At 70.0% G+C, this 56,056-nt stretch carries 58 protein-coding genes (2 of these 58 only partly in view); 37 read left to right on the forward strand and 21 right to left on the reverse strand.

What is annotated here, in order from left to right:
* The 3 genes from OO69_RS25585 to pgi all read left to right on the forward strand — a co-directional run.
* Positions 1-133, forward strand: partial view of an RNA polymerase-binding protein RbpA gene (locus OO69_RS25585; RefSeq protein WP_003957010.1) — the 3' portion only. It extends 203 nt beyond the left edge of the window; the window shows 133 of its 336 coding nt (coding positions 204-336); the start codon falls outside the window, past its left edge; its stop codon occupies positions 131-133.
* Between the two features lie 133 nt (positions 134-266).
* The gene (locus tag OO69_RS25590) at positions 267-1,535 is read left to right on the forward strand and encodes an MFS transporter (protein ID WP_234444527.1); all 1,269 of its coding nucleotides are present in this window, start codon (positions 267-269) and stop codon (positions 1,533-1,535) included.
* A 53-nt stretch (positions 1,536-1,588) separates the two neighbouring features.
* Positions 1,589-3,241: a glucose-6-phosphate isomerase gene (gene pgi, locus OO69_RS25595; protein WP_033283119.1), complete on the forward strand. Its 1,653-nt coding sequence runs from the start codon at positions 1,589-1,591 to the stop codon at positions 3,239-3,241.
* Between the two features lie 77 nt (positions 3,242-3,318).
* On the opposite strand, the gene pgl is transcribed toward pgi, so the two are convergent.
* The 5 genes from pgl to tkt are packed head-to-tail and all read right to left on the reverse strand — an operon-like array spanning position 3,319 to position 9,960.
* Positions 3,319-4,101: a 6-phosphogluconolactonase gene (gene pgl / locus OO69_RS25600; RefSeq protein WP_033283120.1), complete on the reverse strand. Its 783-nt coding sequence runs from the start codon at positions 4,099-4,101 to the stop codon at positions 3,319-3,321.
* Positions 4,098-5,195 (reverse strand): glucose-6-phosphate dehydrogenase assembly protein OpcA, encoded by a 1,098-nt coding sequence (gene opcA / locus OO69_RS25605; RefSeq protein WP_033283121.1) that lies wholly within the window; start codon positions 5,193-5,195, stop codon positions 4,098-4,100. Before opcA ends, pgl begins: the two co-directional genes overlap by 4 nt.
* Positions 5,192-6,715 (reverse strand): glucose-6-phosphate dehydrogenase, encoded by a 1,524-nt coding sequence (zwf, locus tag OO69_RS25610; protein WP_033283122.1) that lies wholly within the window; start codon positions 6,713-6,715, stop codon positions 5,192-5,194. Before zwf ends, opcA begins: the two co-directional genes overlap by 4 nt.
* Positions 6,716-6,719: 4 nt before the next feature.
* A complete protein-coding gene (tal, locus tag OO69_RS25615; RefSeq protein WP_033283123.1) occupies positions 6,720-7,838 on the reverse strand; it encodes a transaldolase in 1,119 nt (372 codons plus the stop codon).
* 34 nt (positions 7,839-7,872) lie between these two features.
* Complete coding sequence (gene tkt / locus OO69_RS25620) at positions 7,873-9,960, reverse strand: transketolase (protein ID WP_033283124.1); 2,088 nt, start codon at positions 9,958-9,960, stop codon at positions 7,873-7,875.
* A 356-nt stretch (positions 9,961-10,316) separates the two neighbouring features.
* On the opposite strand from tkt, the gene OO69_RS25625 reads away from it, so the two are divergent.
* From OO69_RS25625 to OO69_RS25640, 4 genes are all read left to right on the forward strand, one after another.
* Entirely contained in the window at positions 10,317-11,270 is a 954-nt protein-coding gene (locus tag OO69_RS25625; RefSeq protein WP_033283125.1) for a heme o synthase, read from the forward strand.
* 72 nt (positions 11,271-11,342) lie between these two features.
* Positions 11,343-11,663: a hypothetical protein gene (locus OO69_RS25630; protein WP_033283126.1), complete on the forward strand. Its 321-nt coding sequence runs from the start codon at positions 11,343-11,345 to the stop codon at positions 11,661-11,663.
* Between the two features lie 180 nt (positions 11,664-11,843).
* Positions 11,844-12,950, forward strand: a complete 1,107-nt coding sequence (locus OO69_RS25635) for an amidohydrolase family protein (protein WP_033283127.1) — start codon at positions 11,844-11,846, stop codon at positions 12,948-12,950.
* A gap of 18 nt (positions 12,951-12,968) precedes the next feature.
* Positions 12,969-13,718, forward strand: a complete 750-nt coding sequence (locus OO69_RS25640) for a nucleotidyltransferase domain-containing protein (protein WP_033283128.1) — start codon at positions 12,969-12,971, stop codon at positions 13,716-13,718.
* 4 nt (positions 13,719-13,722) lie between these two features.
* On the opposite strand, the gene OO69_RS25645 is transcribed toward OO69_RS25640, so the two are convergent.
* Genes OO69_RS25645 through OO69_RS25660 form a run of 4 tightly spaced genes read right to left on the reverse strand, consistent with a single transcriptional unit; the run spans position 13,723 to position 17,340 of the window.
* Complete coding sequence (locus OO69_RS25645) at positions 13,723-14,733, reverse strand: COX15/CtaA family protein (protein WP_033283129.1); 1,011 nt, start codon at positions 14,731-14,733, stop codon at positions 13,723-13,725.
* Positions 14,734-14,784: 51 nt separating this feature from the next.
* The gene (locus OO69_RS25650) at positions 14,785-15,561 is read right to left on the reverse strand and encodes an ABC transporter permease (RefSeq protein WP_033283130.1); all 777 of its coding nucleotides are present in this window, start codon (positions 15,559-15,561) and stop codon (positions 14,785-14,787) included.
* Complete coding sequence (locus OO69_RS25655; RefSeq protein WP_033283131.1) at positions 15,558-16,481, reverse strand: ABC transporter ATP-binding protein; 924 nt, start codon at positions 16,479-16,481, stop codon at positions 15,558-15,560. The genes OO69_RS25650 and OO69_RS25655 overlap by 4 nt, the downstream gene beginning before the upstream one ends.
* Before the next feature lie 10 nt (positions 16,482-16,491).
* A complete protein-coding gene (locus tag OO69_RS25660; protein ID WP_033283132.1) occupies positions 16,492-17,340 on the reverse strand; it encodes an aminoglycoside N(3)-acetyltransferase in 849 nt (282 codons plus the stop codon).
* 159 nt (positions 17,341-17,499) lie between these two features.
* Between OO69_RS25660 and OO69_RS25665 the strand changes: the two genes are divergently transcribed.
* The 9 genes from OO69_RS25665 (at position 17,500) to OO69_RS25705 (ending at position 24,532) form a co-directional block, all read left to right on the forward strand.
* Complete coding sequence (locus OO69_RS25665; RefSeq protein WP_033283133.1) at positions 17,500-18,222, forward strand: helix-turn-helix transcriptional regulator; 723 nt, start codon at positions 17,500-17,502, stop codon at positions 18,220-18,222.
* Positions 18,219-19,643, forward strand: coding sequence for a Fe-S cluster assembly protein SufB (gene sufB, locus OO69_RS25670; protein ID WP_033283134.1), 1,425 nt, complete (start codon positions 18,219-18,221; stop codon positions 19,641-19,643). The genes OO69_RS25665 and sufB overlap by 4 nt, the downstream gene beginning before the upstream one ends.
* Before the next feature lie 62 nt (positions 19,644-19,705).
* A complete protein-coding gene (gene sufD / locus OO69_RS25675; RefSeq protein ID WP_033283135.1) occupies positions 19,706-20,923 on the forward strand; it encodes a Fe-S cluster assembly protein SufD in 1,218 nt (405 codons plus the stop codon).
* Positions 20,923-21,243, forward strand: a complete 321-nt coding sequence (locus OO69_RS25680) for a non-heme iron oxygenase ferredoxin subunit (protein WP_033283136.1) — start codon at positions 20,923-20,925, stop codon at positions 21,241-21,243. Before sufD ends, OO69_RS25680 begins: the two co-directional genes overlap by 1 nt.
* A gap of 7 nt (positions 21,244-21,250) precedes the next feature.
* On the forward strand, positions 21,251-22,018 hold the full coding sequence (gene sufC, locus OO69_RS25685) for a Fe-S cluster assembly ATPase SufC (protein WP_033283137.1): 768 nt from the start codon (positions 21,251-21,253) through the stop codon (positions 22,016-22,018).
* Positions 22,015-23,271 carry a cysteine desulfurase gene (locus OO69_RS25690; protein ID WP_019067542.1) on the forward strand — a complete coding sequence of 419 codons (1,257 nt, stop codon included), beginning with the start codon at positions 22,015-22,017 and terminating at the stop codon, positions 23,269-23,271. Before sufC ends, OO69_RS25690 begins: the two co-directional genes overlap by 4 nt.
* 18 nt (positions 23,272-23,289) lie before the next feature.
* On the forward strand, positions 23,290-23,763 hold the full coding sequence (sufU, locus tag OO69_RS25695; protein WP_019060534.1) for a Fe-S cluster assembly sulfur transfer protein SufU: 474 nt from the start codon (positions 23,290-23,292) through the stop codon (positions 23,761-23,763).
* Positions 23,760-24,098 (forward strand): metal-sulfur cluster assembly factor, encoded by a 339-nt coding sequence (locus OO69_RS25700; protein WP_019060535.1) that lies wholly within the window; start codon positions 23,760-23,762, stop codon positions 24,096-24,098. Before sufU ends, OO69_RS25700 begins: the two co-directional genes overlap by 4 nt.
* A 44-nt stretch (positions 24,099-24,142) precedes the next feature.
* Positions 24,143-24,532 carry a VOC family protein gene (locus OO69_RS25705; protein ID WP_033283138.1) on the forward strand — a complete coding sequence of 130 codons (390 nt, stop codon included), beginning with the start codon at positions 24,143-24,145 and terminating at the stop codon, positions 24,530-24,532.
* A gap of 9 nt (positions 24,533-24,541) precedes the next feature.
* Here the strand turns inward: OO69_RS25705 and OO69_RS25710 are convergent, their stop codons facing one another.
* Entirely contained in the window at positions 24,542-25,441 is a 900-nt protein-coding gene (locus OO69_RS25710; protein WP_033283139.1) for an AbfB domain-containing protein, read from the reverse strand.
* A gap of 148 nt (positions 25,442-25,589) precedes the next feature.
* Here OO69_RS25710 and OO69_RS25715 point away from each other — a divergent pair, with 148 nt between their 5' ends.
* The 5 genes from OO69_RS25715 (at position 25,590) to dapD (ending at position 29,316) form a co-directional block, all read left to right on the forward strand.
* Positions 25,590-25,910 carry a DMT family transporter gene (locus OO69_RS25715; RefSeq protein WP_033283140.1) on the forward strand — a complete coding sequence of 107 codons (321 nt, stop codon included), beginning with the start codon at positions 25,590-25,592 and terminating at the stop codon, positions 25,908-25,910.
* Between the two features lie 45 nt (positions 25,911-25,955).
* Entirely contained in the window at positions 25,956-26,507 is a 552-nt protein-coding gene (locus tag OO69_RS25720; protein WP_033283141.1) for a TetR/AcrR family transcriptional regulator, read from the forward strand.
* Positions 26,508-26,614: 107 nt separating this feature from the next.
* Entirely contained in the window at positions 26,615-27,220 is a 606-nt protein-coding gene (locus tag OO69_RS25725; protein WP_033283142.1) for an RNA polymerase sigma factor, read from the forward strand.
* A gap of 2 nt (positions 27,221-27,222) precedes the next feature.
* Positions 27,223-28,188: a CU044_5270 family protein gene (locus tag OO69_RS25730; RefSeq protein WP_033283143.1), complete on the forward strand. Its 966-nt coding sequence runs from the start codon at positions 27,223-27,225 to the stop codon at positions 28,186-28,188.
* Between the two features lie 138 nt (positions 28,189-28,326).
* A complete protein-coding gene (gene dapD / locus OO69_RS25735) occupies positions 28,327-29,316 on the forward strand; it encodes a 2,3,4,5-tetrahydropyridine-2,6-dicarboxylate N-succinyltransferase (protein ID WP_033283144.1) in 990 nt (329 codons plus the stop codon).
* A 65-nt stretch (positions 29,317-29,381) separates the two neighbouring features.
* Here dapD and OO69_RS25740 read toward each other — a convergent pair whose 3' ends face one another.
* Positions 29,382-29,891 (reverse strand): hypothetical protein, encoded by a 510-nt coding sequence (locus OO69_RS25740; RefSeq protein WP_033283145.1) that lies wholly within the window; start codon positions 29,889-29,891, stop codon positions 29,382-29,384.
* Between the two features lie 142 nt (positions 29,892-30,033).
* Between OO69_RS25740 and OO69_RS25745 the strand changes: the two genes are divergently transcribed.
* Both OO69_RS25745 and OO69_RS25750 read left to right on the forward strand, forming a co-directional pair.
* Positions 30,034-30,591, forward strand: a complete 558-nt coding sequence (locus OO69_RS25745) for a SigE family RNA polymerase sigma factor (protein WP_033283221.1) — start codon at positions 30,034-30,036, stop codon at positions 30,589-30,591.
* On the forward strand, positions 30,588-31,823 hold the full coding sequence (locus OO69_RS25750) for a hypothetical protein (protein WP_033283146.1): 1,236 nt from the start codon (positions 30,588-30,590) through the stop codon (positions 31,821-31,823). Before OO69_RS25745 ends, OO69_RS25750 begins: the two co-directional genes overlap by 4 nt.
* Before the next feature lie 29 nt (positions 31,824-31,852).
* On the opposite strand, the gene dapA is transcribed toward OO69_RS25750, so the two are convergent.
* Positions 31,853-32,758, reverse strand: a complete 906-nt coding sequence (gene dapA, locus OO69_RS25755) for a 4-hydroxy-tetrahydrodipicolinate synthase (protein ID WP_078652561.1) — start codon at positions 32,756-32,758, stop codon at positions 31,853-31,855.
* 82 nt (positions 32,759-32,840) lie between these two features.
* Here dapA and OO69_RS53075 point away from each other — a divergent pair, with 82 nt between their 5' ends.
* The 7 genes from OO69_RS53075 (at position 32,841) to OO69_RS25785 (ending at position 36,843) form a co-directional block, all read left to right on the forward strand.
* The gene (locus OO69_RS53075; RefSeq protein ID WP_033283147.1) at positions 32,841-33,074 is read left to right on the forward strand and encodes a hypothetical protein; all 234 of its coding nucleotides are present in this window, start codon (positions 32,841-32,843) and stop codon (positions 33,072-33,074) included.
* Positions 33,071-33,676: a hypothetical protein gene (locus OO69_RS25765; RefSeq protein ID WP_033283148.1), complete on the forward strand. Its 606-nt coding sequence runs from the start codon at positions 33,071-33,073 to the stop codon at positions 33,674-33,676. The genes OO69_RS53075 and OO69_RS25765 overlap by 4 nt, the downstream gene beginning before the upstream one ends.
* Before the next feature lie 107 nt (positions 33,677-33,783).
* Positions 33,784-33,921: a hypothetical protein gene (locus OO69_RS52550; protein ID WP_199811026.1), complete on the forward strand. Its 138-nt coding sequence runs from the start codon at positions 33,784-33,786 to the stop codon at positions 33,919-33,921.
* The gene (locus OO69_RS25770; protein ID WP_033283149.1) at positions 33,918-34,595 is read left to right on the forward strand and encodes a hypothetical protein; all 678 of its coding nucleotides are present in this window, start codon (positions 33,918-33,920) and stop codon (positions 34,593-34,595) included. The genes OO69_RS52550 and OO69_RS25770 overlap by 4 nt, the downstream gene beginning before the upstream one ends.
* A gap of 76 nt (positions 34,596-34,671) precedes the next feature.
* Positions 34,672-35,382: an antibiotic biosynthesis monooxygenase gene (locus OO69_RS25775; RefSeq protein WP_033283150.1), complete on the forward strand. Its 711-nt coding sequence runs from the start codon at positions 34,672-34,674 to the stop codon at positions 35,380-35,382.
* An 83-nt stretch (positions 35,383-35,465) separates the two neighbouring features.
* Complete coding sequence (locus tag OO69_RS25780; RefSeq protein WP_033283151.1) at positions 35,466-36,074, forward strand: ArsR/SmtB family transcription factor; 609 nt, start codon at positions 35,466-35,468, stop codon at positions 36,072-36,074.
* A 43-nt stretch (positions 36,075-36,117) separates the two neighbouring features.
* A complete protein-coding gene (locus OO69_RS25785) occupies positions 36,118-36,843 on the forward strand; it encodes an SRPBCC family protein (RefSeq protein WP_033283152.1) in 726 nt (241 codons plus the stop codon).
* Between the two features lie 66 nt (positions 36,844-36,909).
* Here OO69_RS25785 and OO69_RS25790 read toward each other — a convergent pair whose 3' ends face one another.
* Positions 36,910-38,733, reverse strand: coding sequence for an endonuclease/exonuclease/phosphatase family protein (locus OO69_RS25790; protein ID WP_033283153.1), 1,824 nt, complete (start codon positions 38,731-38,733; stop codon positions 36,910-36,912).
* Between the two features lie 313 nt (positions 38,734-39,046).
* On the opposite strand from OO69_RS25790, the gene OO69_RS25795 reads away from it, so the two are divergent.
* The 5 genes from OO69_RS25795 (at position 39,047) to OO69_RS25815 (ending at position 45,858) form a co-directional block, all read left to right on the forward strand.
* A complete protein-coding gene (locus tag OO69_RS25795; protein WP_033283154.1) occupies positions 39,047-40,483 on the forward strand; it encodes a hypothetical protein in 1,437 nt (478 codons plus the stop codon).
* A gap of 195 nt (positions 40,484-40,678) precedes the next feature.
* Positions 40,679-42,139, forward strand: coding sequence for an alkaline phosphatase PhoX (locus tag OO69_RS25800; RefSeq protein ID WP_033283155.1), 1,461 nt, complete (start codon positions 40,679-40,681; stop codon positions 42,137-42,139).
* Positions 42,140-42,492: 353 nt separating this feature from the next.
* On the forward strand, positions 42,493-44,076 hold the full coding sequence (locus tag OO69_RS25805; protein ID WP_033283156.1) for a TROVE domain-containing protein: 1,584 nt from the start codon (positions 42,493-42,495) through the stop codon (positions 44,074-44,076).
* 104 nt (positions 44,077-44,180) lie between these two features.
* Positions 44,181-44,828: a GntR family transcriptional regulator gene (locus tag OO69_RS25810; RefSeq protein ID WP_033283157.1), complete on the forward strand. Its 648-nt coding sequence runs from the start codon at positions 44,181-44,183 to the stop codon at positions 44,826-44,828.
* Positions 44,829-44,841: 13 nt separating this feature from the next.
* Positions 44,842-45,858, forward strand: a complete 1,017-nt coding sequence (locus OO69_RS25815; RefSeq protein WP_033283158.1) for a 1-aminocyclopropane-1-carboxylate deaminase — start codon at positions 44,842-44,844, stop codon at positions 45,856-45,858.
* Here OO69_RS25815 and OO69_RS25820 read toward each other — a convergent pair.
* Complete coding sequence (locus OO69_RS25820; protein WP_033283159.1) at positions 45,855-47,315, reverse strand: MFS transporter; 1,461 nt, start codon at positions 47,313-47,315, stop codon at positions 45,855-45,857. The two genes, OO69_RS25815 and OO69_RS25820, sit on opposite strands and share 4 nt — an antisense overlap.
* Positions 47,316-47,452: 137 nt before the next feature.
* Here OO69_RS25820 and OO69_RS25825 point away from each other — a divergent pair, with 137 nt between their 5' ends.
* Entirely contained in the window at positions 47,453-48,034 is a 582-nt protein-coding gene (locus tag OO69_RS25825) for a TetR/AcrR family transcriptional regulator (protein WP_033283160.1), read from the forward strand.
* A gap of 57 nt (positions 48,035-48,091) precedes the next feature.
* Here OO69_RS25825 and OO69_RS25830 read toward each other — a convergent pair whose 3' ends face one another.
* The 7 genes from OO69_RS25830 to OO69_RS25860 all read right to left on the reverse strand — a co-directional run bounded on the left by OO69_RS25830 (position 48,092) and on the right by OO69_RS25860 (position 55,416).
* Complete coding sequence (locus tag OO69_RS25830) at positions 48,092-49,258, reverse strand: TerD family protein (protein WP_033283161.1); 1,167 nt, start codon at positions 49,256-49,258, stop codon at positions 48,092-48,094.
* Between the two features lie 84 nt (positions 49,259-49,342).
* Positions 49,343-50,332 (reverse strand): zinc-dependent alcohol dehydrogenase family protein, encoded by a 990-nt coding sequence (locus tag OO69_RS25835; protein ID WP_033283162.1) that lies wholly within the window; start codon positions 50,330-50,332, stop codon positions 49,343-49,345.
* Positions 50,329-51,177 (reverse strand): carbohydrate ABC transporter permease, encoded by an 849-nt coding sequence (locus OO69_RS25840; protein ID WP_033283163.1) that lies wholly within the window; start codon positions 51,175-51,177, stop codon positions 50,329-50,331. The genes OO69_RS25835 and OO69_RS25840 overlap by 4 nt, the downstream gene beginning before the upstream one ends.
* Positions 51,174-52,112, reverse strand: a complete 939-nt coding sequence (locus OO69_RS25845) for a carbohydrate ABC transporter permease (protein ID WP_033283164.1) — start codon at positions 52,110-52,112, stop codon at positions 51,174-51,176. The genes OO69_RS25840 and OO69_RS25845 overlap by 4 nt, the downstream gene beginning before the upstream one ends.
* Positions 52,109-53,479, reverse strand: a complete 1,371-nt coding sequence (locus tag OO69_RS25850) for an ABC transporter substrate-binding protein (protein ID WP_033283165.1) — start codon at positions 53,477-53,479, stop codon at positions 52,109-52,111. The genes OO69_RS25845 and OO69_RS25850 overlap by 4 nt, the downstream gene beginning before the upstream one ends.
* An 87-nt stretch (positions 53,480-53,566) precedes the next feature.
* Complete coding sequence (locus OO69_RS25855) at positions 53,567-54,337, reverse strand: DeoR/GlpR family DNA-binding transcription regulator (protein WP_033283166.1); 771 nt, start codon at positions 54,335-54,337, stop codon at positions 53,567-53,569.
* Between the two features lie 269 nt (positions 54,338-54,606).
* The gene (locus tag OO69_RS25860) at positions 54,607-55,416 is read right to left on the reverse strand and encodes an NAD-dependent epimerase/dehydratase family protein (protein ID WP_033283167.1); all 810 of its coding nucleotides are present in this window, start codon (positions 55,414-55,416) and stop codon (positions 54,607-54,609) included.
* 241 nt (positions 55,417-55,657) lie between these two features.
* On the opposite strand from OO69_RS25860, the gene OO69_RS25865 reads away from it, so the two are divergent.
* A protein-coding gene (locus OO69_RS25865) for a 5-dehydro-4-deoxyglucarate dehydratase (protein ID WP_033283168.1) crosses the window boundary here: on the forward strand, positions 55,658-56,056 show its 5' end (the start). The gene runs 567 nt beyond the window's last position; 399 of the gene's 966 nt are visible here — the first part of the coding sequence; it begins with the start codon at positions 55,658-55,660; its stop codon lies off the right edge, out of view.

Below are 56,056 nucleotides of genomic sequence, written 5' to 3' on the forward strand. Positions count from 1 at the left end.
GGACAACCCGCCGGACCCGCCGCGCACCGAGCCCTACAAGACGCACCTCGCGTATGTACGGGAGCGGCGCAGCGACGCGGACGGCGAGGCGATCCTCGCCGAGGCGCTCGCCAAACTGCGGGGAGAAATCTAGGAGTTGAACCGGCCGGACGCCCACAAGGTGTCTGGCCGGAGCTGTTTCGCAGCCCGGTGGCCGACCCGCCCCCGGACCGATTGTCAGTGGTGCCCTCTACGGTTTGTGAAGTGACGAATCGTGAGGGGGAGTGGTGACGACGGTCGAGGTGACGGGCAGTCATGTGCCCGCGTGGCGCGGGGGGTTCGGGCGGCTGTGGAGCGCCGCCGTGATCTCGCGGTTCGGGGACGCGCTGCGTACGGCCGCGCTGCCGCTGCTCGCCGTGCGGCTCACCGACGACCCGCTCGTCATCGCCTCCGTCACCGCCTGCGGATACCTCCCCTGGCTGCTCTTCGGCCTCCTCGGCGGGGCCGTCGCGGACCGGGTCGACCAGCGGCGCGCGATGTGGGCCGTGGATTCGGTACGGGGCCTGCTCGTCGCGTGCTTCGCGCTCGCCGTCGGACTCGGCCACGCCTCGATCCCGCTGCTGCTCGCCCTCGCCTTCTGTCTGACCACGCTCCAGACCCTCTTCGACAACGCGTCCACGGCCCTGCTGCCGTCCCTGGTGGACCGCGAGGCGCTGGGCAGCGCCAACGCCCGGCTGATGACCGGTCAGCAGCTCGCGGGCGGCCTGCTGGCCAGTCCGCTGGTGCCGCTGTTGCTGACGGCCGGGGCCTTCATGCCGTTCGCGGCCGACGCGAGCACCTACCTCCTGGCCGCCGCCCTCGTGGCCTCCCTGCGCACCCGCCCGCCCGAGCGGGAGCCGCGCCCGGCCGGCAGCACCCTCAGGACCGAGATAGGGGAGGGCCTGCGTGCCCTGTGGAGTGACCGCACCCTGCGCGCGACCTGCGTGGCCACCCTGTTGTGCAACATCGGCATGGGCGCGCTGATCGCCACGCTCGTCCTGCACGTGACGCGCTGGCTGCACGCGGGCAACGCCGGATACGCGGCCGCGATGACCGCGTACTCGGCCGGCAGCTTCTCCGGGGGCTTCGTCGCCCAGCGGATGGCGCGCCGCCTCGGCCGGGTCCGGACGCTGCTGCTGGCCGGGACCGTCCAGACGTCGTCGCTGCTGCTCATGGGGACCGTCCGCCACCTGGGCGCGCTGGTCGTGGGCATGCTGCTGCTCGGCGCGCTGAACATGGTGTGGAACGTCAACCAGGTCACCCTGATGCAGCAGCGCAGCCCCGCGGCCATGGTCGGCCGCATCGCCTCCGCGTTCCGTACGTCCTCGACGTCGGGAGCCCCGCTCGGCGCCCTGCTCGGCGGAGCCGTGGCGGGGAGCTATGGACTGAACGGCCCCGCCCTGCTCGCGGCCGCCCTCTTCGGGCTCGCCGTCGCCTCGTTGATACCCGCGGTCAAGCCGGACGTACCTGTTGTTGCCCCGCAGGACGACGGGACGACCGCTCGCGCCGCGAGTTGATCAATTAGGTTGGGACAGGCCCCAGGTCGGTAGGAAAGAAGGCTGAAGTCGCAATGAACGCAGACGGCCGTACCAGGCTCAACCAGACGCCCGAGTGGACCGCCTTGGCCCAGCACCGCGAGGAACTCGGCGAGGTGCAGCTGAGGGAGCTGTTCGCCGCCGATCCCGGGCGCGGCACCGGCTACACCCTCAAGGTCGGTGACCTGCACCTCGACTACTCGAAGCACCTCGTCACCGACGAGACCCTGCGGCTGCTGCACGCGTTGGCCGCCGCGACGGACGTGTTCGGCCTGCGGGACGCGATGTTCCGCGGCGAGAAGATCAACGTCACCGAGGACCGCGCGGTCCTGCACACCGCGCTGCGCGCCCCGCGTGACGCGGTGATCGAGGTCGACGGCGAGAACGTGGTGCCACAGGTCCACGCAGTCCTCGACAAGATGGCCGGCTTCGCGAACCGGGTCCGCTCCGGCGGGTGGACCGGCCACACCGGCAAGCGCATCAAGAACGTCGTCAACATCGGCATCGGCGGCTCCGACCTCGGTCCCGCGATGGCGTACGAGGTGCTGCGCAGCTTCACCGACCGCGGCCTGACGGTCCGGTTCGTGTCGAACGTGGACGGCGCCGACCTGCACGAGGCCACCCGCGACCTCGACCCGGCCGAGACGCTGTTCATCATCGCCTCGAAGACCTTCACCACCATCGAGACGATCACCAACGCGACCTCGGCCCGCGACTGGCTGCTCACCGAGCTCAAGGCCGGTCAGGACGCCGTGGCCAAGCACTTCGTGGCGTTGTCCACGAATGCCGGCAAGGTCAGCGAGTTCGGCATCGACACGGACAACATGTTCGAGTTCTGGGACTGGGTCGGTGGGCGTTACTCGTACGACTCGGCGATCGGCCTGTCGCTGATGATCGCCATCGGCCCGGACCGCTTCCGCGAGATGCTCGACGGTTTCCACCTCGTCGACGAGCACTTCCGCACCGCGCCCGCCGAGTCCAACGTGCCTTTGCTGCTTGGCCTGTTGGGTGTCTGGTACGGCAACTTCCACGACGCCCAGTCGCATGCGGTGCTGCCCTACAGCCACTACCTCTCCAAGTTCACCGCGTATCTGCAGCAGTTGGACATGGAGTCGAACGGCAAGTACGTGGGCCGGGACGGCCAGGAGGTCGACTGGCAGACCGGGCCGGTGGTTTGGGGTACCCCGGGGACGAACGGGCAGCATGCGTACTACCAACTCATCCACCAGGGAACGAAGTTGATCCCGGCGGACTTCATCGGCTTCGCCGAGCCGGTGGCCGAGCTGAGTGACGGGCTCAAGGCGCAGCACGACCTGCTGATGGCCAACTTCTTCGCGCAGACACAGGCGTTGGCGTTCGGCAAGACGCCGGACGAGGTGCGGGCGGAGGGTGTGGCGGAGGAGCTGGTGCCGCACAAGACGTTCAAGGGCAACCACCCCACGACCACGATCCTGGCCCGCGAGCTGACCCCGTCGGTGCTCGGGCAGCTGATCGCGCTGTACGAGCACAAGGTGTTCGTCCAGGGCGCGGTCTGGAACATCGACTCCTTCGACCAGTGGGGCGTCGAACTGGGCAAGGTCCTCGCCAAGCGCGTCGAACCCGCCCTGAGCGAAGGCGCGGACGTACCGGGTCTGGACGCGTCGACGACGGCCCTGGTCGCCAAGTACCGCGAGCTGCGCGGGCGTTGAGACACCGAAGAGCCCGTACGACCGAGGTCGTACGGGCTCTTCAACAGGTTGCCGCCTAGCCGGTGTAGCAGCCGGTATCAGGCCGAAGCCGGCGGATACAGCGCGCGGGGCAGCTGGGAAGCCGCCGCCGCGTCCAGCAGCCACAGGGTGCGGGAGCGACCCTGCGCACCGGCCGCCGGTGCCTGGATCTCACCCGCGCCGGACAGGGCGATCGCCGCGGCCTCCGCCTTGTCCTCGCCGGCCGCGAGCAGCCACACCTCGCGGGCGGAGCGGATCGCCGGGAGGGTCAGGGTGACCCGGGTCGGCGGCGGCTTGGGCGCGCCGTGGACGCCGACGACCGTGCGCTCGGTCTCCCGTACGGCGGGCAACTCCGGGAAGAGCGACGCCACATGGGTGTCCGGGCCGACGCCCAGCATGAGGACGTCGAAGGTCGGGACCGAACCGTGGTTCTCGGGACCGGCGGACCGGGCGAGTTCCTCGGCGTAGCCTGCCGCCGCCGCTTCCACGTCGTTGCCGTAGAGACCGTCGGACGCGGGCATGGCGTGCACGCGCTTCGGGTCCAGCGGCACCGCGTCGAGCAGTGCTTCGCGGGCCTGGGTGACATTGCGCTCCGGGTCGCCCTCGGGCAGGAACCGCTCGTCGCCCCACCACAGGTCGAGGCGGCCCCAGTCGACGGCGTCCCGGGCGGGCTGACCCGCCAGGGCTGCCAGCAGACCGTTGCCGTTGCGACCGCCGGTGAGCACGATCGAGGCGTAGCCGCGCGAGGCCTGCGCGTCCACGATCTTCGTGATCAGGCGGGCCGCGGCGGCCTGGGCCATCAGTTCCTTGTCGCGGTGGACGACGAGTTGGGGAGTGCTCACTGATCAGCCTTCTTGACCGGGGGCATCTTCGCGGGGGTGGGCCGGTCGGCGCCCCCGCTCTCCGGGGAGGACGGCTGCACACCGGTCGCCGCCGGCTCCGTGACCGCCCGCACCGGCAGCGCCGGCACCGGCTGAGCAGCCGCCTCCGCCCGCTCCGCCGCCGACTGGATGCCGCCCAGCCGGTCCACGCCGAACCGCAGCGCGGACGCGTAGGTGTCGTCCGGGTCGAGCCTGCGCAGCTCCTCCGCGAGGAGTTCGGACGTCTCGCGGCGCTTGAGCGCCACCGCGCGGTCCGGCTGGCCGGGCAGGGCCAGGGTGGCCATCGCCCCGTCGGAGCGGTGCAGCGTGATGGGGCCGCCGGTCGTCTCCAGGCGGACCTGGGTCAGACCGGGACCTGCGGAGACCGCACGCCGGACATGCACGTGCAGGCGGTCGGCGAGCCACATCGCGAGCAGTTCGACGCTCGGGTTGGACTCCTCGCCCGCCACCTCGACGGAGACGATCTCGGAGTCGACCTGGTCGAGCGCGGCGGCCAGCATCGAACGCCACGGGGTGATGCGGGCCCAGGCCAGGTCGGTGTCGCCCGGCTCGTAGCTCTCGGCGCGGGACCGCAGCTCGTCGACGGGCTTCTCCGCCGCATAGCTGTCGGTGACCCGGCGCTGGCTCAGGGCGCCCAGCGGGTCGTTCGCCGGGTCGCGCGGCGCGTCCACCGACCACCAGACCACCACCGGCGCGTCCGGCAGCAGCAGCGGCAGCACCACGGACTGGGCGTGGTCGGAGACCTCGCCGTAGAGCCGCAGGATGACCGTCTCGCCGCTGCCCGCGTCCGCGCCCACCCGCACCTCGGCGTCGAGGCGGGACTGGGTGCGGTTGCGGGACGAACGCGAGACGCGCTTGATGACCACGAGCGTGCGCGAGGGGTGCTCGTGCGACGCGTCGCCCGCGGCCTTCAGGGCGTCGTAGGCGTTCTCCTCGTCCGTGACGACGACGAGGGTGAGCACCATGCCGACGGCCGGGGTGCCAATGGCGCGGCGGCCCTTGACGAGCGCCTTGTTGATCTTGCTGGCAGTGGTGTCGGTGAGGTCTATTTTCATGGCCGACGCCAGCTCCGTCCCTCTCGTGCGAGCATTTCGTCCGCCTCGACCGGACCCCACGTCCCGGACTGGTACTGCGCGGGCTTGCCGTGCTTGTCCCAGTACTGCTCGATCGGGTCGAGGATCTTCCAGGAGAGCTCGACCTCCTCGGTGCGCGGGAAGAGGTTCGAGTCGCCGAGCAGGACGTCGAGGATCAGGCGCTCGTACGCCTCCGGGCTGGACTCCGTGAACGACTCGCCGTAGGCGAAGTCCATGGAGACGTCCCGGATCTCCATCGAGGTGCCGGGCACCTTGGAGCCGAAGCGGACCGTGACGCCCTCGTCGGGCTGGACGCGGAAGACGATCGCGTTCTGGCCCAGCTCCTCCGTCGCCGTCTGGTCGAAGGGGGAGTGCGGGGCGCGCTGGAAGACCACCGCGATCTCGGTGACGCGGCGGCCCAGGCGCTTGCCGGTGCGCAGGTAGAAGGGGACGCCCGCCCAGCGGCGGTTGTCGACCTCGACCTTGATGGCGGCGTAGGTGTCGGTCTTCGACTTGGGGTCGATGCCGTCCTCCTGGAGGTAGCCGACGGCCTTCTCGCCGCCCTGCCAGCCCTCCGCGTACTGCCCGCGGACCGTGTTCCTGCCCAGGTCCTTCGGCAGCCGTACCGCGCCGAGCACCTTCTCCTTCTCGGCGGCCAGCGCGTCGGCGGAGAAGGAGGACGGCTCCTCCATCGCGGTCAGCGCCATCAGCTGGAGCAGGTGGTTCTGGATGACGTCACGGGCGGCGCCGATGCCGTCGTAGTACCCGGCCCGGCCGCCGATGCCGATGTCCTCGGCCATGGTGATCTGGACGTGGTCCACGAAGGACCGGTTCCAGATCGGCTCGAACATCGTGTTGGCGAAGCGGAGCGCCAGGATGTTCTGGACGGTCTCCTTGCCGAGGTAGTGGTCGATGCGGAAGACCTGGTCCGCGGCGAAGACCTCGTGCACGACCTTGTTGAGGTCCTCGGCCGACTTGAGGTCGTGGCCGAAGGGCTTCTCGATGACCGCGCGGCGCCAGGAACCCTTCTCCTGGTCGGCGAGACCGTGCTTCTTCAGCTGCTGGATGACGACCGGGAAGGAGCGCGGCGGCACCGACAGGTAGAAGGCGAAGTTGCCGCCCGTGCCCTGGGCCTTGTCCAGTTCGTCGATCGTGTCGCGGAGCCGCTCGAACGCGTCGTCGTCGTCGAAGGTGCCCTGGACGAAGCGCATCCCCTGGACGAGCTGCTGCCAGACCTCCTCACGGAACGGCGTACGGGAGTGCTCCTTGACCGCGTCGTGGACCTCCTGTGCGAAGTCCTCGTGGGCCCACTCGCGCCGGGCGAAGCCGACGAGCGAGAAACCCGGCGGCAGCAGACCACGGTTCGCGAGGTCGTACACGGCGGGCATCAGCTTTTTGCGTGACAAATCGCCTGTGACGCCGAAGATGACCAGGCCCGACGGCCCCGCGATACGCGGGAGCCGTCGGTCTGCGGGGTCACGCAGCGGGTTGCTGCTCGACAAGGTTTCAGCCCTCCGAGGGGGCGAGGCGCGCAAGCTCCGCCTCGGTCGACTTGAGCAGGTCGGTCCAGGCCGCCTCGAACTTCTCGACGCCCTCGTCCTCCAGCAGCTGCACGACCTCGTCGTACGAGATGCCCAGCGCCTCTACGGCGGCGATCTCGGCGCGCGACTGCTCGTACGTGCCGGAGATGGTGTTGCCGGTGATCTGGCCGTGGTCGTCGGTGGCCTCGAGGGTGGCCTCCGGCATGGTGTTCACCGTGTTCGGCGCCACCAGGTCGTCCACGTACAGGGTGTCCTTGTACGCCTTGTCCTTGACGCCGGTCGAGGCCCACAGCGGACGCTGCTTGTTGGCCTGCGCCTTGTCCAGGGCGGCCCAGCGGTCCGAGGAGAAGACCTCCTCGTACGCCTCGTAGGCGAGCCGCGCGTTGGCGAGACCGGCCTTGCCGCGGGCGGCCTTGGCCTCGTCGGTGCCCAGCGCGTCGATCCGCTTGTCGATCTCGGTGTCCACGCGGGACACGAAGAAGGACGCCACGGAGTGGATCTTCGAGAGGTCCAGGCCGCGCTCCTTGGCCTTCTCCAGGCCGGAGATGAACGCGTCCATGACCTCGCGGTAGCGCGCCAGCGAGAAGATCAGCGTCACGTTGACGCTGATGCCGAGGCCGATGACCTCGGTGATCGCCGGCAGGCCCGCCCGGGTGGCCGGGATCTTGATCAGGGTGTTCGGCCGGTCCACCAGCCAGGCCAGCTGCTTGGCCTCGGCGACGGTCGCCGCCGTGTTGTGCGCCAGGCGCGGGTCGACCTCGATGGAGACCCGGCCGTCCTGGCCGCCGCTCGTGTCGTAGACCGGCCGCAGGATGTCGGCGGCGTCACGGACGTCCGCCGTCGTGATCATGCGGATGGCTTCCTCGACGGTGACCTTGCGGGCGGCGAGGTCGGCGAGCTGCTGCTCGTAACCGTCGCCCGACGAGATGGCCTTCTGGAAGATCGACGGGTTGGTGGTGACGCCCACGACGTGCTGCTGGTCGATCAGTTCGGCGAGGTTGCCGGACGTGATCCGCTTGCGCGACAGGTCGTCCAGCCAGATCGCGACGCCTTCCTCGGAGAGGCGCTTGAGTGCGTCTGTCATGGAAAATGCATCTCCTACGTGTCGTTTGTCAGCGTCAGCTCTGGGCGGCGGCGATGGATTCCCGGGCCTTCTCAGCCACGTTCTCGGCAGTGAAGCCGAACTCCTGGAAGAGCACCTTGCCGTCGGCGGAAGCCCCGAAGTGCTCCAGGGAAACGATGCGACCGGCGTCCCCGACGAACCGGTACCAGGTCAGACCGATCCCGGCCTCGACCGCGACCCGCGCCTTGACGGACGGCGGCAGCACGCTGTCCCGGTACCCCTGGTCCTGCGCGTCGAACCACTCCACGCAGGGCATGGACACGACCCGCGTCGGAACCCCGGAGGCCTCCAGCTGCTCGCGCGCCTCGACGGCCACGTGCACCTCGGAACCCGTACCGATGAGGATCACCTCGGGCGTACCCGTGGAGGCCTCGAACAGGACGTAACCGCCCTTGGCGGTGTCCTCGTTGGCGTCGTACGTCGGCACGCCCTGGCGCGTCAGCGCGAAACCGTGCGGAGCGCCCTCGCCGTAGACCTTCGTGTAGCGGCGCAGGACCTCGCGCCAGGCGATGGCCGTCTCGTTGGCGTCGGCCGGGCGGACCACGTTCAGGCCCGGGATGGCGCGCAGCGAGGCCAGGTGCTCGACCGGCTGGTGGGTCGGGCCGTCCTCGCCGAGACCGACGGAGTCGTGCGTCCACACGTACGTCACCGGCAGGTGCATCAGCGCGGAAAGCCGGACCGCGTTGCGCATGTAGTCGGAGAAGACGAGGAACGTGCCGCCGTAGGCACGCGTGTTGCCGTGCAGCGTGATGCCGTTCAGCTCCGCGCCCATGGAGTGCTCGCGGATGCCGAAGTGGATCGTGCGGCCGTACGGGTTCGCCTCCGGCAGCGGGTTGTCCGCCGGGAGGAACGACGACGTCTTGTCGATCGTCGTGTTGTTCGAACCCGCGAGGTCGGCCGAGCCGCCCCACAGCTCCGGGATGACCGCGCCGAGCGCCTGGAGCACCTTGCCGGACGCGGCACGGGTGGCGACGGACTTGCCCGTCTCGAAGGCGGGAAGCTGCTCTTCCCAGCCGGCCGGCAGCTCGCCCGCGCGGATGCGGTCGTACTCGGCCGCGCGCTCCGGGTTGTTGGTGCGCCACTCCTGGTACGACGGGTCCCACGCGGCCTTGGCCTCGCGGCCCCGGTCCAGCGCCTGGCGGGTGTGCTTGAGGACCTCGTCGGAGACGTCGAAGGACTTCTCCGGGTCGAAGCCGAGGACACGCTTGGTCGCGGCGACCTCGTCGGCGCCGAGCGCCGAGCCGTGCGCGGCCTCGGTGTTCTGCGCGTTCGGCGCGGGCCAGGCGATGATCGAGCGCATCGCGATGAACGACGGCTTGTTCGTCACCTTCTTCGCGGCCTCGATGGCGTTGTAGATGGCGTGCGGGTCGAGGTCGCCGTCCGGCTTCGGGGCGACGCGCTGGACGTGCCAGCCGTAGGCCTCGTAGCGCTTGACGGTGTCCTCGGAGACCGCGGTCTCGGTGTCGCCCTCGATGGAGATGTGGTTGTCGTCCCACAGGAGGACGAGGTTGCCGAGCTCCTGGTGGCCGGCCATGGAGGAGGCCTCCGCGGAGATGCCCTCCTGGAGGCAGCCGTCACCGGCGATGGCGAAGATGAAGTGGTCGAACGGGGACTCGCCCTGCGGAGCGTCCGGGTCGAACAGGCCGCGCTCGTAGCGGGCGGCCATGGCCATGCCGACGGCGTTGGCGACACCCTGGCCCAGCGGGCCGGTCGTCGTCTCCACGCCGGTGGTGTGGCCGTACTCGGGGTGCCCCGGGGTCTTGGAGCCCCACGTGCGGAACGCTTCGAGGTCGGCCAGCTCCAGGCCGAACCCGGCCAGGTAGAGCTGCGTGTAGAGGGTCAGGGACGAGTGGCCGGCGGACAGCACGAACCGGTCGCGCCCCACCCAGTCGGCGTCGGCGGGGTCGTGGCGCATCACCTTCTGGAAGAGGGTGTACGCGGCCGGGGCCAGGCTCATCGCCGTACCGGGATGGCCGTTACCGACCTTCTGTACGGCATCGGCGGCCAGGACGCGGGCGGTGTCTACGGCCCGCTGGTCCAACTCGGTCCACTCGAGGTCTGTTGTGGTCGGCTTGGTGCTCACCCTGGGTCAGGGCTCCTCTCCACATGTCACGCATGTCGGATGCCGGTGCACTTGGCGCCCACCGGCCGTTGTCGAGCCTACCCCCGTAAGAACGCGCATTTTTTCGAGTCATTCCAGACTGCCGGGACTCTCGCGGATCCGCCTCCCGACTGGTCCGTTTCGCATTCGGCAACTGAATACGGAGGTGCTCGTTCGAGTGCTCAACAGAGTGCCGATCAGCTCTTCCGGGGGTGCCGTCCAACACGACCCCACCCCCGCGAATGTCCGGGTCTGGGCAACGTCTACAGTGGCGTGGTACGCGTGAGCCTTTACGGGGAGTTCACACCCGAAGGCTTGCTGGGATGTCTCTGTCAGGGGTGTGCGTGACGGCCGTTGAATCCCGTCCAGCGGGGATTGTCGGGGCGAGCCAGAGCCCGAGCCGGCGGCCGATCGGGGCCCGGGTCATGGCGTTCGTGGCGTTGACCAAGCCGCGGATCATCGAGCTGCTGCTGATCACCACCGTTCCGGTGATGTTCCTGGCCCAGCAGGGTGTTCCCGACCTCAAGCTGGTCCTCCTCACCTGCGTCGGCGGCTACCTGTCCGCGGGCGGCGCCAACGCGCTCAACATGTACATCGACCGCGACATCGACGCGCTCATGGACCGCACCTCGCAGCGCCCCCTGGTCACCGGCATGGTCAGCCCCCGCGAGTGCCTCGCCTTCGGTATCTCACTGGGTGTCATCTCGACCCTGCTGTTCGGCCTGACGGTCAACTGGCTGTCGGCCTGGCTGGCGCTCGGCGCACTCCTCTTCTACGTCGTCGTCTACACGATGATCCTCAAGCGCCGTACCTCGCAGAACATCGTGTGGGGCGGCATCGCGGGCTGCCTGCCCGTCCTCATCGGCTGGTCCGCGGTCAAGGACTCCATGTCCTGGGCCCCGATCATTCTTTTCCTCGTCATGTTCTTCTGGACGCCGCCGCACTACTGGCCGCTCTCCATGAAGGTCCGCGACGACTACGCGCGCGTGGGCGTGCCGATGCTCCCGGTCGTCGCCTCCAACAAGGTGGTCGCCCGGCAGATCGTGATCTACAGCTGGGTCATGGTCGCCGTCTCGCTCCTGCTGACGCCCCTCGGTTACACGGGCTGGTTCTACACCCTGGTCGCGCTGCTGGCCGGCGGCTTCTGGCTGTGGGAGGCGCACGGGCTCCAGAACCGGGCCAAGGCCGAGGTGACGGGCGGCAAGCTCAAGGAGATGCGCCTGTTCCACTGGTCGATCACCTACGTGTCCCTGTTGTTCGTGGCGATCGCGGTGGACCCCTTCCTCAGGTAGGAGTCCTGCTGAGGCGGGAGTCACTCACCCCGCCCGTCGCCGTTCGATCTACCCGTCGGTAGCATCCTGGTCATGGCAGACACGCAGCAGGTTGACGCGAAGGCCGAGCGCCAGGTGGCCCGCCTCGCCCAGCAGATCGGCACCTTCTCCAAGTCCCACGGCGGCGCCGAGGCCCAGGTCGCCTACATCGGGGAACGCGGCGCCCGCATCGTCCTCGTAGGCGAGGACGGCGGCTGGGGCGACCTGGTCGCCACGACGTACGAGATCGCCCAGCAGGCGGTCGAGAAGTCCGGGATCACGGTCCACGAGGCTTTCGACGGCGAGTTCGCGGCCAAGGTGAAGACCGGGCCGTACGAGTGGAAGCGCATGGCAGGAATCCAGGTCGGCGGGTAGCGCCCCCAAAGGGGCGCGGGGAACTGCGCGACCAGCCACAACGGACCGTCGATCGCTGACGAACCCGCACCCCACCCCCATGGCGCCCCCTCACACGGGGTGTGTACAGGCAACACCTCACACCCGGTTCACCCGTTAGGCCCCGTACAAGCGACGCGGTCACTGCCACGGGGAGCCCGGATGATCGAAACGCCGTCCCTCGTGGACCAGTACTGTCACGGCGTACTGAGAACGGAGCTGGGCCTCGGCACCTTCGAGGCCCAACTCGCCCGCACCGAAGGCCCACCCGCCCCCGGCACCACCCTCTTCGACACCCAGACGGGCTTCGCGGTACGCCGATGGTGCCCACCCCTCCTCGGCCTGGAACCGCACTGCCCACCCGCCCGCTACCTCGCCCGCCGCCGTGAACTAGGCGTACTGGAAGCGGGCCGCAGGCTACTGCGCGGCAGCGGCATCACGACGTACCTGATCGACACGGGCCTGCCCGGCGACCTCACCGGCCCCGCCGAGATGGCGACGGCGGGCCAGGCGGACGCCCGGGAGATCGTCCGCCTCGAACTCCTCGCCGAACAGGTCGCCGACACCTCCGGCACGGTGGAGTCCTTCCTCGCCAACCTCGCCGAGTCGGTCCACGGCGCGGCCGCGAGCGCGGTCGCCTTCACCTCCGTGGCGGGCGTACGCCACGGTCTCGCCCTCGCACCCGAACCACCCGGCCCCGGCGAGGTCCGCGGCGCGGCGGCCCGCTGGCTGGCCGGGCGCCGCGTCGGCGGCACGCTCAGCGACCCGGTGCTGCTACGGCACCTGCTGTGGATCGCCGTAGCGTCCGGCCTGCCCCTCCAACTGCACGCCGGATTAGGCGAACCAGGCGTCCGCATCGACCGCACCGACCCCGTCCTGCTCACCGACTTCGTGCGGGCGACAGCCGGTCTCGGCACGGACCTGGTGCTGCTGCACAGCTACCCGTACCACCGGCACGCGGCCCACCTTGCCGGTGTGTTTCCACACGTCTACGCCGACTCCGGCGCCGCCCTCGTCCGCACCGGCGCCCGCGCCGCGACCGTGCTCGCCGAGATCCTGGAGCTGGCCCCCTTCGGCAAGATCCTCTTCTCCAGCGGGGCCCACGGACTGCCCGAACTGCACGTCGTGGGAGCGCGGTTGTTCCGCGAGGCGCTCGCGCGGGTGCTCGGCACCTGGGTCGCCGAGGGGGCCTGGTCACCGGCCGACGCGCAACGGGTCGCGGGACTGATCGCGGTCGGCAACGCGAAGAGGGTGTACGGGCTGGAGTGAGCTGTACAGACTGGGCCCATGCCGACCGACGCCTTGCTCGACCGCTTCCTGAACGAACTGGCCCCCCTGGAACCCGTCGCCGTGTGGGCCCACGGTTCGCTCGCCGGGGGCGACTACCAGGAGGGCCGCAGCGACCTGGACCTGATAGCCATCCTCGACCATCCCCTCAAGCCGAGCACCGCCCGACAGCTCATCACCCTGCACCGAGGGCTGCGCACCGACCCCCTCGCCGTCCGGCTGCACTGCAGCTACCTCGCCCCGGGGACGCAGGACGCCCCGAACCAGCGCCACCTCACCTGGGCCCACGACCACGTCATCCGCCGGCCCGTCACGCCTGTCACCCGGCGTGAACTGCACCAATTCGGGCGGGTGTTGCACGGCGGATCACCGAAGGACCTGCTGCCGCCCGTGACGGACCAGGAGCTGGCCGAGTTCGTCGTACGGGACCAGCGGGAGTACTGGCGACCGGCCGTCGACAAGCCGCAGATATGGCTCGAGAACGGCTGGGTCGACGTGGGCATGACCACCTTCGCCCGTGCGACCGTCACCCGCCGGGACGGCCGCCTGATCACCAAGCGCGAGGCCCTCGACCTGCTGCCCTCGCTGGGCGCTCCGGTGGAGGTCGTGGAGGACATCGTACGGAGGCGTTACGACGATCCGGTGCCGTCCGCCGCCTCCGTAGAGGGCGATTGGGTCCACCGCCGGGCGGAGCTGACCCGGGCCTATCTGGGCCCTGCGATCGACGACTGGGTGACCCGCTACGGGTGATGCCTCACGCGCGCGTGGGCAGCGACTGTTCCACCGACGGGCCCGGCAGGTCGGCCACGACCTCCGGCCGTTCGCGCAGCGACAGCAGCACGCGCAGCACCCCGATCCACACCAGGCACGAGCCGAGCATGTGGAGGGCGACCAGGGCCTCGGGGAGGTTCGTGAAGTACTGGACGTACCCGATGACACCCTGGGAGAGCAGGATCAGGAACAGGTCGCGGGCGCGGTCCAGGGGGCCCTTGGGGGCGTCGACCGCCTTGAGGACGAACCACAGGGCGAACGTCAGCGTGACCACGATCCAGGCGAGCACCGCGTGCAGCTTGGCGACCGTCTCCCAGTCGATCGGGATGCGGTCGACCTCCTTGGAGTCGCCCGCGTGCGGACCCGCGCCGGTGACCACCGTGCCGACCGCGATCAGCAGCACGGAGGCGGTGACCAGGAACCACACCAGCTGCTGCACGGCCTTGCCGACCAGCGGCTTGGGCTCCCCGTCACCCTCCCGGCTGCGCTGCCACATCAGCGTGGCGACCGCGATCAGCGCCGAGGAGAGCAGGAAGTGGGCCGCGACCGTGTAGGGGTTGAGGCCTACCAGCACCACGATCCCGCCGAGGATCGCGTTGCTCATCACGATCCAGAACTGCGCCCAGCCCAGCCGGGTGAGCGTGCGGCGGTACGGCTTCTCCGAGCGCGCGGCGATGATCGCCCAGCCGACGGCGGCGCACAGGACGTACGTCAGCATGCGGTTGCCGAACTCGATGGCTCCGTGGAAGCCCATCGCGCTGGTCGTCGTCAGCGAGTCGTCCGTGCACTTGGGCCAGGTCGGGCAGCCGAGCCCGGAACCCGTCAGCCGCACGGCGCCGCCGGTGACCACGATGACCACCGACATGACGAGCGCGGCGAGAGCCGCCCGCCGAACCGTCCGGGGATCCGGGGTCCAGCGTGCGGCGATGAAGGCGAGGGGGTTGCGCGCGGCGGCTACGACGTCGGCGGGGGTCACGTTGGGCACGGGGACCATCGTAGGGCGCCGCTTGTGCACGCGTTCACGAGGGTCCCCGGAGGCGCCGCTTCACTCCCAGCGGAAGAACTTCCCGGCCGCGGCCAGCCCTACGACGGCCCACACGCCCAGGATCCCCAGGTCGCCCCACGGCATCCCGGCCCCGTGCTGCAGCACGTCCCGCAGGCCGTCCGACAGCGCCGAGATCGGCAACAGCCCCAGCACGTCCTGGACCCCCGACGGGTACTTGTCCATCGGCACGATCACCCCGCCGCCGACGAGCAGCAGCAGGAACACCAGGTTCGCGGCGGCCAGCGTGGCCTCCGCCTTCAGGGTGCCTGCCATCAGCAGGCCGAGGCCCGAGAACGCCGCCGTGCCGAGGATCAGGAGCAGGAACACCGCGAAGGGGTTGCCGTGCGGGGACCAGCCCAGCGCGAAGGCGATGACCGTCAGCAGGACGATCTGGAGGATCTCCGTGACGAGCACTGACGCCGTCTTCGCGGTCATCAGACCCCAGCGGGGCAGAGGGGAGGACGCGAGGCGCTTCAGGACGCCGTAGCGGCGCTCGAAGCCCGTCGCGATGGCCTGGCCCGTGAACGCCGTGGACATCACGGCGAGCGCGAGGATGCCGGGGGTGAGGAAGTCGACGGACTTGCCCTTGCCGGTGTCGACGATGTCCACCGAGCTGAACAGCACCAGCAGGAGGGTCGGGATGACCACCGTGAGGAGGAGCTGCTCGCCGTTCCGCAGGAGCATCTTCGTTTCGAGGGCCGCCTGTGCCGCGATCATGCGGGGGAGCGGGGCCGCCCCGGGCTGCGGGGTGTACGTCCCCGGAACAGTCGTCGTCATGAGCGCAGCTCCTTGCCGGTCAGCTCCAGGAAAACGTCCTCCAGGGTGTGCCGTTCGACCGAGATCTTCTCCGGCATCACCCCGTGCTGCGCGCACCAGGAGGTGACCGTGGCGAGCAGTTGCGGGTCGACCTTGCCGCCGACGCGGTAGGAGCCCGGGGTCAGTTCGGCGGCCGTGGAGTCGGCCGGGAGGGCCTTCAGGAGGGAGCCGACGTCGAGGCCGGGGCGGCCGGTGAAGCGGAGGGTGTTCTCGGCGCCGCCGCGGCACAGGTCCTCGGGGGAGCCGTGCGCGATGACCTTGCCCGCGTCGATGATCGCCACGTCGTCGGCCAACTGCTCGGCCTCGTCCATGTGGTGGGTCGTGAGGATGACCGAGACGCCGTCCGTACGGAGGTCGCGGACCAGGTCCCAGGTCGCGCGGCGGGCCTGCGGGTCGAGGCCGGCGGTCGGCTCGTCCAGGAAGACCAGCTCCGGGCGGCCCACGACGGCCATCGCGAGCGCGAGGCGCTGCTGCTGGCCGCCGGACAGCCGCCGGTACGTCGTACGGCCGCAACTGCCCAGTCCCAGGCGCTCGATGAGCGCGTCCACCTCCAGCGGGTGCGCGTGCAGCTTGGCGATGTGGCGGAGCATCTCGTCGGCGCGGGCGCCCGAGTAGACACCGCCGGACTGGAGCATCACGCCGATTCTGGGGCGCAGTGCGGCGGACTCGCGGACCGGGTCGAGGCCCAGGACGCGCACCGTGCCGGCGTCCGGCCTCCGGTATCCCTCGCAGGTCTCGACGGTGGTCGTCTTGCCCGCCCCGTTGGGGCCGAGCACGGCGGTGACACCCGCATGGGCCACCAGGTCGAGGCCGTTCACCGCGGTTTTCGTGCCGTACCGCTTCACCAGGGCCTGGACCTGGAGCACGGGCTCGCTTCGCATGGGCCCGAGTCTAGGTACGCGGCCCGCGCCTCAGGCGGGCGGGTGCGGGATCTCCCCCGGACGGGATCTCCTCCTCGCGGGGGCGGTGCAGCGGCAACCACCGTTCCGCGTACGCCACGGCGTCCGCCACCAGGAACAGCCGGGCGTCGGCCGCGCCCACCTTCCCCCGGAGGACCGGACGGTCCCGTTCGAAGTCGTGGCCCAGTTCGTCGAAGCGGTCGGAGGTGATCGACACCTCGGTCACCGTCTCCCAGCCGTCCGGTCCCGGGCGGCCGACCTGGACCAGCGGGGAGGGGATGCGGTACTCGGCGAGATGGAAGCTGGTGCAGGCGTCGTAGCCCGCGCCGAGCAGCAGCACGCGCGCGTGGAGGCCCTCCAGGCGGGCCAGCGGGCTGCGCTCGCCGAGCCGGCAGTCGGTCGCGTGGTCGTCGAGGATCTCGGCCGCGCGGGGGCCGAGTGCCGCGAACGACGTCTGCGGGTGCGCCGAGCGCTCGGCGCCGGGCCAGGTGCGCACGGTCTCCGGGACGACGCCCACGCCGCGTGAGGGCGTGACGAGGGGGTCGTAGGGCGGCATGGAGGTGCGGATGGTGTCCCACCACTCGCGGGGGACCGGCGGGTTTCCCCAGTGGGCCGGGTCCGAGAGGTCGCCGGTCTGGGTGGGGACGACCAGGGTGCCGTCCGGACCGACGGCGTCGAGGAGTCCCTGGACGAGCGACACGGCGCCTCCGCAGACCCATCCGAGGGAGCTGAGGGAGGTGTGCGCGAGGAGGGTCTCGCCGGGGCGCACGCCCAGCTCGCGCAGTTGTGCGGCGACTGTGTCCCGGGTGACAAGTGGGCCGGTGGGAGGGGGTACGGGCATGGTCGTGGAGTCTCCGGAAGGGGGTCGAAGGGGCCGGTGGATTGATCGATCAAAGATCGTTTTCGCAGGTCAGATTAGGTATGCCTAAGTGATGCAGCGCACCGTCCATCCGTCGGGCGCGGGTTGCCTGCCTCTGAGGAATTACGCAACAATGGCGTTGTGAAAAACGTTGGCGAGGCTCCGCAGGAGGAACTCGCGACCGGTGAGCGGTCCACCCGCAACCGCGTCGCGCGCTCCATCCTGGACCACGGCCCGTCGACCGTGGCCGACCTCGCCGGCCGGCTGGGGCTGACCCAGGCCGCCGTACGCCGTCATCTCGACGCACTCGTCGCCGACGACGTCGTGGAAGCACGTGAGCAGCGGGTCTACGGAGCGCGCACGCGCGGCCGCCCCGCGAAGGTGTTCGCCCTGACCGACTGCGGCCGGGACGCCTTCGACCAGTCCTACGACAAGCTCGCCGCGGACGCGCTGCGCTGGATCGCCCAGCGCGAGGGCGGGGACGAGGCCGTCGTCGCCTTCGCCCGCGACCGCATGGCCGCCCAGGCCATCGCCTACCGCAAGGTCGTCGAGGCCGCCGCGCCCGAGAACCGCGCGGAAGCCCTGGCCAAGGCCCTGAGCGCGGACGGGTACGCTGCTACGGCGCGTAGCGCACCGGTCGGTGAGCAGCTCTGCCAGCACCACTGCCCGGTCGCCCATGTCGCCGAGCAGTTCCCGCAACTGTGCGAGGCGGAGACCGAGCTCTTCTCCCAGCTGCTCGGCACCCATGTCCAGCGACTGGCCACCATCGCCCACGGCGACGGCGTGTGCACCACGTTTATCCCGAAGAATTCCAAGAACGCAGCTAACACATCTGTAAGTAACGCCGGGAGGAACCCCGCATGACGCTCCCCATCGAGGAGACCGCCCACCCCGAGCTCGAGGGTCTGGGCACCTACGAATACGGCTGGGCCGACTCCGACGTGGCCGGTGCCTCCGCCAAGCGCGGCATCAACGAGGACGTCGTCCGGGACATCTCCGGCAAGAAGAGCGAGCCGGAGTGGATGACCAAGCTCCGTCTCAAGGGCCTGCGCCTGTTCGAGAAGAAGCCCATGCCGAACTGGGGCTCCGACCTCTCCGGCATCGACTTCGACAACATCAAGTACTTCGTGCGCTCCACGGAGAAGCAGGCGGAGTCCTGGGAGGACCTGCCCGAGGACATCAAGAACACGTACGACAAGCTCGGCATCCCCGAGGCGGAGAAGCAGCGCCTCGTCGCCGGTGTCGCCGCGCAGTACGAGTCCGAGGTCGTCTACCACCAGATCCGTGAGGACCTGGAGGAGCAGGGCGTCATCTTCCTCGACACCGACACCGCGCTGAAGGAGCACCCGGAGCTCTTCAAGGAGTACTTCGGCACCGTCATCCCGGTCGGCGACAACAAGTTCGCGTCGCTGAACTCCGCGGTGTGGTCGGGCGGTTCCTTCATCTACGTGCCGAAGGGCGTGCAGGTCGAGATCCCCCTGCAGGCGTACTTCCGGATCAACACGGAGAACATGGGTCAGTTCGAGCGGACCCTGATCATCGTCGACGAGGGTGCCTACGTGCACTACGTCGAGGGCTGTACGGCGCCGATCTACAAGTCGGACTCGCTGCACTCCGCGGTCGTCGAGATCATCGTCAAGAAGAACGCCCGCTGCCGCTACACGACCATCCAGAACTGGTCGAACAACGTCTACAACCTGGTCACCAAGCGCGCCGTGGCGTACGAGGGCGCGACCATGGAGTGGATCGACGGCAACATCGGCTCCAAGGTGACGATGAAGTACCCGGCCGTCTACCTGATGGGCGAGCACGCCAAGGGCGAGACCCTCTCCATCGCCTTCGCGGGCGAGGGCCAGCACCAGGACGCCGGCTCCAAGATGGTCCACATGGCGCCGAACACGTCCTCCAACATCGTCTCCAAGTCGGTGGCGCGCGGTGGCGGTCGCACGTCCTACCGCGGTCTCGTCGAGATCGGCGAGGGCGCCCACGGCTCCAAGTCGAACGTGCTCTGCGACGCGCTGCTCGTCGACACGATCTCCCGCTCGGACACGTACCCGTACGTGGACGTCCGCGAGGACGACGTGTCCATGGGCCACGAGGCGACCGTCTCCAAGGTCTCCGAGGACCAGCTCTTCTACCTGATGAGCCGCGGTCTGACCGAGTTCGAGGCGATGGCGATGATCGTGCGCGGCTTCGTCGAGCCGATCGCCAAGGAGCTGCCGATGGAGTACGCCCTCGAACTCAACCGGCTGATCGAGCTGCAGATGGAAGGCTCGGTCGGTTAAGACCGGCCTCCTTCACAGCAGCAAGCGAATTCTGACGCAGGAAAGAGAGCAGACCGACAGCCATGGCTGAGGCTCAGAGTGCCCCCACCCTCGACTCCGCTCGTGCGGGGGGACCCCCATCGCTGGGGTCAACCACCGCCGGCGCGGTGGCAGTTGCCGCCGAGTCGACCGTCGCCACGCGCATGAGCGCGCCCCCGTCCTTCGACGTGGCGGACTTCCCGGTCCCCCACGGCCGCGAGGAGGAGTGGCGGTTCACCCCGCTGGAGCGCCTCCGCGGGCTGCACGACGGCACCGCGGTCGCCACCGGCGACGGCGTGAAGGTCGCCATCGGTACCCCCGAGGGGGTCACCGTGGAGACCGTCGGCCGTGACGACGCGCGGCTCGGCAAGGCGGGCACCCCGGTGGACCGCGTGGCCGCGCAGGCCTACTCGTCCTTCGAGAAGGCCTCGGTCGTGACCGTCCCCAAGGAGACGGTCCTGACCGAGCCGATCCGCATCGTCGTGCACGGCGAGGGCGGGGTCGCCTACGGCCACCAGGTCGTCGAACTCGGAGCCTTCGCCGAGGCCGTCGTCGTCATCGACCACACCGGTGACGCGGTCCTCGCCGCCAACGTCGACTACATCGTCGGCGACGGCGCCAAGCTGACCGTCGTCTCCGTCCAGGACTGGGACGACAAGGCCGTGCACGTCGGCCAGCACAACGCCCTGATCGGCCGGGACGCCACGTTCAAGTCGTTCGTCGTCACCTTCGGCGGCGACCTCGTACGACTGCACCCGCGCGTGGCCTACGCCGGCCCTGGCGGCGAGGCCGAGCTGTTCGGCCTGTACTTCACGGACGCCGGCCAGCACCAGGAGCACCGCCTCCTGGTCGACCACAACGTCCCGCACTGCAAGTCCAACGCCATCTACAAGGGCGCGCTGCAGGGCGAAGGCGCCCACGCGGTGTGGATCGGTGACGTGCTCATCGAGGCCACGGCCGAGGGCACCGACACGTACGAGATGAACCGCAACCTCGTGCTGACCGACGGCGCCCGCGTCGACTCCGTGCCGAACCTGGAGATCGAGACCGGCGAGATCGTCGGCGCCGGACACGCCTCCGCGACCGGCCGCTTCGACGACGAGCAGCTCTTCTACCTGATGGCCCGCGGCATCCCCGCCGACGACGCCCGCCGTCTGGTCGTCCGCGGCTTCTTCGCCGAACTGGTCCAGCAGATCGGTGTCGCCGACATCCAGGAGCGGCTGCTCGAGAAGATCGACGCCGAGCTGGAGGCGTCGGTCTGATGTCGGCCTTCGTCCGCGCCTGCGGCCTCGGCGAGCTGGAGGAGGACACCCCGAAGCGGGTGGAACTCGACGGCACGCCGGTCTCGGTCGTGAAGACCGAGGGGGAGGTGTTCGCGATCAACGACATCTGCTCGCACGCGAACGTCTCGCTCTCCGAGGGCGAGGTGGAGGACTGCCAGATCGAGTGCTGGCTGCACGGCTCCGCGTTCGACCTGCGCACCGGCAAGCCGTCCGGCCTTCCCGCCACGCGCCCCGTACCCGTTTACCCCGTAAAGATCGAAGGGGACGACGTGCTCGTCTCCCTCACCCAGGAGTCCTGAGGAACCCATGGCAACGCTTGAAATCCACGACCTGCACGTCACCGTCGAGGCCGACAACGCCACGAAGGAGATCCTCAAGGGCGTCGACCTCACCGTGAAGCAGGGCGAGACCCACGCCATCATGGGCCCGAACGGCTCCGGCAAGTCGACCCTCGCCTACTCGCTCGCGGGCCACCCGAAGTACACGATCACCGGCGGCACCGTCACGCTCGACGGCGAGGACGTCCTCGAGATGTCCGTCGACGAGCGCGCCCGCGCCGGCCTCTTCCTCGCGATGCAGTACCCGGTCGAGGTCCCCGGTGTGTCCGTCTCGAACTTCCTCCGTACGTCCGCCACCGCCGTCCGCGGCGAGGCCCCCAAGCTGCGGACGTGGGTGAAGGAGGTCAAGGAGACCATGGAGCGTCTCTCCATGGACCCCTCCTTCGCCGAGCGCAACGTGAACGAGGGCTTCTCCGGCGGTGAGAAGAAGCGCCACGAGATCCTTCAGCTGGAGCTGCTCAAGCCGAAGATCGCGATCCTCGACGAGACCGACTCCGGCCTGGACGTCGACGCCCTGCGCGTCGTCTCCGAGGGCGTCAACCGCGTCCGCGAGACCGGTGAGGTCGGCACCCTGCTGATCACGCACTACACGCGCATCCTGCGCTACATCAAGCCCGACTTCGTGCACGTCTTCTCCGGCGGCAAGATCGTCGAGTCCGGCGGCGCCGAGCTCGCCGACAAGCTGGAGAACGAGGGCTACGAGGCCTACACCACGAAGGGTGGCGTATCCGCGTGACACAGTTGCCGGGCCTCCTCGACACCGAGGCGATCCGCAAGGACTTCCCCATCCTGGACCGCACGGTTCACGACGGCAGGAAGCTCGTGTACCTGGACAACGCGGCGACCTCGCAGAAGCCGCGTCAGGTGCTCGACGCCCTGAACGAGTACTACGAGCGCTACAACGCCAACGTCCACCGCGGTGTGCATGTGCTCGCCGAGGAGGCCACGGCGCTGTACGAGGGCGCGCGCGACAAGGTCGCGGCGTTCATCAACGCGCCCAGCCGCGACGAGGTGATCTTCACCAAGAACGCCTCCGAGTCGCTCAACCTCGTGGCGAACATGCTGGGTTGGGCCGACGAGCCCTACCGCGTGGACCACGAGACCGAGATCGTCATCACGGAGATGGAGCACCACTCCAACATCGTGCCGTGGCAGCTGCTCTCGCAGCGCACGGGCGCGAAGCTGAAGTGGTTCGGCCTCACCGACGACGGCCGCCTCGACCTCTCGAACATCGACGAGATCATCACGGAGAAGACGAAGATCGTCTCCTTCGTCCTGGTGTCGAACATCCTCGGCACGGTCAACCCGGTCGAGAAGATCGTGCGCCGCGCGCAGGAGGTCGGGGCCCTGGTCCTGATCGACGCCTCGCAGGCCGCGCCGCACATGCCGCTGGACGTACAGGCCCTCCAGGCCGACTTCGTGGCCTTCACCGGTCACAAGATGTGCGGCCCGACCGGCATCGGCGTCCTCTGGGGCCGCCAGGAGCTGCTCGAAGACCTGCCCCCGTTCCTGGGCGGCGGCGAGATGATCGAGACCGTGTCGATGCACTCGTCGACGTACGCTCCCGCGCCGCACAAGTTCGAGGCGGGCACCCCGCCGATCGCCCAGGCGGTCGGTCTGGGCGCGGCGATCGACTACCTGTCGGCGATCGGCATGGACAAGATCCTCGCCCATGAGCACGCGCTGACCGAGTACGCGGTGAAGCGCCTGCTGGACGTCCCCGACCTGAAGATCATCGGCCCCACCACGGCCGAGGACCGGGGCGCGGCGATCTCGTTCACGCTGGGCGACATCCACCCGCACGACGTGGGCCAGGTGCTGGACGAGGAAGGCATCGCGGTCCGGGTCGGCCACCACTGCGCCCGCCCGGTCTGCCTGCGCTACGGAATTCCTGCGACCACGCGAGCGTCGTTCTATCTGTACTCCACGCCGGCCGAGATCGACGCACTGGTCGACGGCTTGGAGCACGTACGGAACTTCTTCGGCTGAGGGACGTGAACTGAGACCGTGAAGCTGGATTCGATGTACCAGGAAGTCATCCTGGACCACTACAAGCACCCGCACGGCCGGGGCTTGCGGGATGGCGACGCCGAGGTGCACCACGTCAACCCGACGTGCGGCGACGAGATCACGCTGCGCGTGAAGTACGACGGCGAGCAGATCACGGACATCTCCTACGAGGGCCAGGGCTGCTCGATCAGCCAGGCCTCGGCCTCCGTACTGAACGACCTCCTCGTCGGCAAGGAGCTGTCCGAGGCGCAGAAGATCCAGGAGACCTTCCTGGAGCTGATGCAGTCCAAGGGCAGGATCGAGCCCGACGACGCGATGGAGGAGGTGCTGGAGGACGCGATCGCGTTCGCCGGTGTCTCCAAGTACCCGGCACGGGTGAAGTGCGCCCTCCTCAGCTGGATGGCGTGGAAGGACGCGACGGCCCAGGCCCTGGGCGGAGCCGACTCCGACGCGGAAAGGAAGACGGCATGAGTGACACCGAGACCATGGAGATCAAGCCCGCCTCCGAGGAGGAGGTCCGCGAGGCCCTCCTCGACGTGGTCGACCCCGAACTGGGCATCGACGTCGTCAACCTTGGGCTGATCTACGGCGTCCACATCGACGACGCCAACATCGCCACCATCGACATGACCCTGACGTCGGCGGCCTGCCCGCTGACCGACGTCATCGAGGACCAGGCCAAGTCCGCGACGGACGGCCTCGTCAACGAACTCCGCATCAACTGGGTGTGGATGCCGCCGTGGGGCCCGGACAAGATCACGGACGACGGCCGGGATCAGCTGCGGGCGCTGGGGTTCAACGTCTGAGTCGGAGCTGTCCGATGCACCGGAAACGGCCATACCTTCGGGGTATGGCCGTTTCTTTGCATCACATCGTCGTCGACACCTACGACCTTTCCGTGCTCGCCCGCTTCTGGTGCGGGGTGCTCGACTGGCGGGTGCTCTCCGAGAAACCGCGTGAAGTGGTCATCGGGCCAGGGGAGTTCGCGGAGACCGGCATCTGCTTCATGCCGGTGAGTGAGCCGAAGACCGTCAAGAACCGGCTGCACTTCGACCTCGCCCCCGACGACCAGGAGGCCGAGGTCGAGCGGATCCTCGCGCTGGGCGCGCAGCGGGTCGATGTCGGGCAGGGCGAGGCCGTGGGCTGGGTGGTCCTCGCCGACCCCGAGGGGAACGAGTTCTGCGTACTGCGGCCCAAGGCCTCGCTCATCGCCTTTCGCGACGCGCCTCGTCTTCCCTGACGCCTCCGCCTAGTTGAGCCCCGCCACCAACCGGAACGCCGAGTCAGACCGGTACAGGGTGCTGTCCTGGTAGCGGTCCAGCCTCAGTTGGAAGTTCTGGTGGCGGAGGAAGCGGCCCGGGTAGTTGACCGACTCCAGCATCACCGCGCCGGAGTAGGGCGACGGGCGGGGGCAGAAGGTGGCGTCCTGTTTGAAGAGGGGGGAGCCGTCGTTGCGTTCCGCGCGGAGGATGAAGTTGCGGTGGCGGAGGTAGCTGCCGTTGGCCGTCGTGAAGGAGTAACAGGAGCTGTCCGCAAGGCCCTTGACCACTTTGAAGGTGGAAGCGCTGCGGGCCGAGGCGGAGTTGGCCGGGTTGAGCTTGACGAAGTCGCCGCTCACCTGCCAGTAGCGGTCCGGGTAGTTGACCGAGCGGACCGACTTCCAGGCGGTGGAGGACGAGGACCCCGACGAGCCCGATGAGCCCGACGATCCGGATGAACTCCCGTGGGACGACGCCGACTTGGACGGGGACGGCGCCTTCGTGGAGGGCGTCGAGCCGTGTCCCGCGGCGGCGGTCGACGTGGTGGTGCCGGGCGTCTTCGCCGAGCCCGAGCCCGAGCCCGAGCCCGAGCCCGAGTTCGACGTGTGCTCGTCGGGCGCCGGTGTGCCCTGCTTCGACGGGGACGCGTACGAGAGCAGGCCGGGGCCGTCCGCACCGGCCGACGTGGTCGGGTCCGCCTTCTTCGTGCGTGACGTGTCGTCAGTCTGCTTGTCCGTCACGACGATTGCCGTGACGCACACGACGATCGTGGTGACGGCGAGCGCCCCGGCCAGATAGAGCCGGCGGGTTCCGGGGGCCCGTGAGGTGTCAGGGGTCCAGCCGTTCTCCCAGGGGGAGTTGGGGGAGGGCGGGGGTGAACTGTCTGGCATGCGCTGTTCCTCCAGCGGCGCCCATGGCGACGGCCGTGACCGTGAAAGCCAGGTGTGTGAACGGTGAAACAGTAGTGGAGCGAGAGGTGTCCGAGCAGCCGTTTCAGTGAGCGGTTTCTATCGGATTCCGTTATGTACACTCGTACACATGGGATTCCTGATGCTCCTCACGGCGATCGCCGCGGAGGTGGGCGGCACCACCGCCATGAAGTTCAGCCACGGCTTCAGCCGGCTGTGGCCCTCGGTTCTCACGGTCCTCGGATACGTGCTCTCCTTCGCGCTGCTCGCGCAGACGCTGAAGTCCATGTCGGTCGGTACGGCCTACGCGATCTGGGCGGGCCTCGGCACCGCCGCCATCGTGGGGATCGGGACGGTGTTCCTCGGCGAGGGCATGACCCTCGCGAAGGCCACAGGCATCGCGCTGATCATCGTCGGGGTCGTGGTCCTCAACCTGGGCGGCGCGCACTGATGGCCAAGGGAGGCATGCGCTGATGGCCGGGGGAGGCACGTACTGATGGCCCGGCGCTACGACCCCGAGCGGCGGCAGCGGATCATCGACGCGGCGATCCGGGTGGTCGGGGAGAAGGGCATCGCGGGACTGAGTCACCGTTCCGTCGCCGCCGAGGCCGATGTCCCGCTCGGCTCGACGACGTACCACTTCGCGACCCTCGACGAGCTGATGGTCGCGGCCCTGCGCCAGGCCAACGAGGCCTTCGCCAAGGTGATCGCCTCGCGGGGCGGTCTCGAGGACCCGCGGACCGACCTGGCCGGGGAGCTGGCGGGCTGGATGGGGGAGTGGCTCGCGGGCGACCGCACGGGGGTCGAGCTGGAGTACGAGCTGTACCTCGCCGCCCTGCGCCGCCCCGCCCTGCGACCCGTCGCCGACGAGTGGGCCCGTGACCTCGCCGACCAACTCGCCCGCCGCACCGACCCGGTGACCGCGCGGGCGCTCGTCGCGCTGATCGACGGGATCTGTCTGCAGGTGCTGTTGACGGGCGCGGCGTACGACGAGGGGTATGCGCGCGAGGTGTTGGGGCGGGTGATTCCGCGGCCCGCGGAGGACTGAAGCGCTTGCCCGACCCGAGCCCTCCGCTCCCGTGAACTCTTCGGCCCCCACCGGGCAACAGGAGGCGGCAGGACGGTATTCGGTGTTGATGAATCGGGGGAAGTTTCGTGAGCGGACCACCGCCGGGCGCGGCCCGTGACGGCGACGACGCGGAGGTCGTCGCCCGGTCCTTGGAGCAGCCGGAGGCGTTCGCCCTGCTCTACGACCGGTACGCGGCCGACATCCACCGGTACGCGGCACGGCGGTTGGGCGACGGCGCGGCCGACGACATCACCGCCGACACGTTCCTCACGGCGTTCCGCGTCCGATCGCGTTACGACCTGACGCGGGCCAATGCGCGCCCCTGGCTCTACGGCATCGCGGGCAACCTCATCGGCAGACAGCGCCGTACCGAGGTGCGGGCGCTCAGGGCGCTGGCCCGCACCGGGCATGACCCCGTCGCCGCGTCCTGGGGGGACTCCTGGGTCGAGGAGACGGACAGCCGGATCTCCGCGCAGGGTCCGCTCGCCGGTGCCCTCGCCGCGCTCTCTGCGGGTGACCGGAACGTGCTGCTGCTCGTCGCCTGGGCCGATCTCACCTATCAGGAGGTCGCCGAGGCGCTGGACATCCCGGTCGGCACGGTCCGGTCCCGGCTCAACAGGGCGCGGCGCAAGGTGCGTTCGGCACTGGGCGCCGATCCCGCATTCGTGCACGACGCGGCGGAGGTGGCGTAGCGATGGACGAGATGACGCGGGTGCGCGAGCTGCGCGCCGGAGCGCCGGTGCCCGACCGCGGACGGCTCGCGGTGGGACGTACGCGGCTGACCGAGGCGGCACGGGCCGGGGGGCGGAACCAAGTGCTGTGGCGGCGGCGGGAGTTCGTGATCGTCGCGGTCGTGGCGGCGGTCACCGCGGTGGCCGTCACCGTGACCGTACTGCTGGGCGGCACCGCGCCCGGCAGCCGCAAGGTGGAGCCCGCGCGCACGCCCGACGCGAGCCTGAAGGGGCTCAGCGCGGCCCAACTCCTGCAGCGGGCGGCTGACTTGGTCGAGACCGAGCGGGACGTGACCGTACCGAGGACCGATCAGTGGATCTACACCCTGCAGATGTCGGAGGCGTCCACGGCGGCGGTGACCGAGATGCCGAGCTGGATCCGCTACGACGGCACCGCGGCGGCGTCCGAGGGCATCGCTCCCAAGGGGCAGCGCCCCCAACTCATCGTCACCCCCATGCACTTGGAGAACGGCGGGGAGGGCGACGACCGTTCGCCGCGCGAGATGTACCGGGTCCTGACGGCGCTGCCCGCCGGCGGTGAGCAGACCGTGAAGTTCCTCCGGCACGAGAACGCCGTCGCCGACCAGAAGGGGCGTACCCAGGCCCAGTCGGACTACACCGAGATCAGCGTCCTCCTGACCGCCCACTTGATGACGTCCAAGGGGCTGGCCTCGCTCTACCGCGCCCTCGCGACCCTGCCCGGCGGCCAGGTCGCCGACCATCTGGTGAAGGACGCCTCGGGGCGCCGGGTGATCGCGCTGAGCTATGTCAGGAGCGGCACGCTCAAGGCCGGGGCGGCGGATCAGTGGCTGCTCGACCCGCAGACCTACCGGATCGTGGGGATGCGGATGCTCATGGACGGGAAGGCCGTCGGCGGCAGTTCGACGGCGGCGTGGGCGGTGGTGGACAAGGCCGGCGAACGCGGCTGAGCCGGAAGCACCGCCGACCGTGCGTGCCCCGCGCGGTCGGCACCCCTTCCGCCGTCCTGCGAGCCCGTGCGTGTCGTTCCCTGAGACGCCCCGTGGACGAGTTGGTCCCGGCCGCCCCCGCCAGGTTAGGTTTCCCTCATGACCGACACGACCGCACCTCGCACCACCGGCGCCGTTGCCGCCGGCCTCGCCACCGTCGCCGCCGACGGGACCGTACTCGACACCTGGTTCCCCGCGCCCGAACTGTCCGCCGAACCCGGGCCCGCCGGTACGGAGAGCCTGTCCGCCGAGCGTGCCGTGGAGCTGCTCGGCGAGGGTGCGGCCAAGGCGATCGGCCCGGACGTCCGCCGGGGCGTCGAGGTGATCGCGGTCCGCACGGTCATCGCCTCCCTCGACGACAAGCCGCTCGACGCGCACGACGTCTACCTGCGCCTGCACCTCCTCTCGCACCGCCTGGTCAAGCCGCACGGCCAGAGCCTGGACGGCATGTTCGGCTTCCTCGCCAACGTCGCCTGGACCTCGCTCGGCCCGGTCGCCGTGGACGACGTCGAGAAGGTCCGGCTGAACGCGCGCGCCGAGGGCCTGCACCTCCAGGTGACGTCGATCGACAAGTTCCCGCGCATGACGGACTACGTCGCCCCGAAGGGCGTCCGCATCGCCGACGCCGACCGGGTCCGCCTGGGCGCGCACCTCGCCGAGGGCACGACCGTCATGCACGAGGGCTTCGTCAACTTCAACGCCGGCACGCTCGGCACGTCGATGGTCGAGGGTCGGATCTCCGCCGGTGTCGTGGTCGGCGACGGCTCGGACATCGGCGGCGGCGCGTCCACGATGGGCACGCTGTCCGGCGGCGGCAACGTCCGCATCACCATCGGCGAGCGCTGCCTGGTCGGCGCCGAGGCGGGCGTCGGGATCGCGCTCGGCGACGAGTGCGTCGTCGAGGCCGGTCTCTACGTCACCGCCGGCACCCGTGTCACGATGCCCGACGGCCAGATCGTCAAGGCCCGCGAACTCTCCGGCGCCTCCAACATCCTCTTCCGCCGCAACTCGGTCACCGGCACGGTCGAGGCCCGCCCGAACAACGCGGTCTGGGGCGGCCTGAACGAGATCCTGCACAGCCACAACTAGCGGCTCGGGTATGTGAGTTGAGCGCCTTCCCGTTCCCTGGGGAGGCGCTCGACCCATATCGGCCCTCATGCCCGCACGGCCGCCGCGAACTCCGCCAGCGCCGCGAAGTCCCCCTCACGCAGGCCGAGTCGGGGATTCACGTGGCGCAGCAGGGCGGGGCCGGGATGGCGGGCGGTCACGAACACCCCGTCGGGCGCGCTCTGTTCGTCGTCGACCCAGGCGAACGGCCGCCCCTCGGCGTACGCCACGATCGTCTCCGTCTTCCAGTGGACCCCGTCGGGCCGCTCGCCGAACAGCCGGTCGCCGAAGTCGACGTAGGGCAGCTCGGGCAGGCCGACGACGGGGCCGATCCAGCGGTTGGCGGCGGCCATCCACGTGGTCGCCCAGCACAGGTCGTAGCCGAGGCCGAGGAGTGCCGAGCCGTGCGCGGGGTTCAGCCAGACCCGTAGGGGACGGGGGCGGTCGGGCACGGTGACGCGGATGGTTGTGTAGCCCTCGGGGCGGCGTTCCGGCTGTGCGGCGTACGGGTTGAGGGGGCCGTCGACGTCGAGGAACAGCAGGGGGCGGCGGCTCATGCGGCCACCGTAGGGGAGTGGTCGGGTGAGGCGGGTGGAATTTTCTCGGGGCGGCAGGCATAGCGGGCGGTGTCCGCACGCGTCACAGGGGACACAGGGGGCGGGGCATCGTGTGCCGTCGGGGAAGTGAGTGAAGGTGACGATGGATGCCGAAGGGCTGGAAGGTTTCCGGGACTTCGTGGACAACAGGTCGTCGGCGCTGCTGAGGACCGCCGTGCTGCTCAGCGGGGGAGACCGGTACGCCGGTGAGGATCTGCTGCAGACCGCGCTGGCCAAGGCGGCCGGGCGCTGGGAGCGGATCGACGAACCCGAGGCGTACGTACGGCAGATCCTCTACCGGCAGCAGGTCAGCCGGTGGCGGCTGAAGTGGCGAAGACGCGAACTGACCGTCGCCGAACCGCCGGAGACCGGTGCGGATGCGGACACCTCGTCCGCCGCCGAGCTGCGCGTCGTGATGCGCGAGGCGCTGTCCCGGCTCACCGCCCGCCAGCGCACCGTCCTCGTGCTGCGCTACTTCGAGGACCTGCCGGAGGCCGACGTCGCCCGGCTGCTGGGCTGTTCCGTCGGCACGGTGCGGTCCACCACCCACCGTTCCCTGGCCCGACTGCGCGTCCTCGCACCGGAGTTGGCCGCCCTGGGCCCGGCCGACGCCGAGCTCGGGTCCTCCCGTGACCACTCGCCCGTGGAGGTGCGCCCGTGAACGTCGACGATCTCCTGCGCGACACGTTGCGCGAACAGGCCGCCGAACAGCCCCCGGCGGGACCGGGGTTCGCCGACTGGGTGCTCGCCGTACGGCGCCGCCGCCGTACCCGACAGCTCGTGGCCGCCGTCGTCGCTACGGTCGCCGTGGTCGCCGTCGCGGTGGGTGTGCCGCAGCTCTACTCGGGGAGGAGCGACGTCCGTCCGTCGGGTGTCGTGGACCGCGGGAACACGAGCGCCCACCCGGGCCAGTCGCCGCCGCGCGAGCTGATCGCCGCCGGGCGGACGGCACTTGCCGCCTATTACATCCCGACCAAGGTCACGGTGTCGGCCAGGGAGTCCGTCTCCGAGCGCACCTACTGGCTGTTCGACCGGAAGACCGGCACCTATGTGAAGGCCCCCAAGTGGTCGGTCGTCACCGTCGCCCCGGGCATGAAGACCGCCGCCGTCCTGGAACGGACCCTGCCCGCCTCCCGGATCGGCCTCCTCGACCTGGCCACCGGCGAGGTGAAGCGGTGGATCCAGGTCAGTCACAAGGTCGGTGGTCTGTCGTTCTCGGACGACGGCCGGAAGCTGGTCGCGACGACCTACACCCACAACCCCGACGCGGAGTTCCATCCGGCGGACCCCAACGTCGGGGAGCCCGACGTACCGTCGAGCCGCACCGGTTTCTACGTCCTCGACGTGGCCTCCGGCAAGGGCTCCTGGGCCGGGGTCACGATCGGCGGCCAGCGGGCGGACGGCCTGACCACCCTCGTCAACTACCGCCAGGACTTCGCCCTCACCCGCGACGGCAGGTACATCTGGGCCGGCCTCCCCTCCGACGAGGTCGACAAGCTGTTCTACGACTTCACGGGCGCCGAGGTCCCCGCCCCGGAGGACGGCAGCAAGTACCTGGTCTGGTTCGTCGACGCGGGGCTGTCCCCGGACGGCGAGCACGTCGCCGGTGACTTCGCGGGGCAGACGTGGACCACCTCGTCGTACGTCATCGACTCCGCCACCGGCGAGAAGAGCGAGGTCCGGGGGCAGCAACTGCTCGCCTGGGCCGACGACAGGTCGCTCATCGCCTGGGACATCGGGAAGGGGGATTCGGGGGCGGGGAAGAGCGAGTTCCACGCGCGGCTCGTGCTGGTCACCATCGGCAGCGACAAGGAAGTACCGCTGAGCGGCTTCCTGGGGGGCAGCACGGACGTCAGCGCCGGACGGTGGCAGCCCGTCTTCGCCACGCGCTGACCGACCGGCGCCGACTTGGCGCCGGCCGGTCACACGGCGATGAACTCCTCGTACGCCGCCCGCAGTTCGTCGGCCGCGTCCCGGCCGGCGGGCCGCAGCGGGGCCCGGACCGGACCCGCAGGCAGGCCGAGCGAGTTGAGCAGCGCCTTGACCGTCACCGTGCCGGGCAGCCCCGCCGCCATCATCAACTCGATAAGCGGCGTGGCACGTTGTTGGAGGCGGGCGGACACGGGGGTGTCGCCCGCCTCGAACGCGTCCAGGATCGCCCGGAGTTGAGCCGGGACGACGTTCGCGACGGTACTCACATACCCAGCCCCGCCCACCGCGTACAGCGCGAGGATGTGCTCGTCGCACCCCGCGTAGTACGCCAACTCGGTCCGGCCCAGCACCTTTTGGGCGCCGAGGAAGTCGTAGGAGCAGTCCTTGACCGCGACGATCCGGGGGTGCTCGGCGAGCCGGATCATCGTCTCCGGTTCGATACGGGTGCCGGTGCGGCCCGGGATGTCGTAGAGCACGAGAGGCAGCCCCGAGGCGTCGGCGACCTCGCGGAAGTGCGCCTCCAGGGCGTCCTGCGGGGGCCTGCTGTAGTACGGCGAGACCACCAACACCCCGTCCGCGCCCGCCTTTTCGGCCTGGAGGGCGAGTTCCACGGTGTGCCGGGTGTCGAAGGTGCCGACGCCCGAGACGAGGGAGACCCGCTCACCCACGGCCTCGCGGACGGCCGTGATGAGCGCCGCCTTCTCCCCGTCCGTCGTGGTCGGCGACTCCCCGGTCGTCCCGGACAGCACGAGCCCGTCACACCCCTCCGACACCAGCCGCTCGGCGAGGAGTTGGGCACCGGGGAGGTCGAGTTCCCCGGCCTCGGTGAAGGGGGTGACCATCGCGCACAGGGCGCGACCGAAAGGGGGCGGGGCGGAGGTCGCGGCGTTCGTCATGGGAGTAGTCTCGGCAGAGCGACAGTGAAGCTCCACTTAATTCTTCTACCTGGTATTGGTAAGGGATGCTGCGCAATGGTGGGTGACATCGAGCGGATCGACCTGGGCGAAGTGCCTCGCCCTGCTCACCCACCCGCCCGTCATCACCTACGGCGCCCGCACCCCGCCCGGCGCGAAACTCGCCTCGATCGGCATGCGCATCCGGGGCGGCGTGACGATGACCTCCCTGGCCCAACTGGCAGCACAGCAGGGCCGATCCGTACCCTCGGAGGCAGAGGTCAGGGACGCGGTGGCGAAGGCGTTGGGGGCGGCGTGACGGGGAGCGGCGACACCGGGGATTCCGTACGCCACCGCGACGACGGCGTCCCGCTGGAGCGTTTCACCGGCCGCGTGCTGGTGGTCTGCCCCCGCTGCGGCGGCCGCGCGGTCGTGGTCCCGCGACCCGGTCTGCCGGCGCCCAGGTACGCCACGGAACTGCTGTTCCAGCCACGGCGGTTGGCATGCTCAGGGTGCGGGGCCGTCGCCGAGTGGGTGGCCGCGATGCGGGACAACGCGCTGGTCGGGGTGGCGCCGGGCGGCACCGAGGACCCCTTCTTCCATCGGCCCCTCTGGCTGCAGACCCGGTGCGTCGGTCACATCCTGTGGGCCTACGACGAGGTGCACGTCGACGCCCTCGCGGCCTATGTGGGCGCGCGGTTGCGCGAACGGGGCGGGCTGTCGCCGACGAGGGCGATGGTCGCCCGGCTGCCTGCCTGGATGAAGACCTCCGAGCACCGCGCCGAGATCCTGGCCGGCCTGGAGACCCTGCGCGGCCTGGCCGGGCGCTCGGCCCCCGCCGACCGCTCCGACGCCGCCCACGAACACGGCGACCGCCCTCGGCCGTACAGAAGCCTCTACTTCCGGGGCGGCCCGTACTGAGGCTCCAGGCCCAAGGCCCTATGTCCAATTGGCCCCCTCATGGGTCACCATGGCCAGGAAGGTCACCGACGTGGGAAGTTGATCCACCCCTGGTCACGGGAGGCGTCATGAAGCTCGGCAAGGCACTGGCCACCGGAGTCGCCGAGGAGCGGCCGCAGATCCACGAGGAAGAGCTCGAACTCCCCGAGACGGCCGCGGAGTTCGCCGAGGAGAAGGCGCCCGAAGAGGTCCCGGCCGTCCGATGAGGCTGCGGCTCCCCGAGGAACGTCCGACGGAGCCGCCGACCGGATTCAAGATCGCCCACCCGGTGCTGTCCCAGGACGGCACCCGGACCGGGTTCACCGGTGTGTCGCTGGGCGGCGCGCTGCCGTACGGAGTCGTGGCCGACGCGTCCTGCGTGTACGGCCGCCGCCACCGTTCGCCCGCGCGGCTCTGCGACTGCGGCTTCCACTGTGTGCACGAACGGGCAGCCGCGGAAGCCCTGTTGTGCACCGCCGAGCACCGCGCGGCGGTCCTCCTCGACATCACCGTGCTCGGCACCTACATCCGCTTCGAACTCGGCTTCCGCTACGCCCGCCAGCGCGTCCGCACCGCCACCGTCGGCCCCTGCGCCTGCTGTGCCCGGGCCGTCGCGCTCGCCGACGCCGGTTGGGGCAGGCCCGGTTGGCGCGCCCTGGCCGCCGCGTGCGAGGGCTGCGTCCGCGGTCGTACGTCCGTCTCGCTCGCCGAGTTCGCCCGGCTGGCCGGGGACGGGCTGCGGGTGGTGGCGGGCGGTGACCTCGTGGAGACCGTCGACCCCGGACTTCCCGAAGGGCTCGGCGTGCCCGAACTCGTCGCGGAGGCAGCCCTGTTGCAGGCCCGCCTCGACTGGTTCCAGAGCCGGTTGGCGCAGTTGGAGGAGGGTGGGGCACAGAAGTAGGGCGGGCCTTGACCTCAAGTTCGGTCGAGGTTGAAGGCTGGTCGGCACACACCCGTACCGATCACCGGAGGCCCGCATGACCGCCACCCGCCGGACCGACTCCCACCCCGACCTCGCGGACCCCCGCGTCGGCGCCCCCTTCTTCAGCACCTGGCGCGTAGGAACCCCCCTGCGCCAACGGCAGTCCGTCGAGGCGATCGCGGCCGCCTGGGAACGCCGCCCCTGGCCCGCCGGCGACCTCCTCGGCTACCACGTCTACACCGGCCACGACGCCTCCACCCTGCTGCACTACTCACAGTGGACGAGCGAGCCGGCGTACGAGACCTTCGCCAAGACCCACCGTCAGGAGCGCGTCGACGAGATCGACACCGCCGTACCGCGCATCGAGCGTCTCGGCCTCGGCCGCTACCGCCACTACCGCAGCGGCGGACCGGCGGACCGGGGCGGCCGTGTCCCCGGTTGCGTCGTGATCGTGGACATCGAGTTCGAGGGCCCCGACCCCGACCGCCAACACGCCTGGGTGGACGCCGTGTTCGAGGCCCTGGAGAACGAACCCGCCCCGCACCCCGGCGGCATCTCCGCCCACTTCCACCTCTCCACCGACGGCACCCGCGTCCTCAACTACGCCGAGTGGGACAGCGCCCAGTCCCACCTGGACGCCCTCGCCGCCCCCGGCGACGGCATCGGCTCCGCCACCGCAGCCTGGCAACGCGTCCAGACCTGGCCGGGCCTGAAGAGCACCACGGTCAGCCGCTACGACCACGCGCTCGGCCTCGTACCCGAATAGCCGCCGCCTCCGAGCTGAAGGCCCTGCCAGCCGACAACCTCACCCGCCTAGACAAAAAAAGTGTTCGGTGAGACGGTGGACGCATGCTGGACGTCACCGTGATCGAGGACCCCGAGGCCGCAGCCGCCTCGCTGGACCCCATAAGGGCCCGGCTGCTCGCCGAACTGGCGGCCGGACCCGCGTCGGCCACCATGCTGGCCGGCAAGGTCGGACTGCCCCGGCAGAAGGTGAACTACCACCTCAAGGCGCTGGAGCGGCACGGCCTGGTCGAGCTGGACGGGGAGCGGCGCAAGGGCAATGTCACCGAGCGGGTGATGCGGGCGACCGCCGCGTCGTACGTCATCTCGCCGCTCGCGCTCGCCGCCGTGCAGCCGGACCCGGACCGGTTCCGCGACCAGCTCTCCGCGCGCTGGCTGCTGGCGCTCGGCGCCCGCCTGGTGCGGGACGTCGGTTCGCTGATCACCGGCGCGACCAAGGCGCACAAGCGGCTGGCGACCTACGCGCTGGACGGCGAGGTGCGCTTCGCGTCCGCCGCCGACCGGGCCGCGTTCATCCAGGAGTTGACCGCCGGGGTGAGCGCCCTCATCCGCAAATATGACGCGGGGGAGTCCGAGGAAGGCCGCGACCACCGGATCGTCGTCGCCGTCCACCCCACGGTCAAGAAACCACCCACCCCAGAACTGGACCAGTAGAACCATCAGGACCAGTAGGACCAGTAGTACTCAGGAGCTAGCCATGTCCAAGGAATTCGAGATCGTCTACGAGTTTGAGGTCGACGCCACTCCGGAGGAGGTGTGGGCGGCCATCACCGACGGCACCGGCGGCTGGCTGTGGCCGATGGAGTACGACGCCGAGAACCGCGTCGGGCCCTTCGGGTCCACCCTCACGAACTTCGACCCGCCGCACCGGCTCACCGCCCGCACCGAGGACGTCGGTTTCCCGATCCAGAGCCTCAACCAGATCGACGAGACCATCGAACCCCGCGACGGCGGCCGGCGGGCCTGGGTGCGGTACGTGCACAGCGGCATCTTCACCGACGACTGGGACAACCAGTACGACGGCGCGAGCAAGCACAACGCGTTCTACCTGCACACCCTGCGGGAGTACGTCACCCACTTCGCGGGCCGGGCCGTCGCCTTCGCCACGCTCAACGGGCCCGATGCCTCAATTGCCCCCGACGCGCTGGAAGTTACGGCCCGGGCGCTCGGCCTCGCGGACGACACCGCCGAGGGGGCGCGGGTGCAGGCCCGCGGGCCCGAGGGCCAACTCCTGGACGCCGTACTGGACTTCCGCAGTCCGTACTTCATCGGGCTGCGTACCGACGGTGCCCTCATCCGCTTCTTCGGGCGCAACCAGTGGGGCGCCCCGGTCGGCGTCAGCGTCCACGACTTCGCGCCGGGCGCCGACGCCAAGGCGAACGAACTCGCCTGGCAGAACTGGCTGGACGGGGTCTTCGCCTGACCTGGTGCAAGTCGGCGAGACCCCGTCTACCCCCCCCGTGAGCCCCCCCGTGGCTCCCCGCGGGTGCTACGGCTGGAAGCGCAGCACCTGCGGGTCGTGGTCGCTGATCTGGTCGTTGAACTCCGAGTTGATGTGGACGCTGTCGTACTCGAAGCAGTCCTTGCGGACCGACGGGCTGATCAGGATCTGGTCCAGGACCTGCTCGTTGCCCTGGTAGTCGTACGTGTAACGCTCGTTCTTCGGCAGGGACTTGATCGCCGAGTACAGCTCGCCGTCGCCTTCGAGGATCTTCGCGGTGTCGGAGAACTCGAAGTCGTTCATGTCGCCGAGCGTGATGACGTCCGCGTTCTTCTGCGCGGCCAGGATCTCGTTGACGAAGGCGTTGACCGCCGTCGCCTGCGCGTGGCGCTGGGTCTCCGAGCTGCGGGTGACCGGCTGGTACTGCGCGGTCAGGGGCTGGTCGCCGCCCTTGGAGATCAGGTGGTTGGCGATCACGAAGACCGTCTTGCCCTTGAAGACGAACTCGCCCGCGAGCGGCTTGCGGCTCGCGCTCCAGGCCGCGTTGGCCGGGTCGATCCGGCCCGGGGACGCGGTCAGCTGCGCCTTGCCGTGCACCTTGGTGACACCGACGGCGGTCGTCGAGTCGCCGCCCGCGCGGTCGGTGAAGGAGACCCGCTCCGGGTTGAACAGGAACACCTGGCGGATGTTGCCGCCGGGCTCGCCGCCGTCCTGGTCGTTGACCGGGTTGATCGAGCGCCAGTCGTACTTCGGGCCGCCCGCCGCGACGATCGCGTCGATCAGCTTGTTCACCGTGACGCTCGCGTCGACCGTGCCGTCGTCCGTCGCACCGTTGTCGTCCTGGATCTCCTCCAGGGACACGATGTCGGGGGACTGCAGGTTGTTCACGATCGCCGAGGCGTGCGCGGCGAAGGTGCCGTCCGACGGGTCGAGGTTCTCGACGTTGTACGTCGCCACCGCGAGCTGGCTCTTCGACTGCTTCTTCGTCGTCTCGCGCTTGAGGCCGGCGCTCTTCACGGCGCCGATCTCGTTCGCGACGAGGGTGTAGCCGCCGTACTGGTTGAAGTCCAGCGGTCCGTCCGTGGTGCCGGTCAGCTTGTCGCCGACGTTGACGACCGGGAAGTCCGCCGTCGCGCCCAGGGACTGGATCTGGAGGCGCCCGCCGTTCTGCGAGTCGTAGGAGCCGTAGACCGTGCCGCCGCGCTTGGTGGCGTTCTCGTGCGGCTTCACCGTGACCCACAGCTCCGCGTACGGGTCGGTCGCGGTGACCACGCGGGCGTCGGAGACCTGGACGTTCATGCCCTCGAGGGACTCGTAGTAGTCCAGGGCGTACTTCTTCGGCTGCAGCGTCAGCGCGTTGACCGAGTTGCTCGCGGCGGTGTCGCCGGCCGGGGTGTACCGGCTCGGCACGGAGCGGTCGCTGATCACCGTGGCGGCCGGTACGGCGTTGCCGCTGGAGACGACGGTGACCGTCGGCTTGGTGATCTCGGTGAGCGACTGGTTGCCTGTGGAGGCACCGCCCGGGACGTACTCGGAGACCGTGCCGGAGACGGTGACCGAGTCGCCGACGGCGACCTTCGGCGTGGAGCTGGTGAAGACGAAGACGCCCTCGCTCGTGGCCGGGTTGTCGTCCGGGGTGGCGTCCTGGAACCAGAACCCCTTGGACGAGCCGTACGTACGGACGCCCGTGACGATGCCCGGTACGTCCGCGACCTTCTGGCCGGCGTACGGGGACACCCGGGTCGTGCCCTGGATGTCATGGATGCGCACGCCGTCGGCGTGCGCGGGCGAGGTGAGAACGATCGTGGACGCCATGGAGCAGACGGCGGCGACGGTCAGCGCGGCAAGGCGCGCGGAGGACTTGCTCGGCAACGGGATCCCTCCGGGGACATGCATGAGTGCCGGGACGAGGGTGATTGGAACACGTACTGCGGCGGTGGGAGCCGCGACCGGTGGGGCGGTAGCGACGCGCGTAGAAGATACCCGGATCAGGTGTCCATGACATTTCTACGCGCGTCAATCTCATTGCGGGGCCGCCCAGTTGTCAAGGTTTCAGCCATGTACTCCTCGTGGCCGGAACATGAACCGGGCGGCATGGGTCGAAATCCGTCTAGGCTGAGCGGCTGAGTCGTGTGTCGTGTACGGCCGTCGTACGGCCTTCGAGGCGCCCTAGGAGAACCCACCGATGTCAGACAGCTCCCCCTTGCCGCCGGTGCGGCTGCACTCCGAAGCGGAGCTGGCGCGCGACGCGCTGTCCACCCCCCTGCTCGCCCGGGCCGCCCGGCTCGCCCGCTGGACCGGCCCCGACACCCGGATCGACGCCGGTGGCAGCCTCGTAGACGAGCAGCTGCCCGCCGCTGCCGAGCTCCTCGGGCTCACCGGCGACGACGCCGCGGCCGACGCCAGCGAGGCCTGGCGGGTCGCCGTGGACACCGGGCTCGTCGAGGTCGTCGACGAGGAGGAGGGCACCGTGACGGCCGGAGAGGAGCTGGCGCTGCTCACCTCCGGCTCGCCCGGCGACGTGCTCGCGGTGTGGCTCGGCGCCCTCGACACCCTCCTCGCGGACGCGAGCGTGCCCGATCTGGACGGTCTTGTCGACGCCATGGACGACGGCGGCGAGGTCGATTTCTCGTCACTCGACTGGGACCCCGAGGCGGAGGCCGAGTTCCTCGACGGCGTCCTCGGAAATCTGTACCTGCTGACCGTCAACGAGGAGGGCCCCGGTGACGGCCCCGTCCCGCTGCCCGCGCTGGCCGCCTCGATGATCGTGCCCAGCGACATGGGCGAGCCCACCAACGACGTCCTGGAGCAGGTCTCCGACGCGATGATGCGCCTCGACGACCAGTTCCGGCTCCTCGAACCGGTCGGCATCGTCGAGTACCAGCCCGTCGACGAGGCCCTCATGGCCGACCCCGACGAGCCGGCGGACGGCCCCGCCGCGTCCGTCGACGAGACCGACGTCACCCGCTACGGCATGGTCCGCCTCACCCCCCTCGGCCTCTATGGCCTCCGCGCCCGCCTCCTCGAAGCAGGCTTCGCCGCCCCCGCCGTAGGGGATCTCGCGGACAAGGGCGCGGACGCGCTGCTCGACGGGACGTCCGGGTTCCCGCAGCGGGCGGCGCAGGCCGAGATCGAGCAGTGGCTCGCCGGGCGTGAACCCCTCGACGCGGCACGGGAGTTGCTCGCCGCGGCCCGCGGCGGGGACTCCGGCGCACCCCTGCGCCGGCTGCTCTGCCAGCAGGCGCTCTCCCTCGTCGGCGCGGAGGCCGAGCCCGCACTGCGCGCGGTGCTCGACGACCCCGAACTGGGCGGCCTCGCCCGGGTCTGGCTGAGCGAACGCGGTGCGAGCGACGTCCCCGCGCCCTCCGAGGACCTGGTGTTCTGGCTGACCGTCGACACGGTCGCCGCGCAGCTCGCCGCCGAGGGCAACTCCGAGGAGTTGCAGGCCCTGGTCGAGGGCCTGGCCCAGCAGCACAACGGATTCTTCGCGGCGGCCTGGCGCGTCGACCACCCGGCGACCGCGGACGTCCTGGAGGCGATGGGCCGCCTGCACCCGGACAAGCGGATCGCCAAGGAAGCGCGGAAGGCGGCCTTCAAGGCCCGCTCCCAGCAAGGGAATTGACCTGATCCACCCTGCGGGACTTTTGAGTTCCATGGGTGAGCGCATACGGCTTCGTGGGTGATCTCTTACGGATTCATGGAAGAGGGCCCGGCGAAGTCGTCCGGTGTTCAACTCGTGTTCAGACATGGGCGGAAGCGTGGCGCCGACCGAGGTCCGCCACCCTCCACGGCACACCCACCGTCACAGGAGACACGCATGTCGCTCACCCGCAGGGATTTCACCGCCAAGTCCGCGATGACCGGTGCCGGGGTCGCGCTGGCGGGCAGCGTCGGCGCCCTCGCCACCGCGCCCAACGCCCTCGCCGCCACCGACTCCGACACCGAGTCGGCGGCGGACTACGGACACGACCACGGACACGGGCACACCGGCGTCGGCTACGGCCCGCTGATCGCCGACCCGGACGGCCTCCTCGCCCTGCCCGCCGGCTTCAAATACCGCGTCATCACGTACAGCGGCAGGACCAAGCTGGAATCGGGCGAGTTCACCCCCTCGAACCACGACGGCACGTCCACCTTCGACGGCCCGCGCGGCGCCACCCTCCTCGTCAACAACCACGAGCTGGCCGGCCCCCGCGCCCAGTGGCCCCACCCCGTCCCGCTCACCGAGGGCCTCGTCTACGACCCCGCCGCCGCCGGTGGCTGCACGGTCGTCGAGGTCCGCCGCGACCACGTCGCCGAGTGGGTCGGCATCGCCGGCACCGCCACCAACTGCGCGGGCGGCAACACCCCTTGGGACACCTGGCTCACCTGCGAGGAGACCGAGGACAAGGCCGGCACCAACGGCTTCACCAAGGACCACGGTTACGTCTTCGAGGTCGACCCGGTCGACCGCCGCGCCAACCGAAACCCCAAGCCCATCAAGGCACTTGGCCGCTACGCCCACGAGGCCGTGGTCGTCGACCCCAAGCGCGGCCACCTCTACCTGACCGAGGACGCGGCGAACCCGAACGGCCTCCTCTACCGCTGGACCCCGCCCGAGCACTTCCACCACGGCCGCGGCAAGCTGCGCACCCTCGCCGACGACGCGGGCGTCCTCCAGGCCTTCAAGTGCTTCGACTCCGGCGGCAAGTTCATCGACGACCTCTCCCGCGCCACGAAGATCGGCACGGTCTACGGCGTCGACTGGATCGACGTCCCCGACCGCGACGCCAGGACGACCTCCGTCCGCAAGCAGTTCGCGGCCGGCGAGGTCACCCGCGCCCGCAAGCTGGAGGGCATGTGGTGGGGTGACGGCGGCACGTACATCGTCTCCTCGTTCGCCCGCACGGAGAGCCCCGTCCAGCACGACGGCGCCGTCTGGTTCTACGACCCCAAGCGCCGCACTCTCACCCTCAAGGTCCTGATCGGCGTCAACCCGGACCCGTCCGTGGACGGCGCGTTCGACGGCCCCGACAACATCACCGTCTCTCCCTACGGCGGTCTCGTCATCGCCGAGGACGGCGAGGGCGTCCAGCACCTGTTCGGCGCGACCGAGAGCGGCCGCACGTACCCGATCGCCCGCAACGAACTCAACATCGGCACCGAAGAGAAGCCGGAGTTCAGCGAGTTCACCGGCGTGACGTTCTCGCCCGACGGCAAGACCCTGTACGCGAACATCCAGACACCGGGGATCATGCTCGCGATCACTGGTCCCTGGAAGCGGCAGAAGCGCGGCTGAACTCCCGTACGGAATTAATTGGTTGGCCCCTCCGGAGCTGTGCCTCCTACTCTGAGATCACAACAGCACGCACCTCCCGGTGCGAAGGCTGCGGCTACTTCTCTCTCAAAGAATCCACGCCGCAGCCGTTTTTGATCTCGGGAGGCGCAGCTCATGGTGGGTGCCCGGTGCGCAGGCAACGGTTACTTCATTGGATCGGGCGGTTGCGGGTTCGAGTCCCGTCATCGACTTCGGGTCGGTGTAGCTCAATTGGGTAGAGCACCTGGAAAAGTCCGTCGCCGCCTCTGAACTCGGGCACCCACCTTTCGCTGCGCGCTCCCTCCGAAACACCAAGGAATTCGGGGGAATTCACCATGGCGCGGTTCAACACCAAGGCGGCGAAGACCCAGCCCACTTCGCGGGTCACCTCCACGGGCCGAGTACTCCGTACCTACCAGGGCGGCCGGGGCCGTGAGCGCGACGCGCGCTCCGAGCTCTTCCTGCTCGCGGTCGCCAACTTCGTTTCCCAGCAGACCTTTTACGAGTCCGGCGCCGACCGCGACGACCGCTTCGCGACCCTCGTGCGCGAGCTCGCCGTCACCGACCCGGACTGGACGGCAGGCCTCCTCGGCTGGCTGCGCGGCGAGGGCAACCTCCGTACGGCCGCCGTCGTGGGCGCCGCCGAGTACGTGAAGGCCCGCCTCGACGCCGGCGCCACCGACGGCCCCTCGAACCGGCAGGTCGTCGACTCCGTGCTGCGCCGCCCGGACGAGCCCGGCGAGCTGCTCGCGTACTGGACCGCGCGCTACGGCCGCAACATCCCGAAGCCGGTCAAGCGCGGTGTCGCCGACGCCGTACGACGTCTCTACAGCGGTAAGTCGCTGCTCAAGTACGACACCGCGTCCAAGGGCTACCGCTTCGGCGACATCCTCAACCTCGTGCACGCGGCGCCGGACCCGGACAAGGCGTGGCAGGGCGAGCTGTTCCAGTACGCGCTGGACCGCCGGCACCACCCGGACACCGCCGTACCGCCCGCGTCGAACCAAGTCCTCACCGCGCACCGCGAGTTGATGGCGCTGCCGGTCGAAGAGCGGCGCGCGGTCGTCACGGCGGCCGACGGCGCCGAGCGGCTCGCGGCGGCCGGGATGACGTGGGAGGCGCTGGCCGGCTGGCTCCAGGGCCCGATGGACAAGGCGGCCTGGGAGGCGGTCATTCCGTCCATGGGTTCGATGGCGCTGGTCCGGAATCTCCGCAACTTCGACGAGGCCGGGGTCTCGGACGAGGTCGCGGCCCGGGTCGCGGCGAAGATCAGCGACCCGGCGGAGGTCGCGCGCTCGCGGCAGTTCCCGTTCCGCTACCTCGCCGCGTACCAGCACGCGCCCTCGCTGCGCTGGTCGTACCCGCTGGAGCGGGCGCTCGGCCACTCGCTGGCCAACGTGCCCGCGCTGCCGGGCCGCACGCTGGTGCTCGTGGACCGCTCGGGGTCGATGTTCCACTCCCGGCTGTCCGACCGCTCGGAGCTCAACCGGGCCGACGCGGCGGCGATCTTCGGCACGGCGCTCGCGCTGCGGGCGGCGGACGCGGACCTCGTCGAGTTCGGTACGACGAGCAAGCGCCTCGACCTCGGCGCGGGTGAGTCGGTGCTCAAGGTCCTGGGCCGCTTCGGCGACCTGGGCGGCACCGACACCACCTCGGCGGTCCGCTCGCACTACCGGGGCCAGGACCGGGTGCTGATCATCACCGACGAGCAGGCTTCGTACAGCCACTACGGCGACCCGACCGAGCAGGTCCCGGCCGGCATCCCGGTCTACACCTGGAACCTCGCCGGGTACCGAGCGGGCCACGGCCCGTCCGGTACGGCGAACCGGCACACCTTCGGCGGCCTCTCGGACGCGGCCTTCCGGATGGTGCCGCTGCTGGAGGCGGCCCGGGACGCGGACTGGCCCTGGGCGGCTTGAGAGGCAAGGTGTGGCCCGCACTTTCACGGGGAGTGCGGGCCACACCCTTGTCCACGTGGGCGCACCCTTGCCCGACCGAGGATTGACATCTAACATTTCAGTTCATGAACGCCCTACGGCCCGTCCCGCGCACCCTCCTCCGCGACCGCGCCTACGAAGCGATCCGCGACGCCATCGTGGCCGGGGACATCGAGCCCGGGGCGGTGGTGCGGGACGCCGATCTCGCCGAGCGGCTCGGGCTGTCGCGGGCGCCGGTGCGGGAGGCGTTCTCGCGGCTGGTGGAGGAGGGGCTGCTGGAGAGCAAGCCGCAGAGCTACACCCGGGTGACGCCGGTCGTGGCCGCCGAGGTACGGGACGCCGCCGCCGTCGTCGGGGCCATGCACGAGTTGGTGACCCGGGTCGCCGTACCCCTCTTGCGCGACACGGACGTCGACGTCATGCGCGCGGCCAACGACCGGTTCGCCGCCGCCGTGCACGCCGGTGACGTGGACGCGGCCCTGCGCGCCGACGACGAACTCCACGACGTCCTGGTGCGGGTGAGCGGCAATCGCGCCGCCGCCGCCACCGTCGCCCGCTACACCCCGCTCATCCGCCGACTGGAGCGACGACGCTTCGGCGAGGGCGGCTCCTGCCGTTCGGCCGGGCTGCACGAGCGGCTGATCGAGGCCTGCGCGGACGGTGACACGGACGGTGCGGTCCGCGTCACGGCCGACATCTGGCACACCCTCGCGGACCTGACCGATGCTGACTGACCCTGGAGGTCTCATGTCCCTTTCCTCGTACGACCGTTACCCCCTCCTCTTCGGCCCCTCGCCCGTCCACCCGCTGGAGCGCCTCACCGCCCACCTCGGCGGCGCCTCGATGTGGGCCAAGCGCGAGGACTGCAACTCCGGTGTCGCGTACGGCGGCAACAAGACCCGCAAGCTGGAGTACCTCGTCGCCGACGCCCTCGCGAAGGGCTGCGACACCCTCGTCTCGATCGGCGGCGTGCAGTCCAACCACACCCGCCAGGTCGCGGCCTGTGCCGCCCGTGCCGGGCTCAAGTGCGTGCTGATCCAGGAGAGTTGGGTGGAGTGGCCCGACTCCGTCTACGACAAGGTCGGCAACATCCTGATCAGCCGCCTCGCCGGAGCGGACGTACGCCTGGTGAAGGCCGGGTTCGGCATCGGCTTCAAGGAGAGCTGGGAGCAGGCGCTGCGGGAGGTCGAGGAGAGCGGCGGCAAGCCGTACGCCATCCCGGCCGGCGCCTCCGACCACCCGCTCGGCGGCCTCGGCTTCGCCAACTGGGCCCACGAAGTCGCCGAGCAGGAGCGGGAGTTGGGCGTCTTCTTCGACACCGTGGTGGTGTGCTCGGTGACCGGCTCCACCCAGGCGGGCATGGTCGCCGGGTTCCGCGCGATCGAGGAGGCGGGCGGCCGCGAGCGCCGGGTGCTCGGCATCGACGCCTCGGCGAAGCCCGCCGAGACCCGCGAGCAGGTGGCCCGTATCGCGCAGGGCACCGCCCAACTGATCGGCGTCAAGCGCGAGTTGACCCTCGACGACGTCGAACTCGACGACCGCTACCACGCCGGCGTCTACGGCATCCCGGACGAGACCACCCTGGAGGCGATGCGCCTCGCCGCCCGCACCGAGGGGATGGTCACCGACCCCGTGTACGAGGGCAAGTCCATGGCCGGGATGATCGACCTGGTCGCCCGGGGCGAGATCGCCGCCGACTCCACGGTGCTCTACGCCCACCTCGGCGGCCAGCCCGCGCTGGACGCGTACAGCGCGCTGTTCTAGGCCGACTCCCGGGCGCCCTCGGCCCGTTCGGGTTTCCTGCCGGTGATCACGAACGCCGAGACCAGCAGTGCGGTCAGGGCGATCAGCGCGCCGACGCCGAACGCGCGGGCCGAGCCGTGGACGAGGATCTCGGACGGTGACCCGGTCGCGTGCCGGGTCGCCGTGCCGAACACCGTGACCAGGATGGACAGTCCGAGGGTGCCGCCGAGCCACTGGAGGGTCTGGAGGAGGCCCGACGCGGCGCCCGCCTCGCGGGGTTCGATGCCCGCGAGGATCGTCGCGTTGAGCGGCATGAAGCTGAGTCCGACACCCACGCCCAGCAGAAGCAGCGGGCCCAGCAGCCCGGTCAAGTAGCCGTCGTCCGCGCGGAGTTGCGACAGCCATGCCGCCGATACGGCGAGCAGCGCCATGCCGGTGAGCAGCACCGGCTTGGCGCCGAAGCGGGCCAGCAGCCGGGGCACGAAACGCACGACCGTGAACAGCGCCAGTGTCATCGGCAGGAAGGCGAAGCCCGCGCGCAACGGGCTGTAGTCCAGGACCCGTTGGCTGATCAGGGTGAGGAAGTAGAACGCGCCGAACATGCCCGCCGGCAGCAGCAGGACGCCCGCGTAGCCACCCGCGCGGTTGCGGTCCGCGAACAGCCCCAGCGGCATGATGGGTTGGGCGGCGCGGGACTCGACCACGGTGAAGCCCGCCAACAGGGCCGCCGCGCAACTGAACCCCAACTGCGCCTGCATGTCGCCCCATCCGTCCGACGAGACCCGGATGAACGCGTACACCAGCGAGGTCATCCCGGCGGTGCCGGTGAGCGCGCCCGCCGCGTCGAACCGGCCCGCGTGGCGCGGGGGTTCGGCGACGAAACGGGGGAGGGCGGTGGCCACCGCGATGCCGATCGGCACGTTGATCAGCAGGGCCCAGCGCCAGGACGCCCAGGAGGTCAGCATGCCGCCGATGACCAGGCCTATCGAGGCGCCGATGCCGGCCATGGAGGTGTAGATGCCGAGCGCGTGGTGACGGCGCGGGCCCTCCGGGAAGTTGGTGGTGATCAGGGCGAGCGTGTTGGGTGCGATGAGCGCGGCGCCCATGCCCTGCAGCGCGCGGGCCGCGAGCAGCCAGGCGCTGTCGGTGGCGAGTCCGCCGAGCAGGGAGGAGGTCGCGAAGAGCAGGACGCCGATCGTGAGCGTACGGCGGCGGCCCACGATGTCTCCGACCCGGCTGCCCAGCAGAAGCAGCCCGCCGAAGGCGAGCGTGTAGGCGTTGAGGACCCAGGACAGCCCGGTGGGGCTGAAGCCGAGGTCTTTCTGGATGTCCGGCAGCGCGACGTTGACGACGGTGGAGTCGACGCCGACCATCAGATAGGCGGTGACGACGGTGAAGAGGACGGTGCCGAGCCTGGCGGGTCGGGGCGGTGCGGAGAGAGGATCGACGGTGGTGGACGGTGCGGACGGGGTGGACATGGAGTTCTCCCGGTCTGGCGTCCCCGGCTGAGAGACGTGCGGGCAGCACGGACTGCCCGCAGAGGTAAGCGGGGACTGTCTCCGTTTAGTACTCGGTAAGATACGGAGACAGTCCCCGGTTCGCAAGGAGTATCTGGATGGCCCAGGTCAGACCCATGCGCGCGGACGCCCGGCGCAACTACGACCGACTGCTGAAGGTCGCGGCGGAGTCCTTCGCCGAGCACGGGGAGAACGCGTCCCTCGACGACATCGCCAAGCGCGCGGGCGTCGGGTCAGGGACGCTGTACCGGCACTTCCCGACCCGGCAGGCACTGCTTGAGGCGGCCTACGTCGACCGGATCGAGGCGCTCGGCACCCGCGCCGACGAGCTCGCGAAGGAGCTGCCCCCGGGCGAGGCGCTGGCCGAGTGGCTGTACGAGGTGTGCGTCGGCACGATTCAAGTGCGCGGTATGAAGGCCCTGTTGGGCTCGGCCGTGACGGACGGCAACAATCTCGCGCTCACGGCCTGCGGCACGCATATGAAGGGCGCGGCGCAGCGGCTGGTGGAGGCGGCGCAGCGGGAAGGGACCCTGCGTCAGGACATCGAGCCGATCGAGGTCCTGCGGCTGGCCCACGGAGTGTCCACGGCCTCGGAGTTGGCGAACGGGCAGGGGAAGTACATCCGCCGCTATCTGTCCCTGCTGACGGACGGGCTGCGGCCCGCTGCCCGGCCGGAGTGAACGCCGGGCGCCCCTCGGAAGGGGCGCCCGCAGCGGTCGTAGGACTGTATGTGGTGGTTACAGCGCTTGGGCGGCCGGCTTCACCATCCCCCGCACCGTGCGGGACTTCACGAAGTCGCCCATCGCGGTCATGTCCCATTCGCCGGAGAACTGCTTGACCAGCTTGGCCATCATCACGCCGGTCTGGGACTCGGCGTTGGTGAGGTCGAAGCGGACCAGTTCCTCGCCGGTCGCGGCGTCCAGGAGGCGGCAGTAGGCCTTGGCGACCTCGGTGAACTTCTGGCCGGAGAAGGAGTTGACCGTGAAGACCAGGCCGGTGACCTCCTGGGGGATGCGGCCGAGGTCGACGACGATCACCTCGTCGTCACCGCCGCCCTCGCCCGTCAGATTGTCCCCGGAGTGCTTGATCGCGCCGTTCAGGATCGAGAGCTTGCCGAAGTAGCAGCTGTCGATGTGGTTGCGCTGCGGGCCGTAGGCGATGACCGAGGCGTCCAGGTCGATGTCCTTGCCCCGGTAGGCGGGCTCCCAGCCGAGGCCCATCTTGACCTGGGAGAGGAGCGGGCGGCCGCCCTTGACCAGGGACACCGTCTGGTTCTTCTGGAGGCTGACGCGGCCCTTGTCGAGGTTGATCTTTCCGGCGCCGAGCGGGGGTGCGGCGGGCGGGGCCGGGGGTGCCACCGGGGTCTGCACCGTCGGGGTGGGCGGGGCCACCGGCGCCGGAGCCGCCGCCGGCTCCTCCACCGAGACGCCGAAGTCCGTGGCGATGCCCGCCAGGCCGTTCGCGTAGCCCTGGCCGACCGCGCGGGCCTTCCAGACACCGTTGCGCAGATAGATCTCGACGACCACCAGGGCCGTCTCGGCGCCCAGTTGAGGAGGCGTGAAGGTGGCCAGCACCGAGCCGTCCTCCGCGTTGCGGATCGTCGCCGTCGGCTCGATGCCCTGGAAGGTCTGCCCCGCGGCGTCGGGGCTCGCCGTGACGACGATCTTCTCGATGCCGGGCGGCACCGCGGCCGTGTCGACCGTGATCGCGTCCGGGGACGTACCGCCGCCGGAGCGGTACGTCACACCCGGGCCGTTCGGCTGGTTGTAGAAGATGAAGTCGTCGTCCGAGCGCACCTTGCCGTCGCCGGTGAGCAGCAGGCTCGACACGTCGAGCCGCACGGGGGCGGCGACATCCACGGCCACCCGGGAGACCGGAAGAGGGATGTTCGAGCCTGGGGTCATAGCTGTCATGGCTCGTGAACGAACGGCACCGCTTTACCGTTCCCTTACCGTTGAACCGCCCCCGTTCGGCTCAGGGGACCAGGTTCAGGGAATCACGACGATCTTCCGCCCCACCCCCGCCGCGAACTGCTCCAGCGCCTGCGGATACCGCTCCAGCTCTATCCGGTCGCTGATGAAGATCTCCGGGTCGAGGACCCCGTTCGCGAACAGCTCCGCCGCCCGCTCGAAGCTGTGCAGCACCGCCATGGAGCCGGTGATGGTGATCTCCTGGTTGTAGATGCGGTACGGGTCGATCGACACCCGGGTCGCGTAGTCGGCCACCCCGAACTGCAGGAACGTGCCCGCCTTCGCCACCCGGCCCAGGCCGTCCTGGATCGCCGCCGCGTTGCCGGTCGCGTCGACCACGAGGTCCCAGCCCTGCGGCTTGTCCAGCTCGTCCGCGTTCGCCGCCGAGCCGGAGACCCCGAGCGTGCGGGCCGTCTCCAGGCGGGCCGGGTTCAGGTCCACGATGTCAACGCTCGCCGCGCCGGTGCGCTTGGCCAGCTCCAGCATCATCAGGCCCATGGTCCCGGAGCCGTAGATCAGGACGTGCGCGCCGAGGCGGGACTTGAGGACGTCGTAGCCGCGCACCGCGCACGACAGGGGTTCTACGAGGGCCGCGTCCTGGGTGCGGACGTGCTCGGGTAGCTTGACGCAGTTCGCCACCGGGGCGACGGCGTACTGGGCCGCGCCGCCCGCCGTGGTGACGCCGATCGCGGCCCAGCGTTCGCAGAGGTTGTTGTGTCCGTTGCGGCACTGCCGGCATTCGTAGCAGTACAGGGACGGGTCCACGGCCACCTGGTCGCCGACCGAGACCTCGGTGACCTGGGTGCCGACCGCGACGATCTCGCCGGCGAACTCGTGGCCCGGCACGATCGGCAGCTTGGGCGCGAACTCGCCCTGGAGGATGTGCAGATCGGTGCCGCACAGCCCGCAGGCGGCGACCTCGACGACGACCTCGCGGGGGCCCGGCGTCGGGTCGGGGACCTCGGTGACGACGGCGCGGCCCACGGACTCGATGACGGCGGCCTTCATTTCACGGCTCCCAAGGAGAGGCCCTGGACCAGCTTGTCCTGGGCGGCGAACCCCGCGGCGAGCACCGGCAGGGAGATGACGAGCGACGCGGCGCACACCTTCGCCAGGAACAGGCCCTGGCTGGTGATGAAGCCGGTCAGGAAGACGGGGGCGGTCTCCGCGACCACACCCGTGAGGACCCGGGCGAACAGCAGCTCGTTCCAGCTGAAGATGAAGCAGATGAGGGCTGTCGCGGCAATACCAGGGAGGGAGATCGGAGCGACCACGCGCGCGAGGATGGTCGGCAGCCGGGCGCCGTCGATCTGCGCCGCCTCGATGACGGCGACCGGGACCTCGGCGAGGAAGGACTGCATCATCCACACCGCGATCGGCAGGTTCATGGAGGTGTAGAGGATGACCAGGAGCCAGATGTTGTCGAGCATCCCGGCGTTCTTCGCGAACAGGTAGATCGGCAGCAGGCCCGCCACCACCGGGAGCATCTTCGTGGAGAGGAAGAAGAACAGGACGTTGGTCCACTTCTTCACCGGGCGGATCGACAGCGCGTAGGCCGCCGGGAACGCCAGCAGCAGCACGAAGAGTGTCGAAGCCACGGACGCGACAAGGGAGTTGACCAGCGCGGGCCAGGGGCTCGCGCCGCCTCCGGTGCCGAAGAAGTCCCGGTAGCCGTCCAGGGTGAGGGCGGCCCCGAAGGACGGCGGGTTGGTCGCCGCGTCCGCCTCCGAGTGGAAGGACGTCAGTGCCATCCAGGCGATGGGCAGGAAGAACACGATGCCGAGCACCCAGGCCACCAGGCCGAGGCCGGCGCCTTTGCGGCGGGCACGCGCGCGTACGGCGATGCTGCTCATGCGCGGGACGCCTCCTCACGGAACAGGGACGACACGACGCGCAGGGCGAAGGTCGCGATGATGATCGAGCCGATGACGACCAGGACGCCGGCCGCCGAGGCGAGGCCGTTCTCGTGCGCCTGGTAGAAGCTCTGGTAGACGGTGTAGGGCAGGTTGGCGGTGCCCAGGCCGCCGGACGTGATGGTGAAGACCGCGTCGAAGTTCTGGACGATGTAGATCGAGCCCAGCAGGGCGCCGAGTTCGAGGTAGCGGCGCAGGTGCGGGAGGGTCAGATAGCGGAAGACCTGCCAGTCGCTCGCGCCGTCCACCTTCGCGGCCTCGATCTGCTGGTGGTCGCGGCTCTGGAGGCCGGCCAGCAGGATCAGCATCATGAACGGCGTCCACTGCCACACCAGGGATGCCTCGACCGCGAGCAGCGGGGTGTTGGAGATCCAGTCGGGCTGTGGGCCGCCCACATAGTGCAACAGCCCATTGAACAGGCCGTATTCAGGGTTGTAGAGCACATGCTTCCAGAGCAGGGCCGCGGCCACCGGCACCACCAGGAAGGGAGCGATCAGCAGCGTGCGGACGAAGCCCCGGCCCTTGAACTTCCGGTCCAGGAGCAGCGCGAGCAGCAGCCCGAAGACCAGGCTGGCCAGCACCACCGCCACGGTGAGCAGGATGGTCGTCCACACGGAGTGGCGCAGGTCCGCGTCGGTCAGGACCTGGTGGTAGTTGTCGAGACCGGTGAAGTGCCGGGCCTTCGGGTAGAGCGCGTTCCAGTCGAAGAACGAGATCACCAGCGTGGCCACGAACGGGAGTTGGGTCACGACGATCATGAAGATCAGGGCGGGGAGCAGCGGGGCACGGGTGGCCCAGGCGCGCAGTCGGTCGGAGGGCTGCCGCGCGGTACGAGTTGGGCTGGTGGCCAGCGGGGCCGTTGTCGTGGCGGTCATCGTCCCTCGTACTCCTTGGAGATCTGCTCGGCGAGTTTCTGGGACTTCTTCAGGGCCGAGTCGACGGACTGCCGTCCGGCGATGGCCGAACTGATCTCCTGGGAGACCTTCGTGCCGAGGTCGGTGAACTCGGGGATGTCGACGAACTGGATGCCGGGCGCGGGCCGCGGCTGCACGCCGGGGTCGTTCGGCTTGGCGCCCTCGATGGCCGCCTTCGTCATCTCCTGGAAGGCGGCGGCCTCCTTGACGTAGTCCGGGTTCGTGTACGTCGAGGCGCGCTTGCCGGCCGGCACGTTGGACCAGCCGTCCGTGTCGCCGACCAGCTGCTCGTACTGCTTGCTGGACGCCCATGACACGAACTTCCAGGCCTTGTCGGAGTTGTGGGACGCCTTCTGGATGCCCCAGGCCCACGTGTACAGCCAGCCCGAGGAGTCGGTCTTCTCGACCGGCGCGGGGACGTAGCCGATCTTGCCCTTCACCGGGGAGCCCTTGGCCTCCAGCGAACCGGCCGCGGAGGTGGCGTCGTACCACATGGCGACCTTGCTCTGCGTGATGTTGTTCAGGCACTCGGCGAAGCCGGACTGGGCCGCGCCGGACTCGCCGTGCTTGCGGACCAGGTCGACATAGAACTTCGTCGCCTGCTCGAACGCGGGGGAGTCGAGCTGTGCCTTCCAGTCCTTGGTGAACCAGGTCCCGCCGAAGGTGTTCACGACGGTGGTCAGCGGCGCCATCAACTCGCCCCAACCGGGCAGCCCGCGCAGGCAGATGCCCTTCATGCCGGGCTTCGCGCCGTCGACCTTGGCGGCTATGTCGGCCACCTGGGTCCAGGTCGGGTGCGCGGGCATCGTGATGTTCTTCTCGGCGAGCACGTCCTTGCGGTACATCAGGAAGGACGACTCGCCGTAGAACGGCTGCCCGTAGAGCTTGCCGTCGTCGGCCGTCAGCGACTCCCGCATCGGCTTGAGGATGTCCTGCTCGTCGTAGGCCGGGTCCTTCGCTACGTAGGAGTCCATCTCGTGCAGCCAGCCGTTGCGGGCGTAGATCGGGATCTCGTAGTTCGAGAGGGTCGCCACGTCGTACTGGCCGGCCTGGTTGGCGAAGTCCTGGCTGATCTTGTCGCGGACGTCGTTCTCGGGCAGCACCGTGAAGTTGACCTTGATGCCGGTCTCCTTCGTGAAGTGCGGGGCCAGCTTCTGGAGTTCGGTCATCTGGGGGTTGTTGACCATGAGGACGTTGATCGAGTTGCCGCCGGATCCGGCGCCGCCCGCTCCGACCCAGCAGCCGGAGAGCAGCGGGGCGAGCAGCGTCCCTACGGCGGCCAGGGCGAGCGTGGCTCGCGGCGGCCGTCGTCGGCTCTGGGTTCGCATGGATCGCTCCTGCAGATATGGGGAGAAATAGGGTGCGCACGGGAATGGCACACCCCTGGTGGGTGAGTTGGGATTTCAAACGGGGTGTTAGACGCGGATGACCTGTGGCCCCAGCAAGGAGTAGCGGTGGGCTTCGGCCGACGGGAGCAGCGTGCTCGTGACGATCGTCTCCAGGGCGCCGATCTCGGCGAACCTGCAGAAGCTGACCGCCCCGAACTTGGTGTGCACGCCCGCGAACACGGTGCGCCGGGAGGCGCGGATGGCCTGTGCCTTGACCTCGCTCACGGCGGGGTCGGGCGTGGTCAGGCCGTGTTCGCGGGAGATGCCGTTGGCGCCGATGAAGGCGAGGTCGAGGACGAAGCCGGCGAGCATCTTCGTCGTCCAGTGGTCCACGGTGGCCAGCGTGCCGTGCCGGACCCGGCCGCCGAGCAGCAGCACCGAGGTGTTCTCCGACTCGGCGAGCACGCCCGCCACGGGCAGGGACGCGGTGACCACGGTCAGCGGCCGGTCCCTGGGCAGCGCCTCGGCGATGAGCTGGGGGGTGAAGCCCTCGTCGACGAAGACGGTCTCGGCGTCCCCGAGCAGCTCTGCCGCGGCGACCGCGATCCGGCGCTTCTCCGGGACATGGCTGGTGGCGCGGAAGGCGAGCGTCGTCTCGAAACCGGCGCTCTCCACGGGGTAGGCGCCGCCATGGGTCCTGCGGACCAGCCCGTGGTCCTCCAGGGCCCGCAGATCCCGCCGTACGGTCTCCTTGGCCACGCCCAGCTCGGCGGCGAGCGCGGTGACGTCGACCGAGCCGGTGCGGCGCGCGGCCCGCACGATCTCCCGCTGGCGTTCCTCCGCCGAACTCGTGCTCATGGCCGACACCGCCTTTCCGCTCACCTGGAGTACTGCCCGTTCGGGCCCGGTGGGACCCTTGGGGGAAGTTCTACAGCCGGTGCGCGGCACTGACCAGGCCTGTTGCACGCCCGATGCTGCCCGTGTGTGACCGTTTACCGCGCGCTGTGCCCGTCGCGGACCTGCGCGGCTGTGCGCCGGGGCGTGAGATCGGGCAGCGTCCGTGCCCGAACATGCCTGCGGGCGGGCCCGTTCGGTGCCCGCCCGCGTCTCCGGAGTGCCTTTTCCCGTCAGTACGGCCAGATCGGCGGGTCGTTCACGAAGTGGCCGCCGAGATAGGCGTGCGCCTCGACGTCCGGCTGGAGCTCGCCCTGCTCGGCGATGATCTTCTCGGCGTACGGCTCGGAGTCGTCCCGCGGTTCGTAACCGAGCGCCCGCGCGGTCGAAAGGTCCCACCACAGGCGGGTGTTGGCGGAGGAGCCGTAGACGACGGTGTGCTGCACGTCCTCGGCGGTGAGGGCCGCGTGGAAGAGGCGGGCGCCGTCGGCGGGGCTCATCCAGATCGACAGCATGCGCACGCTGCTGGGCTCCGGGAAGCAGGAGCCGATGCGTACGGAGACGGTCTCCAGGCCGTGCTTGTCCCAGTAGAACTGCGCCAGGTCCTCGCCGAAGGACTTCGACAGGCCGTAGAAGGTGTCGGGGCGGTGCGGGGTGTCGATGGGGATGAGCGGGTCGTCGCCCTGGGGCCTCGGCGTGTAGCCGACGGCGTGGTTGGAGGAGGCGAAGACGATGCGCGGGATGCCCTCCTCGCGGGCGGCCTCGTAGAGGTTGTACGTGCCCTCGATGTTCGACGCGAGGATCTTGTCGAAGGAGGCTTCCAGGGAGATGCCGGCGAGATGGATGATCGCGTCGACGCCCCGCACGGCCTCGCGGAGCGCCGCGCGGTCGGAGAGGTCGGTGATGATCGCGTCCGGCGCGCCCTCGATGGGGCGGACGTCCAGCAGGCGCAGCTCGTAGCCGTAGGAGGGGAGCAGGTCCCGCATCAGGGTGCCGAGTCCGCCTGCGGCGCCGGTGAGCAGAACGGTGCGGGGAGCGGGCATCCTCGGTCTCCTTGGGATCGACAGTGGATGGCTGACCTCATCCATGAATGATATTCACATGCATGGACAAGCTAAGGATCGTCCGCCATGCCAGTCAAGTGTGGCGTGGACCTGGGAAATCCGCTTCCTTCTTGCTCATTTGCCTGCTTGACCCACCCTGAGGCAGATCCTTAGGGTGGGGCTGTTCAGAAATGTAGACGTTGATCAGAAGAACGCACGCGCCTGTTTCAAGGGAGAGCCCGTGACGCCAGCCCCTCTCGCCGACCGGCTCAGTATCCCCAGCGGGCCGCTGTTCTTCCCCGTCACCGCGTACGGCCCCGACGGCTCCGTCGATCTCGACGTCTACCGCGCGCATGTCCGCCGGGGCGTGGAGGCCGGGGCCGCCGCCGTGTTCGCGTGCTGCGGCACCGGGGAGTTCCACGCGCTGCTGCCCGAGGAGTTCGAGGCGTGCGTCCGGGCTGCCGTGGAGGCGACTGCGGGCCGGGTGCCGGTGGTCGCGGGCGCGGGCTACGGCACCGCGCTCGCCGTACGGTACGCGCGGCTCGCGGAGGCCGCCGGGGCGGACGGGCTGCTCGCCATGCCGCCGTACCTCGTGGTCGCCGGGCAGGAGGGGCTGCTGCGGCACTACCGCGAGGTGGCC

Source organism: Streptomyces sp. NRRL F-525, from assembly GCF_000716605.1.
Taxonomy (GTDB): Bacteria; Actinomycetota; Actinomycetes; order Streptomycetales; family Streptomycetaceae; genus Streptomyces.

Coding starts and splice junctions, on each gene's coding strand:
- OO69_RS25650 (WP_033283130.1), bottom strand. CDS start 15,561: ATGACGACGACTGTTCCGGGGACGTACACCCCGCAGCCCGGGGCGGCC.
- pgi (WP_033283119.1), top strand. CDS start 1,589: ATGAACGCAGACGGCCGTACCAGGCTCAACCAGACGCCCGAGTGGACC.
- OO69_RS25655 (WP_033283131.1), bottom strand. CDS start 16,481: ATGCGAAGCGAGCCCGTGCTCCAGGTCCAGGCCCTGGTGAAGCGGTAC.
- dapA (WP_078652561.1), bottom strand. CDS start 32,758: ATGACGAACGCCGCGACCTCCGCCCCGCCCCCTTTCGGTCGCGCCCTG.
- OO69_RS25820 (WP_033283159.1), bottom strand. CDS start 47,315: ATGTCCACCCCGTCCGCACCGTCCACCACCGTCGATCCTCTCTCCGCA.
- OO69_RS25850 (WP_033283165.1), bottom strand. CDS start 53,479: ATGCGAACCCAGAGCCGACGACGGCCGCCGCGAGCCACGCTCGCCCTG.
- sufC (WP_033283137.1), top strand. CDS start 21,251: ATGGCAACGCTTGAAATCCACGACCTGCACGTCACCGTCGAGGCCGAC.
- OO69_RS25770 (WP_033283149.1), top strand. CDS start 33,918: ATGAGGCTGCGGCTCCCCGAGGAACGTCCGACGGAGCCGCCGACCGGA.
- sufB (WP_033283134.1), top strand. CDS start 18,219: ATGACGCTCCCCATCGAGGAGACCGCCCACCCCGAGCTCGAGGGTCTG.
- OO69_RS25705 (WP_033283138.1), top strand. CDS start 24,143: ATGGCCGTTTCTTTGCATCACATCGTCGTCGACACCTACGACCTTTCC.
- OO69_RS25815 (WP_033283158.1), top strand. CDS start 44,842: ATGTCCCTTTCCTCGTACGACCGTTACCCCCTCCTCTTCGGCCCCTCG.
- OO69_RS25635 (WP_033283127.1), top strand. CDS start 11,844: ATGATCGAAACGCCGTCCCTCGTGGACCAGTACTGTCACGGCGTACTG.
- OO69_RS25860 (WP_033283167.1), bottom strand. CDS start 55,416: ATGCCCGCTCCCCGCACCGTTCTGCTCACCGGCGCCGCAGGCGGACTC.
- OO69_RS25795 (WP_033283154.1), top strand. CDS start 39,047: ATGTCAGACAGCTCCCCCTTGCCGCCGGTGCGGCTGCACTCCGAAGCG.
- OO69_RS25710 (WP_033283139.1), bottom strand. CDS start 25,441: ATGCCAGACAGTTCACCCCCGCCCTCCCCCAACTCCCCCTGGGAGAAC.
- OO69_RS25745 (WP_033283221.1), top strand. CDS start 30,034: ATGGATGCCGAAGGGCTGGAAGGTTTCCGGGACTTCGTGGACAACAGG.
- OO69_RS25720 (WP_033283141.1), top strand. CDS start 25,956: ATGGCCCGGCGCTACGACCCCGAGCGGCGGCAGCGGATCATCGACGCG.
- opcA (WP_033283121.1), bottom strand. CDS start 5,195: ATGAAAATAGACCTCACCGACACCACTGCCAGCAAGATCAACAAGGCG.
- OO69_RS25775 (WP_033283150.1), top strand. CDS start 34,672: ATGACCGCCACCCGCCGGACCGACTCCCACCCCGACCTCGCGGACCCC.
- OO69_RS25680 (WP_033283136.1), top strand. CDS start 20,923: ATGTCGGCCTTCGTCCGCGCCTGCGGCCTCGGCGAGCTGGAGGAGGAC.
- dapD (WP_033283144.1), top strand. CDS start 28,327: ATGACCGACACGACCGCACCTCGCACCACCGGCGCCGTTGCCGCCGGC.
- OO69_RS25800 (WP_033283155.1), top strand. CDS start 40,679: ATGTCGCTCACCCGCAGGGATTTCACCGCCAAGTCCGCGATGACCGGT.
- OO69_RS25740 (WP_033283145.1), bottom strand. CDS start 29,891: ATGAGCCGCCGCCCCCTGCTGTTCCTCGACGTCGACGGCCCCCTCAAC.
- OO69_RS25630 (WP_033283126.1), top strand. CDS start 11,343: ATGGCAGACACGCAGCAGGTTGACGCGAAGGCCGAGCGCCAGGTGGCC.
- OO69_RS25855 (WP_033283166.1), bottom strand. CDS start 54,337: ATGAGCACGAGTTCGGCGGAGGAACGCCAGCGGGAGATCGTGCGGGCC.
- OO69_RS25825 (WP_033283160.1), top strand. CDS start 47,453: ATGGCCCAGGTCAGACCCATGCGCGCGGACGCCCGGCGCAACTACGAC.
- OO69_RS25660 (WP_033283132.1), bottom strand. CDS start 17,340: ATGCCCGTACCCCCTCCCACCGGCCCACTTGTCACCCGGGACACAGTC.
- OO69_RS25840 (WP_033283163.1), bottom strand. CDS start 51,177: ATGAGCAGCATCGCCGTACGCGCGCGTGCCCGCCGCAAAGGCGCCGGC.
- OO69_RS25715 (WP_033283140.1), top strand. CDS start 25,590: ATGGGATTCCTGATGCTCCTCACGGCGATCGCCGCGGAGGTGGGCGGC.
- OO69_RS25835 (WP_033283162.1), bottom strand. CDS start 50,332: ATGAAGGCCGCCGTCATCGAGTCCGTGGGCCGCGCCGTCGTCACCGAG.
- OO69_RS25830 (WP_033283161.1), bottom strand. CDS start 49,258: ATGACCCCAGGCTCGAACATCCCTCTTCCGGTCTCCCGGGTGGCCGTG.
- OO69_RS25810 (WP_033283157.1), top strand. CDS start 44,181: ATGAACGCCCTACGGCCCGTCCCGCGCACCCTCCTCCGCGACCGCGCC.
- OO69_RS52550 (WP_199811026.1), top strand. CDS start 33,784: ATGAAGCTCGGCAAGGCACTGGCCACCGGAGTCGCCGAGGAGCGGCCG.
- OO69_RS25645 (WP_033283129.1), bottom strand. CDS start 14,733: ATGGTCCCCGTGCCCAACGTGACCCCCGCCGACGTCGTAGCCGCCGCG.
- OO69_RS25780 (WP_033283151.1), top strand. CDS start 35,466: ATGCTGGACGTCACCGTGATCGAGGACCCCGAGGCCGCAGCCGCCTCG.
- OO69_RS25730 (WP_033283143.1), top strand. CDS start 27,223: ATGGACGAGATGACGCGGGTGCGCGAGCTGCGCGCCGGAGCGCCGGTG.
- tal (WP_033283123.1), bottom strand. CDS start 7,838: ATGACAGACGCACTCAAGCGCCTCTCCGAGGAAGGCGTCGCGATCTGG.
- sufD (WP_033283135.1), top strand. CDS start 19,706: ATGGCTGAGGCTCAGAGTGCCCCCACCCTCGACTCCGCTCGTGCGGGG.
- OO69_RS25845 (WP_033283164.1), bottom strand. CDS start 52,112: ATGACCGCCACGACAACGGCCCCGCTGGCCACCAGCCCAACTCGTACC.
- OO69_RS25700 (WP_019060535.1), top strand. CDS start 23,760: ATGAGTGACACCGAGACCATGGAGATCAAGCCCGCCTCCGAGGAGGAG.
- OO69_RS25805 (WP_033283156.1), top strand. CDS start 42,493: ATGGCGCGGTTCAACACCAAGGCGGCGAAGACCCAGCCCACTTCGCGG.
- OO69_RS25640 (WP_033283128.1), top strand. CDS start 12,969: ATGCCGACCGACGCCTTGCTCGACCGCTTCCTGAACGAACTGGCCCCC.
- OO69_RS25785 (WP_033283152.1), top strand. CDS start 36,118: ATGTCCAAGGAATTCGAGATCGTCTACGAGTTTGAGGTCGACGCCACT.